The 57,546-nt window shown below is 55.1% G+C and carries 53 protein-coding genes and 10 pseudogenes (2 of these 63 running past the window's edge); 37 read left to right on the plus strand and 26 right to left on the minus strand.

Annotated elements, in window-relative coordinates; genetic code table 11:
- Both RMR21_RS18305 and RMR21_RS18310 read left to right on the plus strand, forming a co-directional pair.
- Positions 1–185 carry the end of a formylglycine-generating enzyme family protein gene (locus RMR21_RS18305; RefSeq protein WP_498670882.1) on the plus strand. The gene continues 517 nt to the left of window position 1, outside the view, so 185 of the gene's 702 nt are visible here — the last part of the coding sequence; the start codon falls outside the window, past its left edge; the stop codon is at positions 183–185.
- Positions 186–666: 481 nt separating this feature from the next.
- A complete protein-coding gene (locus tag RMR21_RS18310) occupies positions 667–1,101 on the plus strand; it encodes a hypothetical protein (RefSeq protein ID WP_498670883.1) in 435 nt (144 codons plus the stop codon).
- Here the strand turns inward: RMR21_RS18310 and RMR21_RS18315 are convergent.
- A pseudogene (locus tag RMR21_RS18315) lies at positions 1,035–1,750 on the minus strand (IS6 family transposase). The gene RMR21_RS18310 and the pseudogene RMR21_RS18315 overlap by 67 nt on opposite strands.
- Before the next feature lie 747 nt (positions 1,751–2,497).
- On the opposite strand from RMR21_RS18315, the gene RMR21_RS18320 reads away from it, so the two are divergent.
- Positions 2,498–2,623 (plus strand): hypothetical protein, encoded by a 126-nt coding sequence (locus RMR21_RS18320; RefSeq protein ID WP_498670884.1) that lies wholly within the window; start codon positions 2,498–2,500, stop codon positions 2,621–2,623.
- Between the two features lie 57 nt (positions 2,624–2,680).
- Here RMR21_RS18320 and RMR21_RS18325 read toward each other — a convergent pair whose 3' ends face one another.
- The 4 genes from RMR21_RS18325 to RMR21_RS18340 all read right to left on the minus strand — a co-directional run bounded on the left by RMR21_RS18325 (position 2,681) and on the right by RMR21_RS18340 (position 6,565).
- On the minus strand, positions 2,681–2,791 hold the full coding sequence (locus tag RMR21_RS18325) for a DUF2474 family protein (RefSeq protein WP_498670885.1): 111 nt from the start codon (positions 2,789–2,791) through the stop codon (positions 2,681–2,683).
- Complete coding sequence (cydB, locus tag RMR21_RS18330; protein ID WP_498670886.1) at positions 2,791–3,795, minus strand: cytochrome d ubiquinol oxidase subunit II; 1,005 nt, start codon at positions 3,793–3,795, stop codon at positions 2,791–2,793. The genes RMR21_RS18325 and cydB overlap by 1 nt, the downstream gene beginning before the upstream one ends.
- Positions 3,785–5,197, minus strand: coding sequence for a cytochrome ubiquinol oxidase subunit I (locus RMR21_RS18335; RefSeq protein ID WP_498670887.1), 1,413 nt, complete (start codon positions 5,195–5,197; stop codon positions 3,785–3,787). Before RMR21_RS18335 ends, cydB begins: the two co-directional genes overlap by 11 nt.
- A 510-nt stretch (positions 5,198–5,707) precedes the next feature.
- Positions 5,708–6,565, minus strand: a complete 858-nt coding sequence (locus tag RMR21_RS18340; RefSeq protein WP_498670888.1) for an NmrA family NAD(P)-binding protein — start codon at positions 6,563–6,565, stop codon at positions 5,708–5,710.
- An 87-nt stretch (positions 6,566–6,652) separates the two neighbouring features.
- Here RMR21_RS18340 and RMR21_RS18345 point away from each other — a divergent pair, with 87 nt between their 5' ends.
- Entirely contained in the window at positions 6,653–7,003 is a 351-nt protein-coding gene (locus tag RMR21_RS18345) for a winged helix-turn-helix transcriptional regulator (RefSeq protein WP_498670889.1), read from the plus strand.
- Positions 7,004–7,087: 84 nt separating this feature from the next.
- Here RMR21_RS18345 and RMR21_RS18350 read toward each other — a convergent pair whose 3' ends face one another.
- Positions 7,088–7,792: a GlxA family transcriptional regulator gene (locus RMR21_RS18350; RefSeq protein WP_498670890.1), complete on the minus strand. Its 705-nt coding sequence runs from the start codon at positions 7,790–7,792 to the stop codon at positions 7,088–7,090.
- On the opposite strand from RMR21_RS18350, the pseudogene RMR21_RS18355 reads away from it, so the two are divergent.
- The 3 genes and pseudogenes from RMR21_RS18355 to RMR21_RS18365 form a co-directional block, all read left to right on the plus strand.
- A pseudogene (locus RMR21_RS18355) lies at positions 7,788–8,287 on the plus strand (3'-5' exonuclease); the annotation flags it as partial. The gene RMR21_RS18350 and the pseudogene RMR21_RS18355 sit on opposite strands and share 5 nt — an antisense overlap.
- Before the next feature lie 742 nt (positions 8,288–9,029).
- Positions 9,030–10,334, plus strand: coding sequence for a hypothetical protein (locus tag RMR21_RS18360; protein WP_498670891.1), 1,305 nt, complete (start codon positions 9,030–9,032; stop codon positions 10,332–10,334).
- Entirely contained in the window at positions 10,331–11,119 is a 789-nt protein-coding gene (locus tag RMR21_RS18365; protein ID WP_498670892.1) for a COG3904 family protein, read from the plus strand. The genes RMR21_RS18360 and RMR21_RS18365 overlap by 4 nt, the downstream gene beginning before the upstream one ends.
- Before the next feature lie 320 nt (positions 11,120–11,439).
- On the opposite strand, the gene RMR21_RS18370 is transcribed toward RMR21_RS18365, so the two are convergent.
- Positions 11,440–13,257, minus strand: a complete 1,818-nt coding sequence (locus RMR21_RS18370) for a methyl-accepting chemotaxis protein (protein WP_498670893.1) — start codon at positions 13,255–13,257, stop codon at positions 11,440–11,442.
- Between the two features lie 170 nt (positions 13,258–13,427).
- Positions 13,428–14,181, minus strand: a protein-coding gene (locus RMR21_RS18375) for an IS5 family transposase (RefSeq protein ID WP_498671799.1) whose coding sequence is annotated in 2 segments (ribosomal slippage) — positions 13,428–13,845 and positions 13,844–14,181 — 756 coding nt in all. Because the reading frame shifts where the segments join, the coding sequence is not laid out codon by codon here.
- 504 nt (positions 14,182–14,685) lie between these two features.
- Between RMR21_RS18375 and RMR21_RS18380 the strand changes: the two genes are divergently transcribed.
- From RMR21_RS18380 to RMR21_RS18420, 9 genes and pseudogenes are all read left to right on the plus strand, one after another.
- Positions 14,686–14,811 (plus strand): hypothetical protein, encoded by a 126-nt coding sequence (locus RMR21_RS18380; protein WP_498670894.1) that lies wholly within the window; start codon positions 14,686–14,688, stop codon positions 14,809–14,811.
- A complete protein-coding gene (locus tag RMR21_RS18385; protein WP_498670895.1) occupies positions 14,812–15,315 on the plus strand; it encodes a sigma-70 family RNA polymerase sigma factor in 504 nt (167 codons plus the stop codon).
- A gap of 105 nt (positions 15,316–15,420) precedes the next feature.
- Positions 15,421–16,383, plus strand: coding sequence for a FecR family protein (locus tag RMR21_RS18390; protein ID WP_498670896.1), 963 nt, complete (start codon positions 15,421–15,423; stop codon positions 16,381–16,383).
- Positions 16,384–16,501: 118 nt separating this feature from the next.
- Positions 16,502–18,922: a TonB-dependent siderophore receptor gene (locus RMR21_RS18395; RefSeq protein WP_498670897.1), complete on the plus strand. Its 2,421-nt coding sequence runs from the start codon at positions 16,502–16,504 to the stop codon at positions 18,920–18,922.
- 56 nt (positions 18,923–18,978) lie between these two features.
- Positions 18,979–19,857 carry an ABC transporter substrate-binding protein gene (locus RMR21_RS18400; RefSeq protein WP_498670898.1) on the plus strand — a complete coding sequence of 293 codons (879 nt, stop codon included), beginning with the start codon at positions 18,979–18,981 and terminating at the stop codon, positions 19,855–19,857.
- Positions 19,857–21,860, plus strand: a complete 2,004-nt coding sequence (gene fhuB / locus RMR21_RS18405; RefSeq protein WP_498670899.1) for a Fe(3+)-hydroxamate ABC transporter permease FhuB — start codon at positions 19,857–19,859, stop codon at positions 21,858–21,860. The genes RMR21_RS18400 and fhuB overlap by 1 nt, the downstream gene beginning before the upstream one ends.
- Before the next feature lie 105 nt (positions 21,861–21,965).
- Positions 21,966–22,073 (plus strand): annotated as a pseudogene (locus RMR21_RS18410) (ATP-binding cassette domain-containing protein); the annotation flags it as partial.
- Positions 22,074–22,168: 95 nt separating this feature from the next.
- Positions 22,169–22,568 (plus strand): annotated as a pseudogene (locus tag RMR21_RS18415) (transposase); the annotation flags it as partial.
- An 85-nt stretch (positions 22,569–22,653) separates the two neighbouring features.
- A pseudogene (locus RMR21_RS18420) lies at positions 22,654–23,757 on the plus strand (IS3 family transposase).
- 223 nt (positions 23,758–23,980) lie between these two features.
- On the opposite strand, the gene RMR21_RS18425 reads toward RMR21_RS18420, so the two are convergent.
- The 9 genes and pseudogenes from RMR21_RS18425 to RMR21_RS18465 all read right to left on the minus strand — a co-directional run bounded on the left by RMR21_RS18425 (position 23,981) and on the right by RMR21_RS18465 (position 30,510).
- Positions 23,981–24,217, minus strand: a complete 237-nt coding sequence (locus RMR21_RS18425) for a hypothetical protein (RefSeq protein ID WP_498670900.1) — start codon at positions 24,215–24,217, stop codon at positions 23,981–23,983.
- 127 nt (positions 24,218–24,344) lie between these two features.
- On the minus strand, positions 24,345–25,037 hold the full coding sequence (locus tag RMR21_RS18430) for a TfuA-like protein (protein ID WP_498670901.1): 693 nt from the start codon (positions 25,035–25,037) through the stop codon (positions 24,345–24,347).
- Positions 25,034–26,212: a YcaO-like family protein gene (locus RMR21_RS18435; protein ID WP_498670902.1), complete on the minus strand. Its 1,179-nt coding sequence runs from the start codon at positions 26,210–26,212 to the stop codon at positions 25,034–25,036. The genes RMR21_RS18430 and RMR21_RS18435 overlap by 4 nt, the downstream gene beginning before the upstream one ends.
- Before the next feature lie 2 nt (positions 26,213–26,214).
- Entirely contained in the window at positions 26,215–26,439 is a 225-nt protein-coding gene (locus RMR21_RS18440; protein WP_498670903.1) for a hypothetical protein, read from the minus strand.
- Positions 26,440–26,451: 12 nt separating this feature from the next.
- Positions 26,452–28,233 (minus strand): hypothetical protein, encoded by a 1,782-nt coding sequence (locus RMR21_RS18445; RefSeq protein WP_498670904.1) that lies wholly within the window; start codon positions 28,231–28,233, stop codon positions 26,452–26,454.
- Positions 28,234–28,250: 17 nt separating this feature from the next.
- The gene (locus RMR21_RS18450) at positions 28,251–28,685 is read right to left on the minus strand and encodes a helix-turn-helix domain-containing protein (protein ID WP_498671801.1); all 435 of its coding nucleotides are present in this window, start codon (positions 28,683–28,685) and stop codon (positions 28,251–28,253) included.
- A gap of 254 nt (positions 28,686–28,939) precedes the next feature.
- Positions 28,940–29,056, minus strand: a pseudogene (locus RMR21_RS18455) (VUT family protein); the annotation flags it as partial.
- A gap of 38 nt (positions 29,057–29,094) precedes the next feature.
- Positions 29,095–29,376: pseudogene (locus tag RMR21_RS18460) on the minus strand (transposase); the annotation flags it as partial.
- A gap of 46 nt (positions 29,377–29,422) precedes the next feature.
- Positions 29,423–30,510, minus strand: a protein-coding gene (locus RMR21_RS18465) for an IS3 family transposase (RefSeq protein WP_498668958.1) whose coding sequence is annotated in 2 segments (ribosomal slippage) — positions 29,423–30,261 and positions 30,261–30,510 — 1,089 coding nt in all. Because the reading frame shifts where the segments join, the coding sequence is not laid out codon by codon here.
- Between the two features lie 1,095 nt (positions 30,511–31,605).
- Here RMR21_RS18465 and RMR21_RS18470 point away from each other — a divergent pair.
- Positions 31,606–32,238 carry a LuxR C-terminal-related transcriptional regulator gene (locus RMR21_RS18470; protein ID WP_498670905.1) on the plus strand — a complete coding sequence of 211 codons (633 nt, stop codon included), beginning with the start codon at positions 31,606–31,608 and terminating at the stop codon, positions 32,236–32,238.
- Between the two features lie 38 nt (positions 32,239–32,276).
- Here the strand turns inward: RMR21_RS18470 and RMR21_RS18475 are convergent, their stop codons facing one another.
- Positions 32,277–33,962, minus strand: a complete 1,686-nt coding sequence (locus tag RMR21_RS18475; RefSeq protein WP_498670906.1) for an ATP-binding response regulator — start codon at positions 33,960–33,962, stop codon at positions 32,277–32,279.
- A 274-nt stretch (positions 33,963–34,236) separates the two neighbouring features.
- The gene (locus RMR21_RS18480; protein WP_498670907.1) at positions 34,237–34,578 is read right to left on the minus strand and encodes a hypothetical protein; all 342 of its coding nucleotides are present in this window, start codon (positions 34,576–34,578) and stop codon (positions 34,237–34,239) included.
- Between the two features lie 137 nt (positions 34,579–34,715).
- On the opposite strand from RMR21_RS18480, the pseudogene RMR21_RS18485 reads away from it, so the two are divergent.
- From RMR21_RS18485 to RMR21_RS18535, 11 genes and pseudogenes are all read left to right on the plus strand, one after another.
- Positions 34,716–34,939 (plus strand): annotated as a pseudogene (locus tag RMR21_RS18485) (contractile injection system protein, VgrG/Pvc8 family); the annotation flags it as partial.
- Positions 34,919–35,859, plus strand: a pseudogene (locus RMR21_RS18490) (IS3 family transposase); the annotation flags it as partial. The pseudogenes RMR21_RS18485 and RMR21_RS18490, both read left to right, overlap by 21 nt.
- A gap of 422 nt (positions 35,860–36,281) precedes the next feature.
- Positions 36,282–36,518, plus strand: coding sequence for a hypothetical protein (locus RMR21_RS18495; RefSeq protein WP_498670908.1), 237 nt, complete (start codon positions 36,282–36,284; stop codon positions 36,516–36,518).
- Positions 36,515–37,071: pseudogene (locus RMR21_RS18500) on the plus strand (IS6 family transposase); the annotation flags it as partial. The gene RMR21_RS18495 and the pseudogene RMR21_RS18500, both read left to right, overlap by 4 nt.
- Before the next feature lie 466 nt (positions 37,072–37,537).
- Positions 37,538–38,371: an SDR family oxidoreductase gene (locus RMR21_RS18505; protein ID WP_498670909.1), complete on the plus strand. Its 834-nt coding sequence runs from the start codon at positions 37,538–37,540 to the stop codon at positions 38,369–38,371.
- Between the two features lie 65 nt (positions 38,372–38,436).
- Positions 38,437–38,634 (plus strand): twin transmembrane helix small protein, encoded by a 198-nt coding sequence (locus tag RMR21_RS18510; protein ID WP_042619921.1) that lies wholly within the window; start codon positions 38,437–38,439, stop codon positions 38,632–38,634.
- An 18-nt stretch (positions 38,635–38,652) separates the two neighbouring features.
- Positions 38,653–39,240 (plus strand): cob(I)yrinic acid a,c-diamide adenosyltransferase, encoded by a 588-nt coding sequence (locus tag RMR21_RS18515; protein WP_498670910.1) that lies wholly within the window; start codon positions 38,653–38,655, stop codon positions 39,238–39,240.
- Positions 39,241–39,262: 22 nt separating this feature from the next.
- Positions 39,263–40,036, plus strand: a complete 774-nt coding sequence (locus RMR21_RS18520; protein WP_498670911.1) for a rhomboid family intramembrane serine protease — start codon at positions 39,263–39,265, stop codon at positions 40,034–40,036.
- Positions 40,037–40,217: 181 nt separating this feature from the next.
- A complete protein-coding gene (locus RMR21_RS18525; RefSeq protein WP_498670912.1) occupies positions 40,218–40,964 on the plus strand; it encodes an electron transfer flavoprotein subunit beta/FixA family protein in 747 nt (248 codons plus the stop codon).
- Between the two features lie 24 nt (positions 40,965–40,988).
- Entirely contained in the window at positions 40,989–41,918 is a 930-nt protein-coding gene (locus tag RMR21_RS18530) for an electron transfer flavoprotein subunit alpha/FixB family protein (RefSeq protein ID WP_498670913.1), read from the plus strand.
- A 120-nt stretch (positions 41,919–42,038) separates the two neighbouring features.
- Positions 42,039–42,920 (plus strand): 3-hydroxybutyryl-CoA dehydrogenase, encoded by an 882-nt coding sequence (locus RMR21_RS18535; RefSeq protein WP_174155625.1) that lies wholly within the window; start codon positions 42,039–42,041, stop codon positions 42,918–42,920.
- 11 nt (positions 42,921–42,931) lie between these two features.
- Here the strand turns inward: RMR21_RS18535 and tlpA are convergent, their stop codons facing one another.
- On the minus strand, positions 42,932–43,600 hold the full coding sequence (gene tlpA, locus RMR21_RS18540) for a thiol:disulfide interchange protein TlpA (protein WP_498670914.1): 669 nt from the start codon (positions 43,598–43,600) through the stop codon (positions 42,932–42,934).
- A gap of 24 nt (positions 43,601–43,624) precedes the next feature.
- On the opposite strand from tlpA, the gene argH reads away from it, so the two are divergent.
- From argH to RMR21_RS18560, 4 genes are all read left to right on the plus strand, one after another.
- Entirely contained in the window at positions 43,625–45,025 is a 1,401-nt protein-coding gene (argH, locus tag RMR21_RS18545) for an argininosuccinate lyase (protein WP_498670915.1), read from the plus strand.
- Between the two features lie 95 nt (positions 45,026–45,120).
- Positions 45,121–45,318 (plus strand): LPS translocon maturation chaperone LptM, encoded by a 198-nt coding sequence (lptM, locus tag RMR21_RS18550; RefSeq protein ID WP_174155628.1) that lies wholly within the window; start codon positions 45,121–45,123, stop codon positions 45,316–45,318.
- 11 nt (positions 45,319–45,329) lie between these two features.
- On the plus strand, positions 45,330–46,598 hold the full coding sequence (lysA, locus tag RMR21_RS18555) for a diaminopimelate decarboxylase (protein ID WP_498670916.1): 1,269 nt from the start codon (positions 45,330–45,332) through the stop codon (positions 46,596–46,598).
- A gap of 155 nt (positions 46,599–46,753) precedes the next feature.
- Positions 46,754–49,414 (plus strand): TIGR02302 family protein, encoded by a 2,661-nt coding sequence (locus RMR21_RS18560; RefSeq protein ID WP_498670917.1) that lies wholly within the window; start codon positions 46,754–46,756, stop codon positions 49,412–49,414.
- 58 nt (positions 49,415–49,472) lie between these two features.
- Here RMR21_RS18560 and RMR21_RS18565 read toward each other — a convergent pair whose 3' ends face one another.
- The 3 genes from RMR21_RS18565 to RMR21_RS18575 form a co-directional block, all read right to left on the minus strand.
- Complete coding sequence (locus RMR21_RS18565; protein WP_498670918.1) at positions 49,473–49,841, minus strand: response regulator; 369 nt, start codon at positions 49,839–49,841, stop codon at positions 49,473–49,475.
- 148 nt (positions 49,842–49,989) lie between these two features.
- Complete coding sequence (gene hpt, locus RMR21_RS18570) at positions 49,990–50,535, minus strand: hypoxanthine phosphoribosyltransferase (protein WP_174155631.1); 546 nt, start codon at positions 50,533–50,535, stop codon at positions 49,990–49,992.
- 82 nt (positions 50,536–50,617) lie between these two features.
- Positions 50,618–51,286 (minus strand): hypothetical protein, encoded by a 669-nt coding sequence (locus RMR21_RS18575; RefSeq protein ID WP_498671803.1) that lies wholly within the window; start codon positions 51,284–51,286, stop codon positions 50,618–50,620.
- 197 nt (positions 51,287–51,483) lie between these two features.
- Between RMR21_RS18575 and ftsE the strand changes: the two genes are divergently transcribed.
- The 4 genes from ftsE (at position 51,484) to RMR21_RS18595 (ending at position 54,831) form a co-directional block, all read left to right on the plus strand.
- Complete coding sequence (gene ftsE, locus RMR21_RS18580; protein WP_174155632.1) at positions 51,484–52,143, plus strand: cell division ATP-binding protein FtsE; 660 nt, start codon at positions 51,484–51,486, stop codon at positions 52,141–52,143.
- A gap of 1 nt (position 52,144) precedes the next feature.
- On the plus strand, positions 52,145–53,140 hold the full coding sequence (locus RMR21_RS18585; protein ID WP_498671805.1) for a cell division protein FtsX: 996 nt from the start codon (positions 52,145–52,147) through the stop codon (positions 53,138–53,140).
- Between the two features lie 73 nt (positions 53,141–53,213).
- Positions 53,214–53,912, plus strand: a complete 699-nt coding sequence (locus RMR21_RS18590; RefSeq protein ID WP_498670919.1) for a YdcF family protein — start codon at positions 53,214–53,216, stop codon at positions 53,910–53,912.
- Positions 53,913–54,039: 127 nt separating this feature from the next.
- On the plus strand, positions 54,040–54,831 hold the full coding sequence (locus RMR21_RS18595) for a lysophospholipid acyltransferase family protein (protein WP_498670920.1): 792 nt from the start codon (positions 54,040–54,042) through the stop codon (positions 54,829–54,831).
- Here the strand turns inward: RMR21_RS18595 and RMR21_RS18600 are convergent.
- A complete protein-coding gene (locus RMR21_RS18600) occupies positions 54,810–55,346 on the minus strand; it encodes a gamma-glutamylcyclotransferase (protein ID WP_498670921.1) in 537 nt (178 codons plus the stop codon). The genes RMR21_RS18595 and RMR21_RS18600 overlap by 22 nt on opposite strands.
- 47 nt (positions 55,347–55,393) lie before the next feature.
- Between RMR21_RS18600 and RMR21_RS18605 the strand changes: the two genes are divergently transcribed.
- Positions 55,394–56,395, plus strand: a complete 1,002-nt coding sequence (locus tag RMR21_RS18605) for a DUF2125 domain-containing protein (RefSeq protein ID WP_498670922.1) — start codon at positions 55,394–55,396, stop codon at positions 56,393–56,395.
- A 5-nt stretch (positions 56,396–56,400) separates the two neighbouring features.
- Here RMR21_RS18605 and RMR21_RS18610 read toward each other — a convergent pair whose 3' ends face one another.
- Together RMR21_RS18610 and hisC are read right to left on the minus strand one after the other, a co-directional pair.
- On the minus strand, positions 56,401–57,330 hold the full coding sequence (locus tag RMR21_RS18610; protein ID WP_498670923.1) for a prephenate/arogenate dehydrogenase family protein: 930 nt from the start codon (positions 57,328–57,330) through the stop codon (positions 56,401–56,403).
- Positions 57,327–57,546 carry the end of a histidinol-phosphate transaminase gene (gene hisC / locus RMR21_RS18615; RefSeq protein ID WP_498670924.1) on the minus strand. Its footprint extends 887 nt past the window's final position, so 220 of the gene's 1,107 nt are visible here — the last part of the coding sequence; its start codon lies off the right edge, out of view; its stop codon occupies positions 57,327–57,329. The genes RMR21_RS18610 and hisC overlap by 4 nt, the downstream gene beginning before the upstream one ends.

The raw sequence follows: 57,546 nt of genomic DNA on the forward strand, positions 1-57,546 counted from the left end.
GACTTTTCGACATGGGGGGCAATGCGTGGGAATGGCTTGCAGATAGACATGGTGATTCAGCGCTCACCGCAGGTGGCTCGTGGTGGTATGACCGGGAAAAGATGACAGCCCTTTCAATGCAGTGGAAGCCAGCTGAATTTTATGCCGTCTATGTTGGCTTTCGCTGTGCTTATGATCATCCGTAGCGGTCGACACACACATCGAATGACAAAGGATACCGACGGCGTACCTGTGGCCAGTAGCGCTCACGGTTGCCGACATCCGTCGCCTCAGCTCAGTAGCGTTGCGCTTGCCAGCAGCCCATTGGGCCTCGAGCCATTCGAGACAGGTCTCCAACGAACTCTCTCCTGACCAAAAGACGCCGTTGCGTTTCCCCTTAAGCACTTGGCGGACCAAACCCCGGCTATGACCGGCACGGCGCACGATCTCCTTTATCATGGCACCATCCCTCGCGAGCGCCATGATGGCAGCGTTCGTCTGTTCTAGCCGGAGATAGCTTTGGTATTGAAGGCGTTCGGCGTAAGCGTTAAGCTGACCCCATCTGGCGCAGACATAGAAGCTCACAGTTTGTGAATCGTATATATGCAATACAGGCATACGCTCTGACTACGCCAGATGGGGCCAGCTTAACGCTTACAGTAGTCCTATGAGTGGGACATCTTGTGCGTGATCTCCCCTGAAGCCTTGCCTGAACAGATAAAGCTGATCAGCGCTGCGCTCGAGAACGCGGTGATGTTCCTGGAACTTCGCAAGCGCGCCATGCTGCCTTTGAAGAGCGGTCAAGCGGTTCGGCCTGCGCAGCCAGCCAACCAGCTGCGCGACGGCGATTTCGCAGCCAATGGGGTAACCCCTTGCGCAGAGCCGCTATTTCACCGGTTTCTTGGGCGCAAATGGAAGTACGGCGCGATCCACAACACAGAACATGCCGACAACGTTCTCAAGGGATTGCTTGGCATTACCAGCAAAACGCAACTCAACAAAGGGCATCGTAAAGTTAAAGGACTGGTGGCAAAGGTCTCGGCCGCGGCTCTCGCTTATGCTGCCTGCAGGCGTGCGATCTTATTCCACATTTGCATGGCCGCGGCTCTCAGTTCGCGGTGATGGTGGGACGGGACATCGTGGCGTGGAATATGGAAGAGATTGGCGACCGGGTCATGAATGGAGACGAAACGCTGGAGATGTCGGGCTGACTTGAAGCCCTTCATGATCCACTCTCGCCGTCGTGTCGGTTGATGGGAATTCTCCGCCCGGTTATTAAGCCCTTTGTGTGAACGATGATCGACGCCGGGCATGATGTCTTGCTTGGCAGCGCCGTAGGATCGCAGTTTGTCAGTGATCATGACGCGCGGCGAATGGCCCTGTCCTTCAAGAGCTTTCGCATCAAACGTTTGGCGGCCTTGGTATTGCGGCGGCTCTGCACCAGCACGTCGAGAACGAAGCCATCCTGATCGACAGCCCGCCACAGCCAGTGTTTCTTGCAGCCAATAGAGATGACGACTTCATCGAGGTGCCACGTGTCGCCGAGCTTTCCGGCTGAACGCCGCCGGATTTCATTGGCAAAGTGGCGCCCGAATTTTTCGGCCCAAAGACGGACTGTCTGGTGCGAGACAATAATCCCGCGCGCCGCCAGTAAGTCTTCGACCATCCGCAAGCTGAGCGGGAAACGAAGATAAAGCCAGACGGCATGAGCAATCACTTCAGCTGGGAACCGGTGGCGGCGATAAAGGGGATCACGAACGGCTTGGGTCATGCCGAAAGATCGCACACGCCAATCGCCGACCGGTTGACGTTACAGTGCCACCAGACCTCCTCATGCTCACCGCCTGGCAGTTCCCGCCATCAAGGGTGGCGGTGCTGGTTGTCTTTTAGATCGGTAGGAGTGAATAGCCCCGAGATTTGTCGACGCCTTCTTTCCTAATTCTGAGGCAGGAACAGCATCATGAGGAAATCGAATTTCGACGACGAGTTTAAGCGTGACGCAGTGCTGTCATATCACTGAACGGGGCTATCCGGTTTCAGAAGTTTCACAGCGGCTGGGTGTCAGCCAGCAATCGCTTTAGGAGTGGAAGAAGACGTTCTCCTCGGTGTTCGTTAGCTAGGGCAGCGACCAGTTAGAGGAGATCAGGCAGTTCAAGAGAACCACCGCTTCGACCGTGTGGAAAAAGCGACGTTTCGCAGCGGCATGTCCCGCCCCGGCTGGGCGGTCAATGTCGTCACCACCTCCTTTGGCGACAAGCGCTATGGCTTTGCGGCTTCGGCGGTCTGTAGCGTCAGTGACGCGCCGGCAACGCTTCTCGTCTGCAACATTCGAGCGAGTTCGTGTTTCACGCGTTAGTGAACGCGCGCAACTTCTGCTCAACAAGCGGATGCCAGGCCAAGAGGAAATCACCAACGTCTTTGGCAGAAAGACGCAGATGAAAGACCCTTTTGCACTTGGTGATTGGAGGGAAGGGGTGCAGGATCAGCCAGTCCTGACCAACGCCTTGGTTGGCTCCGAATGCGAGTTCCCAATGCCATCGATGAAGCAATCCGCCGCGTCTTCTTCGGGCGGTTGATCGACATTCGTGAGAACGGAGCACAGGCAACGTTGCTCTGTTGCATGCACCACTATCTCAATGGCTAGGCTACAATTACGGGTCGGTGGTTCGCCGCCCTCCAAGACGAGAGGATATGACTACCTCTACCCCAAGACCATCAGGCGGATGGCATAGGCTAAGACCGAAAGAAGGGCAACGCTGGCGAGCCAGATGCCGACGAACCAGACCATCCGTTTTACGCGCAAGGACAGCATCAGTGATATCCCTCATCGGGATCGATCTTGCCACGAAACACCCAATAGGCATATCCGGTGTAGCCGAGAATGACTGGAATCAGCACGCTTGCGCCCACCAGCAGGAACGCCAGAGAGCTATCCGGCGCTGCCGCCTCCCAGATCGTCAGGGACCCCGGCACGATATAGGGGTAAAAGCTGACGCCAAGACCTGCAAAACAGATGATGAAAATGCCCAGGGCTGCCAGAAACGGCTGAAGATGTTTGTCGCGCGTCAAACCCTGCCAGAGGGCCGTTGCACACAACGCGACAAGCAGCGGGACGAAGGCCGAGAAGAAAGCGGTTGGCCAGCCAAACCAGCGCTCGAAATAGACGCCGTTGATAAAGGGTGTCCAGATGCTGACTGCGCCAATGAGGGCCAGAGTTCCGGCAGCCGTCATGATTGCAAGCTTGCGCGCTTTGGCCTGCAACTCACCCACCGTCTTGAGGTTGAGCCATGTCGCGCCGAGCAATGCGTAGCCCACAACGACCGCAAGTCCCGTCGTGATACTGAACGGCGTCAGCCAGTCCCACCATCCGCCGGAATAGGCGCGGTTGGTGATCTGGATGCCTTGAACCAGAGCGCCGAGAGCGATGCCCTGCATCATGGCTGCGACTGTGGAGCCGATGCAAAAGCCCCAATCCCACCAGATGCTGCCGCGTGTCGTTCGCCAGCGGAACTCGAACGCAACACCCCGGAAAATCAGCCCCAGCAACATAAGGATGATCGGCATGTAAAGCGCCGACAATACCGTGGCATACGCGACGGGAAAAACAGCCATCAACCCGCCACCACCCAGCACCAGCCATGTTTCGTTTCCATCCCACACCGGAGCGATGGAATTCGTCATCACGTCGCGGTCATGTCTTTTGGGGAAAAATGGAAACAGGATGCCGATGCCCAGATCGAAGCCATCGAGGATGATATAGGCCAGCACGGCGAAGGCGATGATGGCAGCCCAGATAAATGCGAGATCAAACATCATGATGGGCTCCGTAAAGGTTCTGCGTCGGACCGGGCGTTATCCCCGCCGTGCGGGTTGGGGCGTGATCCAGTTCATGATCCTCGTCGAGCACAGGCGTGCGGCGCATCAGCCGCAGCAGATAAAAGACACCAGCCCCGAACACGAGAAAGTAGACGATGATGAACGCGAGGAGCGACGCGCCAACGGCTGGTGCCGCCACGGGTGAGAGACTATCAGACGTCCGTAACAGGCCATAAACCGTATAGGGCTGGCGGCCCACTTCGGTCGTGTACCAACCCGCAAGCACCGCCACAAATCCCGATGGTCCCATCAGTACCGAGGCTCTGTGAAGCAGGCGGTTGTCATAGAGACAGTCTCTCCACCGCGCCCAAAGCGACCAAAGGCCAACGAGCAGCATCAGTACGCCGAGCCCCACCATGACCCGGAAGGTGATGAAAGGTATGAGTGCTTTAGGACGATCGTTTTTATTCCATTCTTTCAGGCCTTTGATCTCGCCGTCCAGCGAATGGGTCAGGATCAGTGAACCAAGCCTTGGTATCTCCACTGCGTATTTCGTCACTTCGGCTTCATCATCGGGAATTCCGAACAGAATGAGCGGCGCGCCACGATGAGTTTCATAATGGCCCTCCATGGCGGCTATCTTCGCTGGCTGATGTTCCAGCGTGTTGATGCCGTGCAGATCGCCGACGAATATCTGGATTGGGGTGACGAGAGCCGCCATCCACATGGCCATGGAAAACATGACCCGCGCCTGCCGATTACTCTTGTCTCGCAACAGGTGATAGGCGCCGACAGCACCAACGCCAAAGGCCGTGGTCAGGAATGCGGCCAGCACGGTGTGAACGAGACGATAGGGAAAAGACGGATTGAAGATGATCTTCCACCAGTCCGCGGGTAGGAACTGTCCGTTTTCACCGATGGTAAAACCCTGCGGTGTCTGCATCCAGCTGTTGGCCGACAAGATCCATGTGGCGGAAATGAGTGTGCCGACAGCCACCATGGCAACGGCAAACATATGCAGGCCATCGCCTACACGTTTGCGTCCAAACAAGGCAATGCCCAGAAATCCGGCCTCGAGAAAAAACGCGGTTAAAACCTCATAGCCCATGAGCGGGCCAATCACCGGCCCGACCTTGTCGGAAAACACCGCCCAGTTCGTACCGAACTGATAGCTCATCACGATACCGGACACGACACCCATACCGAAGGTGATGGCGAAGATGGGTTTCCAGTATTCGAATAGCTTTAAATAAACCGGGTCGCGTTTCCACAGCCAGAGGGCATTCAGTACAGCAAGGTAGCTGGCGGTGCCGATCGAGAAGGCAGGGAAGATAAAGTGAAAGGACACCGTAAACGCAAACTGTATGCGCGCCAGAAGCTCCGCACTGAAACCATCAAACAATTTGACCTCCATTAAGGCACGAGATTGCTTGTCGTTCTATTCCTGTTTGCGCCGTGCGGCTCCGTGCCAAATGACCGCGTGCCAAAACATCACACGCGGCATTGTGACGCTCTCGTCAGCCAAAGTCGCAATCAATAAGCAGTCTCGCCGACCTCTTCAGGAAAGTTTTCAGTTTATAGCACGCGGATATTGTTCGCGTCTTATTATGGAGCCAGATTCACAGGGGGAACGCAGACTTCTAGTGCCGCCAATTGGTAATCATGATGTGATCAGAAAACGCCAACGCGCAACATGTATTGCGATTACTGCGCATGTACGCAAGCGGGTGAAGATCGTGCGGCTCATTTTTCAGACGGGAGGCATAAAAGCCGTCACTATCATACATGCTGTGAGACATTGACGGGTGTCGTCAGCCTTCGGTTCGCTACGCTCCCCAATGGACAATCAACGCTGAAAACAAAGGCCGCCTCAGTCGAAGCCGATGCGACCTTTGACTTGATACACTCGATGTCAGGCCGAAACGTCATCCAGCCATTCTTTAACACTGCGGGGCGCTAGGCCTAGGAGCTGTTGCGCGCTTGTGTCTGCAACAATTACATTTTCATCGAGCTTTGAGAGAGCTTGATAGAAGGCCGCAACATTGGCAGCGGCAGGACCAAACATCGGTTCCAGCAATTTGCGGAATTCTTCCGGCGACTGTGCTTCGAATTGAACCGGCCGATTAAACCGCGCGGAGAATCCGTCAGCCAGTCTAGCACCGGTCATTCCCGGCAGGTGTCCTACACCAACAATGCCAGAGACCGTATGGTCCAACAGCAATCTTTTGGCGACCTCGGCAACGTCTAGGTGCGAGCTCCAGGATACCGGCAGATCCGCACGGATTGGATACAAGAGAACGCCGTCTTGCTTCACGCCGCCTACCGCCATGGGTAACAGCAGATTTTCCAGATAAAGGCGAGGCGCAACGATGGCATGAGATATTTGACTGTCTCTGACGCCGCGCATGAGTATTCCCATGGCGCTGTCTTCAGGCGTTTGAACCGATGACCCGGGCTGGTCAATGACCGCTCCGCTAGTGGAAATTACCACGCGCTTGGGCTTCGCTAGCTTGATCGCCTCCAGAAAATTGCGCGCATACTCGATGCGTACAGCTTCTGGGGCCTGTGGTAGATGGAAGAAGACCCCATCCGCATCTGTGTAGGCAGATACAAGGGATTCCACGGAGCCGTTGTCTGCTACGAGAGAACGCTTGCCCCCAGACTTGGCAGGATCGCGAACCACGGCAAGCACGGTTTCTCCCTTTGCGAGCAACAGGTCGAAAAGCGGGCCACCTTGGGCTCCAGTCGCGCCGTGAACCATGAAAGACATTGTTTGCTCCATTTCCGTTGAACATTGGAGCCTATTGGTGCATGATATGCATCAGTTACGTCAAATGCACTAATGGAAGAAAATTTGATGGCTGTGAAAAAACTGCCGTGTTGTGGGGTCGAGCGATTTCTGCTTCTTCTCGATGGCCCCTGGGCAACCCTGATCGTCCGTGAGCTGCTGGGCGGGCCGCGTCGCTTTACCGAACTGCGCGGAATGCTGCCTGGGATCAGCGCGCACACGCTCACTCACCGCCTCAGACGCTTTGAAGAGCATGGTCTGGTGACGCGAATGGCTTACGCAGAAACGCCTCCGCGTGTCGTCTACGAACTGACGGAACTCGGGATGTCTTTGCACGACATTCTTTTTGCCATGAAGGACTGGGGTGACACACTTCCCGATGAGATCCTCAATCGCGGCACGATGTCGCCGGTCGAGTAGCAGCGCGGCGAGCTTGGACGCGACGTTGAAGGGCGAGACACAACGTGCCTCGGGTGCAGATTGATCGGTGAAGGAGCCAATTTTTCATGTCTGCAAGGCACATCTTGGCGGTTCTGGAGCCACCGAATGCTTCGTGTCGCGATCCTTCATTCGCGAGAGCTGTACTTGCGCCCGAAATCTCTGGCGATATTCTCTCTGCGCCAGCCCGACAATCCTAAAGAAGACCTTGCGAAACGCGCCCGGATCGAAATGACCGACTTCCCAGACAATGCGCTCGATAGGTGAAAGCCCAAACTGCAGGAGCTCCTGCGCTCTGGCGACTAGAAGGCGTTGAGCGCAGTCCGTCGCAGTCATGCCCGTCGCTTTTTGAAAACGATGCAGGAAGGTCCGTTCTTCCAGCCCTGCCTGCTCGGCCAGGTTCGCAAGTCCGGTTTCGTTGCCGCCATTCGACCTAAGAAAATGCTGTGCCTTTACGATAGCTGCGTCACCGTGAGTCAGCCGCGGGGCGAACCCGCTGTAATCGCGCTGCTCACGTCCCGGCGGATCGACTGGCAGCCTGCGCGCGGTCCGCGCCATAACCATAGGACCAAGAAAACGTTCTACCAGCTTTAAACCGAGATCGGTCCACGCCATTAATCCACCCACCGAGATAATGTCGCCGCCGTCGATTATCAGCCGATCGACGTCCAGTGCTACCTTAGGAGAGCGGTTGTGGAAGTCATCGGCAGATCCATAATGGGTCGTAACCGTCCGCCCTATGACAATACCGGTTTCTGCCGGAAGGAACAACGCCAGCTTCGACCGGCCTTTTTGCGAAGCGTTTTCTCCGATATTCGCCGGCAAGGCCTGGGCCTGCTCGAATTCAGAGATCGACTGGTCGGCTCGTGGATACGAAGGCACCAAACTTGGCTATCTGATCGGGCAGGCGGGGTGTTTTCATGAGGGTCACCGCGCCGTCGATGACTGTTTTGCTCTTCTTGAGGTCCTGGATCGCAAGGTCGATGGCTCAGCGTCCAGCGCCTTCACCGAACTCTACCAGGCCAGCCGAAGGTCCCGGGTACGCATTTTCGCCGAAAACAGCCCCTTCGACATGAAAGACCATCTGAAGGCGCGCGGCTATCGCTGGTCGGATGGCAGCGACGGTCGCTCCAAATCATGGTGGATCGAAGTTGGTGAAGGGGCGCTCGCCGATGAACTCCAATATCTCGTACCGAAATCTACCGCTGTCCCGACGCCGATCCACCGATCAAACGCCTAACCGCCTTTGATCGCTTCCGAGCCTGACAATTTGGGCCCGATCCATGCTTCGCGCGCAGGGCCGATCTGACCCCTTATGTCTTATCGCAGGGCGGCCAAAAGCTATGTTCCAATCATCGAAACGACGTTGAAACTGCACAAGGTTGTTCACTAAGCCGCTTCCTTCGATCACATTTTAAATGGCACGACGCTCGCCGATGAGGCGGACGTTTCTGCATCTGAGCGGTCGCCAAGGATTTTGACCGAGGAAGTTAGTCTCTGAATGTTGCCTTGCGCATTTCGCATGGCTGTACTGCAGAAAAGCCTGTTTTCTAAGCGCTGATTTTCGCTATCTTCATTCTCACAGAAGCAATGCACCTCCTCCCGCAAAGCTTCGGTTTCAGATGTTCCACTCCTCCTCCCAAGGGGCGTCTGTAAGAACTGCGGCACTCCTCCTCCCAGCCGTCGTTCTGTTCTTTTCGAAAAGCCTGCCGCACCTCCTCCCGCGGCAGGCTTTTTCATTTTGCAGTTGATTAGTGCGGGGACTTGGCTGCGCTTTTCGCCCGCGTCCCTCGGCCTTAAGGGACGATAGGGCGATGCCCATGAGGCGTACCGGCTGCCCGCCTTTCCTTTCGAACCAGAAAAAGCGATGCTATGGCTGTTTTCACGCGGGAATAAACGAAAGTTGACCTGACATGGCGTAAAGCGGAAGCCTCATATTTTAGCAGCCTTGAATTCGCCGAATTTTAAGTCAGTGTTAAGGAATACATTCCTTTTCCGGAGATCGCCCATGGCGCTTGGCGCATCGCATCGCTTGCAAGAAAGTCTGGCGGCGGTCGAAACAATGACACGTTTCGCCCTTGCCGTTCTCGCACTCGCTTCCGGCGTCTACACCTATCTGGGTGTGCGCAGCATTCTGGATGGCTCGCCGACCGCGGTCTTTTTTGCCGCCATCATCTATTCCGCCTCCGTGTCCGTCGGCATTTATGCCTTCTGGTCCTACATGGCGCGGTTTTTTCCGCACGTCACCAGTCGTTCTAGCCGTACCGCGATGCTGGCGGTGATGGCGGTTGGCTGCGTGATGATCCTGGCCATGTCGAGCTGGTTGAATGCTGCCGCGCTCGCAGGATCGGCGGCACTTGAACAGCATCTCGCGGAAACGGTCGAGGATTACACGGAAGATCTGGATCAGGCGCACCAGAATGCGCTGGCAGCACAGAGCCTGTTGCCGGACATTCAACGTGCTAAGGAGCGCTTCACCCAGCTTGCGGCATCCGAACGGCAGTCGGGCGCGCTGACGGGCACCACCGGTTCCGGCAGCGTCGTTTCGCTGCTGTCGCAGATGTCGTCGCAACTGAACGAACTGGAAAATGGTATCAATGCTTCGCGTGAGCAGGTCACCAGCCTATTCAATGAAGGCCAGAAACGCCTCGAGACCATGCGTGGTCTCGTCTCGGCACCCGGCGTCGTCGAACCACGCGCAGACAAGTTCTCGTCGGAAGTCGTGGCCTTGACCGGAGTCATTACCTCGCTGGGGCAAACCTCGATCGCTCCTTCCATCCGCCGTGCGGCCGACGATCTTTCGCTTGGCTTCATCGCTCCGATCCCCGACGGCGACGAACAGGATCTGATCACCCGTCAAGACCGCGTGATGGAAACCATCCGCACTTCGGTTGCGGCGCAATCCAAGGTGTTGTCGGACGCCGCCGACGAAATTCTCTCGCGTGCTCCGGTGGCTGAGCGGCGTTTCGTGCCACTCTCGTCGGCGGAAGCCGTTCTGCGCTATGCGTCCGACTTCATTCCAGCATGGGCAGGGGCTATTTCCATCGACCTGTTGCCAGGTGTCATGGTGTTCATTCTGGCCGTGGTGAATGGTGCAATCCGCGGGCAGGAAGAGACCATGCCGTTCGCCGAAAGGATCACCGTGGCAGAACTGATGCAGACTCTGGCGATGCAGAAAGCCATTGCAGCGGAAGCCATGTCAGCCACCGAAGATGCCATTGCCGAAGCCGAAGACAACAAGAACGACACGGAGGCCAACAATATCACCAGTCTCGGTCTCAACAAAACACCGCGCAAGGGTCCGACCACATGAAACCGGCATCCGCGCTCAAGGCATTGATCAGCGTGGACGACGGCGTGCTGATGCGCTGCGCCTTCTACGTGCTGCTTGCTGCAGCGGTCGCCTTTCTGGTGATCGACATCCGTGAGATCAGCACGGCCGAAGCGGCGCGACCGGGTCTCGAAACATTGCCGGACGTGCCGACCTTTCTTCCGCCGACAACCGCGCCAGGAGCGCATGGCGCGCCGCCAGTCCAACCCTCGAGCCCGGAGGAAGTCTTACGCAAGTCGATGACATTTAATCTTGTCGCGGGTGGCGTGCTTGTTGCTGAAGGCACTATCGACCCCGGCGCAGCCGGCCGTTTTGCCACCGAGGTCGAGGCCCGTGGCGAGTATATCAAAATGGTCTCTTTGAATTCACCGGGAGGTTCGGTCGATGACGCCATTGCGATGTCCAAGCTGATCCGGGAGAAAAATATCGCCACAAAGGTTGCGGAAAAGGCGCTTTGCGCCTCCTCCTGCCCAATCGTGTTTGCCGGTGGCGTGACACGATCGGCCGAAAAAGATGCCGTGGTGGGCGTCCATCAGGTGTTCAATGGCGGCATCGACCGCCCGTCACCGGAGCAAGCGATGTCCAGTGCTCAGGCAACCACCGCGCGTGTCGCGCGACATCTCGACGAAATGGATATCGGCGCCGGTTTGTGGATCCATGCGCTTGAGACCCCGCCCAACCAGCTCTATTATCTCACGCCCGCAGAAATGTCGGAATACCGGCTGACGACCGACGCGATCCCTGTGCCCGGACCAAGCGCTGGCTGATGCTCGATCAGACATGTCGAAATCCGGTGGCCATACCCGGAAAGCCTCGAATAGGTAGCCGCACAACAGGTAATGCAAGGCGCTTTAACGATTCCGATAAAATTCAAATAACACTATCGGCTTAGCAAATCCCGCGTAGGAACATGAGCGGGCTTTTATGAACTGCACGTGTTTCGACGAGCCATTTGACCCTGTCATACGCACCGAAGAAGACCCTGGCCGACAAGCAAAAATAAATAGATATCAGGATCATTCTTCAGCGCCGGAAGGGGTCAACCTTGAAAGCCGGATGGCATTTAGCGACATGCTGTCTATCTGCCCTAGAACTCTTCCCAGCTTGCTTGTGAGGCTGTAACAGCTGAAGCGGTTGCCGTCCTACGAGGCACCATGACACCGGATGGGCGTTGCACTGGCGCGCGTGAAACGGTCGATGTTACAGTTTTTAAAGCCGTTTGCCGTTTGGTATCGGTAATTTTTGTCATTTGCGAGCGACTTACACCCTCGAAACGGAACTGATCAAGTAATTCGAACAGTGCACCAGCCTCCTTTGCCAGTTCGTGGCTGGCCGCTGTTTGTTCCTCCACCATCGCAGCATTCTGCTGAGTGCCTTGGTCAACTGTATTGATGGCCCGGTTGATTTCGCTCAGTGCAGTCGACTGCTCACGTGAAGCCTCTACGATCGCGGTAATATCGGCATTGATGCTCTCGACGTGGGAGGCGATCTCTTGAAGAGCCGTACCTGCTTTCGTCACCAGGGTTACGCCGTTGCTGACATGTGAACCAGACGCGGTGATGAGGGTCTTTATCTCCTTTGCCGCTGTCGCTGAGCGCTGAGCGAGTTCACGCACCTCTTGGGCAACCACGGCAAATCCCTTGCCGGCTTCTCCAGCCCGCGCCGCTTCAACACCAGCATTCAAAGCCAGCAAATTCGTTTGAAACGCAATTTCATCAATGACGCCGATGATGTTTGAAATTGCCTTTGACGATGCATCGATCTGATCCATAGCGCCGATCGCTTCACGAACGACATCGCCTGAGTGGTTGGCGTGGTCCTTGGTTCGAGCAACAAGACGACCAGCTTCCTCAGCACGCTGGCTGGAATCTCGCACGGTCGTGGTTATCTGTTCTAAAGCGGCAGCAGTTTCCTCGACAGAAGCCGCCTGTTGCTCTGTGCGCTTTGCCAGATCGTCTGCAGACATACGGATTTCATTAGAGCCAGCGGTAATTGCTTGTGCATTCTCGGCAACCGCCACCATCGCGAGCTTTAACTTCTGAGATGCAGAATTGAAGTCTGTTCTAAGCCTCTCCAGCGAGGGAATAAATGGTTGATCGATCTGTTGCGATAGGTCTCCGTCAGCAAACCGCGTCAATCCAAACGCCAACTGCTCGACGTTTTCCACGCGACCAGTGACATCGGTGGCAAACTTAACGACCTTGATGATCTTTCCAGTTGGATCGAAAACCGGATTATAGGATGCTTGGATGTAGACATGACGTCCGCCCTTCCCAATGCGTAAAAATTCATCAGCAACATATTCACCCATGCGTAGCCGGGTCCAGAATTCCAAATATCTTTGGGAGTTTGCCTCCGCAGGCTCGACAAACATGCGGTGGTGTTGACCAACGATTTCATTCAGTGAATATCCGAGGGCCTTCAAAAAGTTTTCGTTTGCCGCAAGAATCTTGCCCTCAGGTGTAAACTCAATTATCGCTTGAGCGCGCGAAACAGCCGCGAGCTTTGCCCCGCTATCAAGGCCATCCATTTTGGTCTGCGTAATGTCATTTGCAAACTTGATGATTTTGAGAACCTTACCACTGCTGTTTTTGACAGGATTATAGTTGCCTCTTATCCAAACGTCGTTGCCGTCTTTCGCGATTCGCCTGAACTCGCTGCATTCAAAGGCGCCGCCCTGAAGTTTTCGCCAGAATGCGGTATATTCAGAGGAACCGGCATACTCTTTTTCGACAAAGATACGGTGATGTTGTCCAACAATCTCTTTCTCGGAGTATCCCATCAGATCACAGAAATTCTTGTTCGCCCGAAGGATATTGCCCTGCGTGTCGAATTCGATGATAGCAAAGGAGAGATCAAGTGCTGAGAGGACCTGATTGGAGTTGGAAGCAAAAATGTTTATCATCGCGGGCGCCTGGAGTGAGGAAATTCCTAGCAGAATTATATCCAAAGATGATTAATATATTTTACCAAAGCAGCAATGTCCTGAGTATAATAAAGGTCGGTTTTGGCGTCCAAAGTGAGGTCAGAAAAGCTGTCACTGGCTGTAAATCGCTAGGCTCATGACTCGTTAAATCATAGCCAGAAGATAACCGTTGCTGCGATGCATATGCTTGAGAAGAAAGTGTGCGCGTAGCGATCATATCTGGTGTGAATTCGGCGCCAGTCTTTGAGCCTGCCGAACATGTTTTCAATCTTGTGGCGCTTTTTGTAAAGTGCAGGATAATGCGGGATTACGACCTTGCGGTTTGCTCTGGCAGGAATACAGGCGGTGATCTTGCGCTGCGCCAGGGCATCTCGAAACCAATCGGCGTCGTAACCCTTGTCAGCCAGTAAGGTCTTGGCGTTTGGAAAGGCGTCAATCATCCGTGCGGCACCTTTGTAATCGCTCATCTGCCCCTCGCTCAAAAGCAGGATCAGCGGCCGACCATGATCGTCGCAGACAGCGTGCAGCTTGGAGTTCAGGCCGCCTTTGGTTCGTCCGATACGTCGGGGAACATCCCTTTTTTAGCAGACTGGCTGAGGTGCGGTGGGCTTTCAAATGGGTCGCATCGATCATTAATTGATCTGGCTCGCCACGCTTGGCGGTCAGTTCAGCGAAAATCCGATTGAAGACGCCAAGCCTGCTCCAGCGGATGAAGCGGTTATAGATCGTCTTGTGCGGACCATACTTTCTTGGCGCATCGCGCCATCGCAGTCCGTTACGCAAGACGAAGATGATGCCGCTCAAAATCAGCCGGTCATCAACGCGTGGCACGCCGTGTGACAATAGAAAATACGGCTCAATGCGGCGCATCTGCGCCTCCGACAGAAGCATCAGGTCACTCATCGCAGCGTCTCCGTTTGATCTTAGTGAATCAAAACGAACAAACACCCGCAAGCTGTTTAATAGGTCCTGAACCTAGCTGTGCAGCCGAGCAGGTTTAAAGCCCTATCGGAGAGTGATTCAGGGTGCCGAAAGTTCGAATCCTACCAAGAGCGAAAGTACTCCCCATAACCAGATGCAAAGTAAGTTCGCATCTGAACGGTTTTTCCCGCCTTGAGTGTCGACATATATGTCATCACTTTGTTGCGTAAGTGCAACGGTTTGCCAAGAAGCGCTTAACTGGTAACCGACAGACCTACACATGCATATCCTGACGTTCGTATCGCTGGAAGCCCTATCTGTTTGAAAACCTGATAATTTTACACATGTTTTTTTGAGGTTGGATACAAACTGTTTTAGTAGACTAGAATCCCTCTAAGAAACTAAGCTTGCAGCATATTTTAAACTGGGATTAAAGCATCGGAATGTCTCGTATAATGACGGGATGCCAAGCTTGAAGTCCCGAAAATGAAAAAACTGACACGCTTTGATAATGCGTCAAATACGGCAAGCGGCAAGCGCGATGCGGCTACAACAAGGGGTCGGGTGTTTTCCGGAAACGATCCTTACCTTGCCAAAAAAGGCGACCAATAATTGGCTTGGGATCTGCACGGACTTTTCCTTCGCCATGCAAACGGGATTACCCGTTCTTTGCGTAGGCGCGGGCTGAGCGAAGAGACGGCTGCTGACATTACCCAAGACACGTTTCTGCGCGTACTTTTGGTGCCACCGGCAGAAAATGTCACCAATTCCAATCCAGCGGCTTATCTTTATCAAGTGTCACGCAATCTCGGCATAAATCATCAGCGGCGGGAACGCCTGATGGAAAGGGTCGATCTTGGCGATGAAAGCGTCGCAAATATCATCGATCCATCTCCGCTTCCTGACACGGTGGTATATGACCGTCAGAGGCTGCGGCTGACAGAAGAAGCGCTTGCGGAACTGCCGGACCGCACACGCCGCGCATTCGAATTGCACAGACTGGGTGAGCGCACCATCAGTGACGTCGGGCGGGAAATCGGGTTGTCCACCTCGCGCACCTGGGCTTTGATCCGGGACGCTTATCGCCATATTGTGATACGAACTGGCGGCATGTGATTTATTTTGGTGGTATCAGCAGAAAATTGCGGCGGTTCGTTTGTAGTAGATGGTAAGGGCGATCCGCGATGACATCGCTTTGGGCACCAAAACCGGAAAACACGCATGAACGTTGCCGCGCCAGATCCCCAACGACTGCTTGATGAGGCCATCGATCTCGTCATTCGTTTGCAGGTTGATCCCGGCAATTCAGTAACCCTCGAAATGATCAGGACGTGGCGCAAACGCGGCCCTGAATATGAGGAGGCCTGGTCCCGCGTGGCGGACGCCCACGGTATGAGCGGCAAGGTTCTGACCGACCGCGCAACTGCCGAAAACCGCAAAAGACTAGGACTGACAAGGCGCAATTTTGTCATTGGCGGCACTGTTGGCCTCGGCGCGGCACTAGCCGCAACAATTTATGGCCCTTCCATAATTCTTCAGGCCAAGGCGGATTACTTTACCGTAAAAGGTGAAATCCGCGATTTCCAGCTCCCGGATGGCAGCGTTGCGACACTTGGACCAGAGAGCGCAATCGCGGTGAATTACACACCTGAAAAACGTGGCATCGACCTCCTTTCAGGCATGTCGTTTTTTGATGTTGTCGCAGAGCCCCGCAGACCATTCGCAGTTCACACCGGCGGCTTGACCGCAACGGCAATCGGAACGGCCTTCGATGTTGCCAATGATGCGGGCATCCTCACAGTTTCTGTCGACCACGGCATCGTCGAAGCCCGCACGTCAATATCGTCGCTGGAAACCAGCGAGCGTTTGGAACAGGGTGAGTGGCTGTCATTTGATCCCTCGTCGGACGGCATCCAGCGCGGCATGCGCGATTTGGGTCAGATCGCTGTATGGCGCGATAATATCATTGTGGCCGAGCGCGAAACTGTTTCGGCCCTCATCGCGAAGATCGGTCGGTGGTATCCTGGCAGGATCGTGATCGCTGACCCGTTTGTCGGATCGCAGCGGGTCAGCGGCCTGTTTGACCTTCGCAATCCCCAACGCGCGCTTGAGGCCGTGGTGCTCCCGGCAGGCGCACAGGTCAGACGTATATCGTCCAATCTGACGATCATTTCGCCCGTCTGAAAATAATTCCGAAAAAAGAGAAAAAATCGAAGCCCAGTTTGTAATAACTACAGGGGTTACGATATCGACACTTACGGCACGCACCCCTGCAACACGATCGAGCAGGAGAATAGGGGCTATGGTGCAGCTGTCGGGGAACGGACGTAAAACAAATGGCAAACGCAAAGCGCTGATTACCGCGCTGATGATGAGCACCAGTATCGGCTTGGGCATCGCTGTGACGGCAAGGACGGCATTCGCGCAGGCGGCGGTGCAGACGAATTTCTCGATCAATGCCGGACCCCTCAATCAGGCCCTTATGACATTTGGTCGCCAGACAGGCCTTCAGATCACCTATCTTGCATCGATTGCAGCTGGAAAATCGTCACCCGGTTTTTCTGGAAACGGGACACGCGAGCAGGCCCTTGCCGGCATTCTGAAGGGTTCCGGCCTGACATATTCCTTCCCGAATGCGACGACTGTGGCGATTGTCGCTTCTGGGCCACTCGCCTCAGGAGCCAATGTCTCGGCCGATGGATCGACTGTGCTGGACACCATCATCGTTGATGGGGCCACAAACGGTGCCAACAGCTTCGTCGTGGCGAATAGCTCGTCGGGAACAAAGACAAATGCACCTCTGGTCGAAGTACCACAATCCATTTCCGTTGTGGGTCGCAAACAGATCGACGCACAAAATGCGCAATCCGTTTCCGAAATCCTGCGATATGTCCCCGGTGTTACAATAGAAACCTATGGTCCTGATCCAAAAGGTTATGACTGGATCATGATGCGCGGCTTCAACGCCCAGTCCACCAGTTCCTATCTGGACGGGCTACGCCAGATTTCAAGCGGTTACAGCTTCTTCCGTACCGATCCTTATCAGCTTCAATCGGTTGAAGTGCTGCGCGGTCCATCATCTTCGCTCTACGGTCAGAGCGATGCTGGCGGCATCGTCAACAAAATCTCGAAGAAGCCGACAGATAAACCGGTCCGCGAGGTCGAAGTTGAATATGGCAGCAACCAGCGTGCGCAGATCGGGTTCGATCTTGGTGGCCAGGTGAATGACGACAAGTCCGTCATGTACCGGGTGACCGGTGTTGCCCGGAACAGCAACACGCAATTCCAGTATTCAGATGGAACCGATATTGGCGACGACCGGCTGATGATCGCGCCTTCTGTCACATGGGCACCGGATTCAGACACGTCGCTCACCGTGACCGGGCAGGCACTGCGCGATAAAAGTGGTGGCACAGTCCTGATGTTCACGCCAACCAACACGCTGGTGGGTGATCATACCTTCAACAACAGTGTCCAGGAACAGCAAACGATCGGATACGAGTTTTCCCATCGCTTCAGCGACACGTGGACCGTTCGTCAGAACCTGCGTTACGGCCACGCAGAATTCAAGCTCGACAATCTCCTGGCCACTGGAATGGATGCTTTCAGCAATCTCATCCGCGGCACCCGCCGTTTTGATGAGAGCCTCGATGCGCTGACGATAGACAATCAGGCGCAGGCAAACTTCGATACTGGAGCTTTTGCGCATGAACTGCTGCTGGGCCTGGACTATGCGCGCTCGGACGCTGATGTGAAGCGCTATAGCGGATCGGCTCCTTCGCTCAATCCGAACAACCCGGTCTATGGCGTCAGCGTTCCGCAGCCCACCACGGCATTCGCGAATTACAAGGAAAAATATCAGCAGATCGGGCTTTACGCGCAGGACCGGATCAATCTGACGGATAACCTCATCGCCACGCTTGGTGGTCGTTACGATTGGGTCGATATCGACACGAACAATCGCCTCTCAAGCACGAATTCGTCTCTCGATGTTGGCAATTTCAGCGGTCGGGCAGGGCTGAGTTATAAAACGCCGTGGGGCCTTGTCCCCTATGTCAGTTATGCAGAATCCTTCGTGCCGAACACCGGCGTTTCCTCCTCTGGTACTGGCTTCGACCCATCAACCGGACGCCAGTGGGAAGTTGGCGTAAAATATGAACCGGTGGGCATCGATGCGCTATTTACGGTGGCATGGTTTGATATCGTCAAGTCGAACGTACTAACACCCGAGCGGAACGCCGCCGGCGCGTTGACGAATTTCTTTGTCGCAACCGGCGAAGTGCAGTCACGCGGTGTGGAGTTGGAAGGCAAGTTCAGCATCGCAAATGGCTGGGACCTGACTAGTTCCTACACCTGGACAGATGCCGAGATTACGAAGGATAATTCAGGCTTTGTAGGCAAGACACCCTATCTGGTCCCCGAACATCAGGCGTCCGCCTGGCTGAACTATACCGTTGATGACGGCGTGCTGGAGAGTCTGTCGATCGGCGGTGGTGTACGGTATGTCGGCGATAGCTTCGGTGACAACGCCAACACCGTGAAGGTGGATGGCCGTACCCTGCTCGATCTGGGGGCCAGCTACAAGGTGAGCGATAACGCAACCGTCTCTCTTAACGCCACCAATGTGTTCGATAAGAAATACTACACGACATGCGAAGACAGTATGTCTTGCTACGAGGGCGATCGTCGCAGTGTCATCGGTCGCCTCAAGGTGAATTTTTGAGGTCAACGGTTGTGACAACCACCGAGTCTCCGGGCCGTTCGCAGCCCGGAAATTCGGTGCATTCGAGAAGACATTTTCTGGCGCTCTCGCTTGTCTCGTTGATGGGAATGCGAAGCAATGCGTTTGCCTCCGCCAATCCTTCCCGCATCGTTGCGATAGACTGGGCAGCGGCTGAATCCTTACTGGCGCTGGGCGTTACACCCGCGGCCGTTTCGGATACGGGATATTTCCGCCAGAGAATGCCGCTGCCGCTGCCGGACAATGTTCTCGATATCGGTCCCTTCTGGGAGGTCAACCGCGAGCTTCTTGCCGAAATAGCGCCGGATCTGATCCTGATAAACAGTTCCAGTCTCATCATGACCCCTGATATCGCCCGCGTTGGCCGGATAGAAACCGTTCCGGAGAAAGTTGCTTCGGGAGACCGCTACGATCTCTCCATCGAAATCCTGCGCCATGCCGGAAAAGCCGCTGGGCTGGAGTCGTCCCGTATGGATGCCGTTGCGGCGCAAGGGCTGGAGCATTTTGATACCCTGCGTGCGCGATTACCGACCCGGTCCCGGCGCGTGTGCGTCCTGCTGCCAGACCAGACGGGTCGAGGCGTCGTTGTATACGGAAAAGGCAGCCTGCCGGATGCTGTCCTGCGGAGGCTCGGACTTGAGAACGCTTGGCAGGGAACCGTCAATGCAGCAGGTGTCTTCCAGACGGGTTTTGATGCGCTGTTTGATATGGAAGAAGCCATTTTCGTTCTGATCGATATCCCGGCCCTCAGGCAACAGACAACCAGAGGCCTGGAGAAAAGCGCCCTGTGGCAGGCGCTTCCCGCTGTCAACCAAGGCCGAACGCATTGGATTGGGCAGTTCTATCCATTTGGCGGGTGTATTTCTGCCTTGCAACTCGCAGAGTCCATGACGGCGGTGCTTGAGGGAGCGGGTTGATGAGGAGCATACCCTCAGCCAAGGCATCCAACAGCCTGCCACAAAAGGGAACTGTCGTTTTTCTGCTCATCGCTATTGCGGCATCGGCGCTTGCCCTGAGCGGACTTGGCCATTCCCTTCCACCTGCGCAGTGGTGGGCGCTTCTCAGTTCTGCCAAGATCTCAACGCCATCTGAAGCGCTGGTGTTTTATGGATTGCTGCCTCGTATCGTCGTGGCTCTTGTCGCAGGCTTTGCCCTCGGACTTGGTGGTGCCGTCTTTCAGCAGGTTCTTGGCAATCAACTGGCCGAACCGGGTCTCCTCGGCGTCTCGTCCGGTGCGGGTCTCGCTTTGGCTGCCAGCCTTCTGTATGCGCCGGCATTGTGGCGCTCCGGCCCCGAAGCCGTTGCGCTCGCAGGTGCCGGACTGGCGCTCATCGTGGTTCTCGGCGTCGCTTTCGGGCGGGGCATGGCCTCCAACACCCTCATCCTGGCAGGGGTCGTCGTCAATTTATATTGCGGCGCATTGTATTCGCTCCTCGTCTTGTTCAACCATGATTTCCTTACCGATCTTCTGCGTTGGCAAGCAGGGTCGTTGCAGCAGAGCGGCTGGCGCGGCCTCACCCTGTTGCTTCCACAGATCGCTGTCATCTCCGGCGCTATTTTCCTCATGCAGCGGCCGTTGACGCTGCTTTCGCTTGGGGATGGAACGGCGAAGACGCTCGGTGTGTCATCGACGATGATGACGATCCTTGCCCTGGCTTGCGCCTCCATGCTTGCGGCTTTCGTCACGGCAAATTTTGGGATCATTGGCTTTATCGGTCTTGCTGCTCCCGCGCTGGCAAAGACGCTCTGGCCCAACAACAATGCCAGACTTTTACGGTCTGCCGTGACAGGTGCCGTGCTGTTGCTGCTTGCGGATCAACTTGTGCGCATTATGTCGCAATATGCCGGCGATATTCCAGTCGGAGCCGCCGCTGGACTTTTGACCGGACCTTTGCTGGTTGCTCTTGCCCTGCGTAATAGCAAGCCCTCACTGCCGCATCATGACACGCCTGTGCCGTCATCCATCAAAATCCGGTCCACTGCAAAGTTGACGGGAACTCTGGCGGTCTTCCTCATCGCCTTGACGATCTTCGCGTTTTTTGTCGGGCAGTCACAAACGGGCTGGCAGATCGTCAGTCTGTCCGATATGGAGCCTGCCGTGAATTGGCGTCTGCCACGGGTTCTTGCCTCTGTTGGTGCAGGCGCATGTCTGGCAATCTCCGGGTTTATTCTTCAGCGCAGCTTGCGCAATCCTCTCGCCAGTCCTGATTTGCTGGGTATCGGCCATGGCGCCGGTCTTGGTTTGGCCTTTGCCATCATCCTGCTGCCTGCAGCCAGCATCTGGTCGAAATTCGCTGTGGCCTCCGTCGGTGCCGTCTTCGTACTGGGGGTCGTCGTGTTCCTGTCATGGCGAAACGCCTTCCATCCAGAGAGAACCCTGCTGATCGGCGTTGGTCTCGGCAGCACGATGAATTCGCTGCTGGTTCTTGTTCTCGCTGGCGGCGGTCCGAAAGCTGCCGCTCTGTTAAGCTGGTTTGCCGGGTCTACGGGCGGTGTTAGCCTTGATGTGGCACTGGCTGTATGCGTGGTCGCGATCCTTGCACTCATATCTGGCCTCCTGTGCCATCGTTGGCTGGAGCTGTCCTCTCTGGGTGATCCGACGGCTACCAGTCTCGGTGTGCCGATGAAGACATCCCGCGCCCTGGGGCTGGTGACGGCCTCAATTGCAACCGCTGCCGCCACCATCGTCATCGGCCCGCTGAGCTTCATCGGCCTCATGGTGCCACATCTTGCACGGATGATCGGATTTCGTCGTGTCGCAGATTCCCTCATTGGATGCGCTTTGCTCGGCGGCCTGCTGATGGTGTTTTCCGACTGGTTAGGACGCAATCTGATTTGGCCATGGCCAATGTCGCCTGGGCTACTGGCTGCATTCATAGGTGGACCACTGCTTCTCTGGCTCATTCAGCGAAACGAATGAAGATGAATCAACAGCATTTCAAGAGACAGGCTCATGTGAGATGAGTTTCGAATTGGCAGACGTCGGTGTGCGTGTGGGTGATAACACGCTGCTTGACACTCTCCGATCGGGCTGATCGGCCATAACGGTTCCAGGAAATCCACACTGCTGAAACTTCTGGCGCGTCAACTCAAACCAACCGCTGGCCGGTTGCTGTTTCAGGGAAGGCCCCTGACCTGAGGCCCTTATTTTCCTACAAATTTTGGTGGGGTCCGTTACTCTGAGGAGACGGACATCATGAAGCATTCACGGATAAGCAGATCATCGGAATGTTGAAAGAGCAGGAAAGCGGCCTGAGAACGGCGGATGTCTGCCGCAAGCACGGAATATCCGAAGCGTCCTTCTACAAATACAAGGCCAAGTTTGGCGGCATGGAGGTTTCCGATGTTCGCAAGCTGAAAGCTCTGGAAGACGAGAACGCCAAGCTGAAAAAGCTGCTGGCCGAAACCATGTTGGATAATGCCATTTTGAAGGATGTTGCTTCAAAAAATGGTGACGCCCGATGTGAAGCGGGACGCTGTGGCTCATGTCTGCAAACAGCATGGGATGAGCCAGCGTCGGGCGTGCGAGGTTTTGTCCATTGATCGGTCGAGTGTGCGATACCGCAGCGTTCGACCGGATGATGCCGATATCCGTGAGGCGATGAAGCTGGTGGCATCCGAACGTCGTGACGTGCTCTGATCCCCAAAAACTGGACCGTTCATAACTGGAGTTTTTCGCGCTAAATTCCCGGCTGGGGACAGGTGCGAAAGCGATGAAAGCACCGCATTTTTCGGATGCCCCGAAAGCGTTCATTTTGAAGCAGGGTGACGACGGCGTGCCGGTGGCAGAGATTTGCCGGAAGGCGGGGATTAGCCACGCGACGTATTTCAACTGACGCAAGAAATATGCGGGTCTGCTGCCCGACGAGATGCGTCGATTGAAGACTCTGGAGGACGAGAATAATCATTCGAAGTGGATCGTGGCTTACCTGACACTCGATCGCGAAATGCTTCAGGACGTTATCCGCCGAAAGCTCTAAGGCCTGCCCGGCAGCGCAAGTTGATCGATGGGATGCTGGTAGATTGGGGGATATCGATTTGACGGGCCTGCAAGGTCCTGACGTTTGACACCTCGAGCTATCACTACAAATCCAGAAGAACCCGGCAGGCCCCTCTCGAAAGACGGATTAACGAGGTATGCGAAACGCGTGTGCGGTACGGATATCGCCGCGTGCATGTCCACTTGCGCCGAGATGGCTGGAAGATCAACATGAAGAAGACACGTAGGATTTACAGCGAGTTAGGTCTTCAATTGCGTAATAAGTGCACCAAGCGTGGGGCGAAGGCAAAGCTTCGGGACGACCGACAGGTAGCCGTCGGTCCGAACGATGTATGGGCGATGGATTTCGTTCACGACCAGCTCGCTACGGGTAAGAAATTGGGCATCCTGACCGTTGTGGATACGCATTCTCGCTACTGCTCCGCCACCGACGCACGGTTCACCTATCGCGGTGAGGATGTGGTTCAGACGTTGGAGTGTATTTTGTAAAGGGACTGGCTATCCCAAGACGATCAGGGTTGATAACGGCCGCGGATTTATCTCCCGCGACCTTGGCCTTTGGGCTTATGCCAACAACGTCACCCTGGACTTCTCTCGGCCTGGCAAGCCGACCGACAATGGCTTCGTCGAGGCGTTCAACAGCAAGCTCAGGGCGGAATGCCTGAACGCGCATTGGTTCTTAACCCTTGCGGATTCCCGCGAAAAGTTGGAGACTTGGCGTCGATACTATAACGAGGAACGTCCTCACTCGGCAATCGGATATAACGTCCCGATTGCCATACATAATCCCGGTGGCGCAGCCAGCCAGCCATCGTGATCAGAGCCGGAAAACTCTAACATCCGGCGGTCCAATGTTGGGGCTCAGTGCAGAAAACCCCAGACTCTCCTGAAAACTGCAGGGAAGATGGGTCCTAGGTCAGCGAGGACTGGTCGATCAACGGCAACCCTTATCAGGTGATCTCCATCCATAAAGAAACGCCAGAACTGGGATGAAAATCCTTGTTTTGGCGTGGGAGATTCGTTGAATGCAGGCTGTAAGCTCAGCAATGGCCTGCGCGGACCGATGCGAGGTTTACGATGTCGGCATTTGAAAATTCCATGTCCATCTCGCTCTGCAAAGCGGACTGGAGCGCTTGTTTTGCCACGTCGATGTACCAGCTAGCCGATGGCGCACCCAACGTTTCCGCAACGCCTTCTGCGTAGGTCAGCATATTGATGAGGGTGAGAAAGTCTTCCTGGCGTTCATCGATCTCGGCGTCAGTTCTAGATAGTGTCATCGGAATCTCATCGTAAGTCGGTTGCGATGGATTCGTTTTATGTGAAGATCGAGCGTTAAGCGCGTTGCAAAACCGTTGCACACGCAGTGCTTGATTTTTAATGTTGCGATTGCACCTGATGCGAAAACTAAAGGTACATTTTCCGAAACAGTGAGGTTGCGTTGAATTGCCAATCGTCGGCTTCCACCGGCTGCAGATTTTGCTCCATCGCCTGAAGCAACTCGATGGCATCCCGCTTTTTCTGGTCCACCCAGCAAAGGTCTAAAACCGGTTTGAGGCTTTTGATGTCAATGCCAGCCAATTGGGAGATGGTCTTCCATGTTCGTCGCTTGAAGAAGAGAGTCTGCGCTGCAGAAGCGAGTTTTTCGCAACTTGGTTGGTTCAGCAATCCAAGATCGGATATTTTGGCGATCGTCGCCTGTGCATTGACCAGTGGAATACTCAAGGGTGGATATCCAAGTTCTGCAGGACCATAGATCAAAGCAACATCGGCGTCGTCCACGCGTATACCCGAAACATAGTCCTCGAATATTTTACCGATGCCGATCATGCCATAAGCGGCGCATTCCGCTGCCCGTAATGCGCCCATGCTGGCGGCGCCGAAGACTGAAATATTCTTGGATAAAGCAAACAGCAACTCTTTGTGCCAGACGGGTGCCGCCATTTCGAACTGCCCGTCGATCAATCCGATTCTGAGTGCTCCATCCGCAATCGCCTGCATGACATCGCCTTGGCAAGCGGGTGGACGTAGCTTGACGTCTGCGGCCGCGAACTCATGAGCATTCGGCAAGCTTGGTCCAACAAAAACAACGTTCATCATAAAGCCTTCGAAAGAGCACGACTGCCTAAGCGACGGTGTCGTTCTCCATCCGGATTTTCAAGCTGAGGTGCGATGACTTTCACGACACTGGCTGGCAGCCATTCAGGTGCAAGATCAACGGCGTAGAGTTCTTGAATATTGCAATTGTAAAGTTGCTTCAGAACCAGTTGAAGAGACAGCTCGGTGGATTTTGCACTCAGAATGGGGAGGTCGGTCAGCTTTTTGGATGGGCAAGTATCCAGCGCCGCGACTGTCATCAGGTCTACGTGCTGGGAAAAAACATCTGGCAGCAAGTCGTCTCTTGCACCGGCGATGAACGTCATCCGGGACTGGGCAGCCTCCGTAATGGCTCTTATTGCTGCAATGACGGGTGAAGTGGATGCACCAGCGCCGTGAGTGATGTCAACATGGCGGATAGAGCGTGTGTTTGTTCGGTTTTTGGGACCCATCAACGCTACAATGCACGGTATCTGTAAATCCGTCGTAATGTCGAACAGGACGATATCCAGACCCGCATGCGCGATTTTGTCCAGAGCGTTCCGCAGTGTTGGTTCTTCAATCGCATTCGTGTCGATGGATGACGTGTATCGCTTGGTTGCTGGCGTAACCTGCCACAGCGTCAGCGCGTCACGCTCCACCCTTTCCAGCAAACCGTGAAGCACGGCTTCGTCACGCGTATTGCCGGAGGCGAGGCCATCGGACGATTGCCAATATCGTGGCGATGTCACGGTTCGGTCGAGATGCACAGCATCGAAAGGTACCCATATCTCATGGCCCGTCAACAGATGCTGAGCGCGCGCCCAATTGATGTCTTCGCTTTGTGACACCGGCTTTGCGTGCGGCGAGAGCAGACTGTCGAGGGTGTTCGTGGAGTGTCCGGAAGCTTCCAACGTCTGCCGGCTCGTAACGAGCAACTGGCAAGCTGGATTTGTCGCCACCGATCGCTCGATTGCCTCCATCGCAGCCGATGTTTTCGCAGCGTCGTCATCCATACCCTTACCTTGGGCGATAACGATTGCTTTTGCATTCGGGGCAAATGCGCACCAGACGGGAATACCGATATCATCGAGATCCGTCTGCCGGCCCAATCTGGTGATACCGAGCCGACGAAGAAAAGGCGAAACCCTTTCAAGAGTTTCGCCTGCAGAACATGCGCGATAATTATCGAGCTGCAAGATCAGCCATTGCCCTCGTGAACGCCGCCTGCTCCCAGTGTCTCTGCCGAAGCGGCGATTGCGAAATTGACGCCTTTGGTTATCGCAACACCTGATCCGCGCAGGGATGCTGCCTTCGCCAGTTCGCCAGTCAAAGGTTCTTTCACGGCCGTGATCGTACCCGATTGAAGATCGACGAGCCAAAGACCCTCTTCACCCTCTATCCCCAGAATAACTGCCTGTGCCATGGTATCCCCTGCCTAAAATCCAGCCCGCTTGAGGCCTTCGCGATACATTTCGGTCTGCCACTGCTCCCTGTGGGGAATGACATCCAGCCAACGTTCCAAGTCAAAGCTTGGATTGTCTTCAAATGTCCTTGCGCGAAATACGCGAGCTTTGTCAAGTTCTCCCAGCATCCCACAGCTTGCAGCTGCTAATCGAGCTGCAGGACGTTTATTATGCATTTGGTTGATGTAATGGAGCGCCTTTTTGTAGTCCTCTAGAAAATAGCTCGCACCCGCCGCCGTCCAATAATACATATCCGGCGGAATGGGATTGAGAGAGATAGCGCGCTCGATCTTAATCATTGCGTTGACTGGATCGCCGCCATGAATGAGGCTGTCTGCATGACTGCATAGCACATCGGCATATTGAGGGCTGAGACTCTCGGCTTGGGAAAGCGCTGCAAGGCTTTCATCAAATCTGGACATGAAAAGATGACTGACACCGAGTTCCTTGAAACCGCCAGCAAATCCAGCATTTTCATTGATGGCGCGATCTGCAAAAGTCTGAGCTTTATTTAGAAGTTCGGCATCACCACGAGCGGTCAATATCCATTCCATAGTGAGTGTGCGGGACATGCCCGCAAGCACTTCCGGTAAATCATTCCCGTGGCCAAGCGCTTCAGTGAAATATTTGCGCGCGCGTCGGATTGAAGGCAGGCTGACACTGGAGAGGGTTTGTAAGCCCTTGAGGTACAGGAAATAGGCCTCGGGCCTGCGCGAAAAATCACCGGCCGCTCCCTGATGCAAACCTATTCTGGACATCAATTCGCGCTGGATTGCCAGCGAGATCGTTTCTCGATGCGATACGATCGAAAAGGGAGATAATTCGAAACGGTCTGCCCAGATGATTTCCTCAGTCGGTGTAAAAATCAGCTGGAAGAACAGGTGGTTGTCGTTTCGCCTGCTGTCGAGTGCATAAACGACATTGTGCTTCTCGAGCACAGCGGCCTTGTCTTTCGATGCCTGTATACGCTCTGACGTGTAGGGTGCGACAACCGAAACCAGATGGCTGCTGCAAAGCCCAATCGTCAAATCTTCTATCAATGCGTTTGCAATCGATCCATCCCGGCTCGCCTCTTTAGACGTATGAGGTGGAAGGAGAGCGATACGGGGCTGCACAGGGTGGTTTGCAGCACTTTGTTCCTTAACCGCCGATAGACGTGGCGTGGCCGCTATTGTCTGTGTACCAAGCCCCGACGACAGTTGCTGTCTGACGTCGTGATCCTGGGGGTTCGCTTCAAGCAGAAGGACTGCGGCGCGTTTCAGGTCTGCATGGGCCGGGGACCGCAACGCTGGAGAGCCGGAAATGTCCATGAACAGCGATCGAAGTGTACTCAAAAGCCGCAATCGAACATCCCTGACCCACATGTCGAGCGCTGTCTTTCCTTCGCCAACAAACGGGAGAAATTGCATGGCGACCGCACCACAGGCCGCGTTAAGGCGCTCCTGCGGCTCGGATATTGTCATGAAGTCAAGGTCGCAGGCCAGCATTTTCCAGTTCAGGGACAGGGCGTTGGTGTCGGCAATGATCAAAGGGGCAGGGGCATTCGTCGTCGCGAGTGCAAAGCGCCGCAAAGTCGAACGCAGATTTGTCAGGGCCGCCTCGCCGTTGCCGGGCCATAGAAGATTGGCGACATCACGTCGTGCAACCGGTCTGCCAATATCAAAGAGATAGGCACAGATGAGCAAAGCCTGGGTGGACACGTTGAGGACGTTTCCGCTCTCATCTTCCAGATTGCAACGGCCCAATGTGGCCAATCGAAAAACCATGTCAGTCAGTTCACTGGGGTTACGAAGATTTCTGTGGTTTTCGGAGCGTCTGTCTCGGCATTGCCGCCCAATGACTGGACGAGTTCAAGAACGCGACGGCGAACGCGAACGTCCTCGATGGCAGAAAACGCCTTTGCAAGCGATATGCCCTCTTTCGAATTCAGGAACTGGTTCAGTGCACTCGGCAAAGCCACTGTTCTGTCGTTCCCTGCGTCAGGAACGCCTTCAAAGAAATAGGAAATGTGAACATCCAGCAGCTCCGAAATATGCTGTAAGCGGCTGGCACCGACCCTATTTGTGCCCTTCTCATACTTTTGGACCTGCTGGAATGTGATTCCGAGCCCGTCGCCCAGTTTTTCCTGGCTGAGGCCCAGCATGACGCGACGCAGGCGAATACGAGAGCCCACATGTATATCGATTGAGTTGGGTGACTTTTTCATGATGATGCGAAACTCCGGACCGTAAACCTTTACGTAATGATTGCCGGAATCTTTGGCTGTTCGCAATCGGTGATTGGTGTGATTCATTGGCGTGTGTGTTTCGAACACGCCAATGAATCGTATTTTCACCAAGATTCCGAAAAAAACCTGGGTCAAAGCGTTGAATATCGAAAAAGAGGACCCGCGTTTGCAGACCTCTTCCGTCTGCGGGTTTTGGCTGGCGGCATTGGTTTGAGTGTACTCATGAGTGCGCCTTAAGGCAGCAACATGATTATACCGACAAGCACTTTTAGGCACAGATCACCTAATGCCCAGGATACCCAACGCGGTGCTTCGTTCGCGAAAATGCCAAGGATTGGTGCCGTGTCAATCGGCATGGAATGTTAGGTCTGACGCGATTTCGATGACATCAGGGGGCTCCGACGATACGCGCATCGAGCAGATCGAGCTTTCCGCGTCTATATATTTGCCGCTTGATAAGTTTGAGCTTGGTGATTTGACCTTCTGTCTGGCCGTTCGACCACTGTGAGGTTATCGCATTTTGGATTGCCGCCCTGTCGCGCACGACCCCGTTGGCGAATGATGCGAACAAGCTTCTTTCTGCGCGATCGATCCAAGCTTCCAGATCATCTTTAGATTTCCGGCGCAGCATATTGTGAAAGCACTCAACGACATCCCTGGCCTCGCCAAGGTCCGGTGGTAATCCCCCCATTCTTAACGGGGCTCCGCAGTAGAACTCACGCGGCCATTTTTAGTTTCTGTGCAGGCGTTATGCCGCCGATGCCCATATTGGGCCGTTCGTTGTTGTAGGTCCATAGCCACTGCGTGGCGAATTCCTGCGCCTCCTCGATGCTTTCAATGATGTACTGGTCAAGCCATTCATGTCGGACGGTGCGGTTGTAGCGCTCGACATAGGCGTTCTGTTGCGGCTTTCCGGGCTGGATGTGGCTCAACGCAATTCCTTGCGTTTCGGCCCATTCCATCAGTTTGCCACTGACATACTCAGGCCCGTTATCCACACGAATGGCGAACGGTTTACCGCGCCATTCGATGATCCGGTTCAGGCTGCGGATGACGCGTTCAGCAGGCAGCGAAAAGTCCACCTCGATACCCAGCCCCTCCCGGTTGAAGTCGTCCAGGACATTCAACAGTCGGAATTGCCGACCGTCCTCCAAACGATCCGCCATAAAATCCATGGACCAGACCAGGTTCGGAGCTTCCGGCACGGTCAACGCATCGGGCTTGTCCCGCTTCAAACGCTTGCGTGGCTTGATCCTGAGGTTCAACTCCAGCTCGCGGTAGATGCGGTAGACACGCTTGTGGTTCCAGCGATGTCCTCGGACATTCCGTAGGTATAGAAAGCACAGGCCAAAGCCCCAAGTCTTCTTTGCCCGCGTCAGCCCGATCAGGAGATCGGCGATCTGCTCGTTCTCGTCGTTCAGCTTGGCGCTGTAGCGATAGCAGGTCTCGCTGACCTGGAAGGTGCGGCAGGCAAGCGCAATGCTCACCCCGCGTAATGCCACTGCTTTCCCGGCCATCTCTCGGCGTTGAGATGGCCGCGTCATTTTTTTCCCAAAGCCTCTTTGAGCAGTTCCGCTTGCATGCTCATCTCCGCATACATCTTCTTCAGCCGACGGTTCTCATCCTCCAGAGCTTTCATCTGGCTGATCATCGATGCGTCCATGCCCCCATACTTGGCCCGCCATTTGTAAAATGAGGCAGTGCTCATCCCGTGCTCCCGGCATAGCTCGGGAACTGGAACACCACCTTCTGCCTGGCGCAGGATGGCCAATATCTGCGGTTCGCTAAATCTGCTCGTCTTCATCAAAAATCTCCTCGATCATAAAGCCCGAGAAAATTCTACTTTTGAAGCCCGTTAATTTGCGGGGGGATTACCATTGCGATAAAACTTAGTAGCAGCTCCATGGCCCGCAACGCCGATAGTAGTGGTTGTGATCGTTCAAACTGGCCCCGAGGACAGCACCGCCGACGAGACCAATAGCAGCTCCGGCGACAGCCGTGTTTTCTGCTTGCTGAGCCTGCTGACGATTGCTTTGGTATGTTGCGCCCACACAACGATCATAACGCTTCGTGCCTGCTTTCAGGCCTTGTGCTTTGCATGTCATCTGCGCGCTACTAGCGGATTCCTGCGCTGTCTGGCATCCAGACAATCCAACGATCATAACAAGGGAACACACCCCGACTGTCACTGTTCTTAACATCTATTCCCTCTCAAAAACGTGCTTGTTTCTCTCCTTTCGGCGAAATCAAAACCGAAGAAAGATTAGACTTCCTTCGCACGAAGGTTGAGGATCGCCCAGTAGCACAAATGTGCTAATCAGCGGGTGAGGTTAACAAAAACCACAACTTTTCCGGCGTGCAACCGGTTCACGCCTTACTCCCACCCCAAGAGCTGGCGCCTTGGGTTGGAGGTTTTGGGACGGCATGGTTGCTAAATTGCAAATGCGGAAAAGTGCATGGTGCCTGACTTGCCGCTGAAAAAAACGATGCGAAGATGGTTACGGACAGCACATTATCCCTCCGACACGGCAGAATGGTTTCCGGACCCCCGCTAGCCCCGCAAAAACTTATCCAGCGAGTGGTATCCAAGCTTTGGCCAACGACTATGTGTTTCGTTCAATGCGTGACGCTTCAGACCAACGTACCAGCATCTGTTTGATTTAAAAAATAATATACGTTTGACCGTCGACTTTGCTATCAACAATGGATGGCAGCGAGGTCGCATCTCTAGACTAACGTATTTTTCGCCCGCTAAAAAATTATCCTTTAGTTGATTCTAATTTAATTTTTTCGTGCATAGGTTTTTATTACAGATGCGAACAAATAGTACAAACGTGCTAGTGTTATCGACACCACGCACTGCTATAGGTCCCGCCTAAAGACCTGAGAGGCGAATTGTGTGAACGCAGAAACAATCGTCGTCGTCGATGATCATCCAGTCTTTAGAGACGGCATGACGTCACTGATCCGACGAAAACTCCCTGAAGTGGTCGTTGTGAACAACGAGACGCTGGAAGAGGCTCTCAACTTCGCCAGAGAGCGTAAAGAGCCGCCGTCGATGTTTCTGTTGGATCTCTTTTTCTCAAAGCACAGTATCCTGGACACGCTACCTGCGCTGAGACAAGAGTTCGCTCGGTCCTCGATCGTTGTCGTGACAATGGCGGACGATCCAGCGACGATCAACGCAGCGATGGCGTGTGGCATCAACGGCTTCATTAACAAGGCCATTTCCCCTCAGGCTATGTTTAAGGGGCTCGAGGCAGTGCGAGCTGGCGATCTTGTCGTATTGCTCCCACACAACACGCCTGCGCAATCATTGAACCGGACCACATTAAGCGAAAGACAGTTTATCGTCCTGCAATTAATAGCCCAAGGCAAGACGAATAAAGAAATTGCTCTGGAACTTGGTATTTCCCCTTTCACAGTCCGAATACACGTTTCGGCTTTGTTCAGAGCCCTTGGCGTGACCTCACGTGCCGCAGCAGTCACGCAAGGGGTTGCGGACGGGCTGCTAAAGACGCGGCCTCTTTAGGCATCTTTTTGTCAGACACCAAGACGGGGCTTACGAACCTAACTGCGGTCTCTGAACTCCACTAAGGCAGCCATGATGATTGAGCGAAGTTCTGCTGGGCGCACGGGCTTTGACAGAATTGGAATACTATCATCTGACAATTCTTCTCGCACGCGAATGGCATCATGGCCGCTCATCACCACCGCTGGCAACGACCAACCTACCATTGTTCTTACCGCGACAATGCAGTCGCTGCCCGTTCTACCCTCACCAAGGTCGAAGTCCGTAATCACCAGGTCCCAGGAACCAGGCTGGACCGGAATGTTGATTTCTTCCTGTACCTCACAGCCCCACTTCCGCAATAGGCTTGCTGTCGCCCGCAAAACAGCTTCGTCATCTTCGACAAGAAGAACATGCAACCCAGTCATAATACCGATGTTGCGCGGCGACTGTTTGATCGGAGTTGGTGCTGAAAGCTGCTTTGAAGACACTTTCAAACCTGCCAGAGTGACGCAGGTACCACGCCCTGGAACAGAACGAAGCCGTACGTGCATATTCATAAGATGTGCCAAGCGTCTCACGATCGGCAAACCAAGACCCACACCATCCACATCCCGGTCTCCACGTGCCCGAACCTGATAGAATTCCTCGAAAACCCTTTGTTGATGCTCCTCCGATATGCCAGGGCCCTGGTCATAGACCTGCACAGCCAAGGTGCCCTGTTCGCGTCGACAACCGATTGTGATGGACCGGCCCGGCGCATATTTGATCGCATTGTTCACAATGTTCTGCAGCATCGTCGTCAGCAATGCACGATCCGTCATAACAACGGCATTGCAGCTTATGACACTGAGTTTGCAGTCGTTGAGTTGCGCTGCTTCGTTGTTTTGCTGCAGCACATCATCAAGAATCTGCGCAATCGCGATCGCCTCATATGTCGGAACGACCTTGCCGCTGTCGAGAGTAGAGACGTCAAGCAACGACTTGAACAAGCGAGATACGCTCTGCAAAGAACGATCTATATTGTCCACCATTTGTAATTCGCTTGCCTGCAAGTTGGCATCGCGAAGACACGCCGTGAAAAGACTTATGGCATGAACCGGCTGGCGAAGATCATGGCTTGCCTGGGCGAGAAAACGCGACTTTGAAATGTTTGCTTCCTGCGCTGCCTGATAGGCGCGGTGCACCCGATCCAGCAAGACGTATATATAGGCTGGCACCAGAACAGCAGTCGCCGTCAGCGTCACGACGATGTATGGATTCTGTCGCATATAGGGATTGAAAATCGTAGCGACAGCTATCGATAGAAGAGCCACGACTGTTGAGGCAACAAGGTACCGAGGACCGAAACGCAACCCATTACCGACCGCAACCCAAAGCAAAAGCGCGAATATCGGCAGCATTGTAGCGCCGCCTACGGACATTGCGTAAGTCAGTGCAGGCATGTCACAAAAAATGGCGATCGTGCGCCGCCAAGGACGATTGCTCGGGCGGGTTTTCATCCACCACAACACGAAACAGGAAAACGGGAGATAGACTAAAAACAGAATTGTTATTCCAGTCGGTGGAGCGATCCGCAATCCGCTATAAGTGGTTGGTGCAATATAAAAAGCTGCCAAGGCAGAAATGATGACCCTGACGACGGCCTGTTTAACCTCTTCGCTATCGTCTTCGCGGGTTCGCAACAGACCGATTGCTTGACCTGTACCAGTGAGAAAATTCTGCAGATACGCTTTTCGTGCCATATTGCTCTCTCTAATTTCCACCCGATATTCCGTGACATAATCCCGGAAAGCTTTTCTGTCAGCGGCCCATTTCGGCGAAAATTCAAAATTGACGGATGTTATCAGGTGTCTTTTGGGAGGAGGCTGTGAAAGCGGTTCACGGAAAACGTCTGTGAGATTTACAAGACGCTACGCCGTCATGATGGTCTAAGCTGTCGAGCGATAGCTGGTGCCCTGTGTCAGCGTGGTCAATTGGATCGTGAAATTCTGGCCGAATGAACAAAAACAAGCACGTTTAAGCCCTCCCATGCATAGAACCGCTTCTCGCCATGGGGTCGTTGCGATGCGCGTCCATGAACGACTTTGCCGTATCCACGTCGTATAACTCTGCAATCGTCGCCTCAATCTTCGATTTGACCTCGCTCAAAGACTCAAGCTTGCCAAGCTTTCGCGTGTTGATCTGGACAAGCTTGCGTTCGGGAGGCTTGCCCGCATCCAACACGAACACCGAGAGCCCGTTATCATGGTAACGCTTGAAGCGAACCCGCAGCCGCTTCGGTCGCGTCCTGTCGACGTCATCGTTGATTATCTGGATGCGAGCCTTGATCCCGTCCTCTGTGAGATGCGTTTCCGGCATCACGTCGCTACCGGGATGAGATCATCGGCAAAATGCTCTGCCGCCACGTCTGCCGCGTGTTGGGAATGGGCCAGATGCGTGACGGGGAGTCCGGCAAGCCATTTGCGCCGCTGGGCGATGGCCATGGATTTGGCCGCCTGCTTTCCCGCCTTGCCGACTGCCGCATCTGGATGGACAAGAGGTCGGTCGATATCGTTGAAACGCTATTTTCCGAGCATGGCATTCCAGCACCGGATACGTCGGTGATCATCAAACCTCCGCCCGCACAAGAGTAGGGCGTGCAATTCAACGAAGACGATTATCTCATCTTTTCAGACGTTTCGAGGAAGATGGACTATTCCGATTGAAGACTCTGGAGGACGAGAATAATCATTCGAAGTGGATCGTGGCTTACCTGACACTCGATCGCGAAATGCTTCAGGACGTTATCCGCCGAAAGCTCTAAGGCCTGCCCGGCAGCGCAAGTTGATCGATGGGATGCTGGTAGATTGGGGGATATCGATTTGACGGGCCTGCAAGGTCCTGACGTTTGACACCTCGAGCTATCACTACAAATCCAGAAGAACCCGGCAGGCCCCTCTCGAAAGACGGATTAACGAGGTATGCGAAACGCGTGTGCGGTACGGATATCGCCGCGTGCATGTCCACTTGCGCCGTGATGGATGAACGATCAACATGAAGAAGACACGTAGGATTTAGAGCGAGTTAGGTCTTCAATTGCGTAATAAGCGCACCACGCGTCGGGTGAAGGCAAAGCTTCGGGACGACCGACAGGTAGCCGTCGGTCCGAACGATGTATGGGCGATGGATTTCGTTCACGACCAGCTGGCGACGGGTAAGAAATTGCGCATCCTGACCACTGTGGATACGCATTCTCGCTACTGCCCCGCCACCGACGCACGGTTCACCTATCGCGGTGAGGATGTGGTTCAGACGTTGGAGTGTATTTGTAAAGGGACTGACTATCCCAAGACGATCAGGGTTGATAACGGCCGCGGATTTATCTCCCGCGACCTTGGCCTTTGGGCTTATGCCAACAACGTCACCATGGACTTCTCTCGGCCTGGCAAGCCGACCGACAATGGCTTCGTCGAGGCGTTCAACAGCAAGCTCAGGGCGGAATTCCTGAACGCGCATTGGTTCTTAATCCTTGCGGATTCCCGCGAAAAGTTGGAGACTTGGCGTCGATACTACAACGAGGAACGTCCTCACTCGGCAATCGGATATAACGTCCCGATTGCCATACATAATCCCGGTGGCGCAGCCAGCCAGCCATCGTAATCATAGCCGGAAAACTCAACATCCGGCGGTTCAATGCTGGGGCTCAGTGGACAGAGTAACGGACCCTACCAAAATTTGCAGGAAAATAAGGGCCTGAGGTCACTTCCTAGATGCCGAGTAAGAGTGAAATGTCTCATCAGAGACATGGTTCATGGAAAAACTGAACCCATTCTTTTGCGTCTCTCGGTTTAGTATGATCGAGTAGTACATCCGAATAAATGTAAAATGCTTTAAGATTATCAATACGGAGGCTGCAGGAAAAATTAATCCGGGGGCCTTGGTAGATTTTGGTAGGTCGGGATCTGGTCGGATTGTTTTCAATCATACCGAGACAGCCTACGAATTCTCTAACAAAATTGTCGGTGACGGTTCGATTGTCAGTCTTGCGGGTGAGACGATTCTAACCGGAGACCTCACCGGTTATGGATCGTTTGATTCCTACGCAGGACGGGTTATTGTCGATGGCAACAGCAGACTTGTCATCAAGGGTGATCTTGGGACAAGCTATCATTGATGACGACGATTCGGTATTCAAGGACCCAAGCTATTTTTCAGTGCGTGACGGCACATTGGTGATCGGTGGCGAAACGGGACAAGTCATCACGGGGCACTGTAACGTTAACCGGTCGGCGATTGGCGTTTGCGATCTTTCGGCATGACCCAAGCCGTTCGTGATCCCCTTTATCGCCGCCATCGGTTTTCAGCTGAAGTGATTGGTCATGCCGTCTGGCTTTATCTTCGTTTCCCGCTCAGCTTGCGGATGGTCGAAGACTTACTGGCGGCGCGCGGGATTATTGTCTCGCACCAGACAGTCCGTCTTTGGGCCGAAAAATTCGGGAGCCACTTTGCCAATGAAATCCGGCGGCGTTCAGCCGGAAAGCTCGGCGACACGTGGCACCTCGATGAAGTCGTCATCTCTATTGGCTGCAAGAAACACTGGCTGTGGCGGGCTGTCGATCAGGATGGCTTCGTTCTCGACGTGCTGGTGCAGAGCCGCCGCAATACCAAGGCCGCCAAACGTTTGATGCGAAAGCTCTTGAAGGACAGGGCCATTCGCCGCGCGTCATGATCACTGACAAACTGCGGTCCTACGGCGCTGCCAAGCAAGACATCATGCCCGGCGTCGATCATCGTTCACACAAAGGGCTTAATAACCGGGCGGAGAATTCCCATCAACCGACACGACGGCGAGAGTGGATCATGAAGGGCTTTAAGTCAGACCGACATCTCCAGCGTTTCGTCTCCATTCATGACCCGGTCGCCAATCTCTTCCATATTCCACGCCACGATGTCCCGTCCCACCATCACCGCGAACTGAGAGCCGCGGCCGAGACCTTTGACACGAGTCCTTTAACTTTACGATGCCTCCGGGCCGGCCTTTACTGAGTGGCGATCGATGATAGAAAAAGCATCATCCCCAACCCAAGCGCCGTCTTGCGTCCGCGGCCAAATCGAGGCTGCCTCGGCATGAAGGGCTTGATCAGGCAGCACTCAGGGATCGGTCAGATCGCTTGCGTAGCGCATGCGGCTTCTGTCATGGTAGCGCCGGGTAAAGCGTGTCCAGACCACTCCATCTTTCCGTATTTGTCGCAAAATACAAAGAATCTGATTGCCGCCCTTCCCTCAACCCCTTGCTCGCAAGAGCCCTTCTTGAAAAGACACTGAGGAATGACTTTCCATGCTTGAAAAAGCGGTCATCATCATCACCGGCTGTTCGTCTGGAATTGGCGCGCACTGCGCCATCGCGCTTCAACAAGATGGTTGGCGTATCTTTGCAACGGTGCGGCGGGACGAAGATGTCCCGGCACTGGAACAGCAAGGGATCGAAACGCTGTTGATGGACTACACCAAGCCGGACACGATCGCCGCTTTGGTGGATGCGGTTGCCGCCAGAACCGGCGGCCGGATCGATGCCCTGTTCAACAATGGCGCGTATGGTCAACCCGGCGCCGTCGAAGATCTGTCGGTTGATGTGCTGCGCCAGCAATTCGAAACCAATGTGTTTGGCTGGCACGATCTCACCTGCCGGGTCATTCCGTTCATGCGCAGGCGTGGGCGTGGGCGTATCGTTCACTGCTCGTCCATTCTCGGTCTCGTGCCCTACCGGTACCGTGGTGCCTATACGGCATCTAAATTCGCGCTCGAGGGTTTGGGGATCACCTTGCGTATGGAACTACAGGGCAGCGGCATTCATGTCAGCCTGATCGAGCCCGGCCCCATTGCCTCGAAATTTACGGCAACCGCTCTGGCTCACATCAAAGGCAATATCGACCTCAAAAACTCCCCACACGCGCAGGATTACAAGCGACAACTTGCAAGGCTGGAGGGCAGCGGACCGGCGACCAAGCACAAGCTGGGTCCGGATGCCGTCTATAAGGAACTCAAGCACGCTTTAACGGCGCCACGCCCGAAACCGCACTACCTCGTCACCACACCCGCCAAGCAGGCCGTGATTTTAAAGCGGCTTTTACCTGCCGGATTGTTTTACCGTTTGATGCGCAAGTTCGACTAGCGCACACACGATCCGATCAGCTACAACGCACACAAAGATACACAGCATTCTCGGGAGGGTAGAGCATGTCCAGTTTCGCAACGGTTCTTGCGGTCATCGTGATGGGTCTGGTGGTGCTCGTGCTGATACGCGGGCTGTTCAACATGCTCAAAGGCACGGATGCCAATAAATCCAATAAGCTGATGCAGTTGCGTCTTCTTTTGCAGGCCATTGCGATCATCCTCATTATGTTTGTGCTGTGGCTGACGGGCGGCGGACGATAGGAGTTTTAGAGGGATACAATGGTCAAGCTGAACAAGATTTATACTCGCACGGGCGACGACGGCACGACCGCGCTCGTTTCTGGGCCAAGACGCGTGAAACACGATCTGCGCGTTGAAAGTTACGGGACGGTTGATGAAACCAACTCCGCCATCGGCATCGCGCGCCTCAACACATCAGGTCTGCCAGAACTGGATGCCATGCTGTTTCGTGCCCAAAACGATCTGTTCGATCTGGGCGCTGATCTCGCAACGCCGTACACAGGCGAAGTTTTGTCCTACGAACCCTTGAGGATCGTGGATGCCCAGGTGACGCGCCTGGAAAACGAAATCGACGCGCTGAACGCGGATCTCTCACCCCTGAAATCATTTGTTCTTCCCGGCGGCACACCCGCTGCTGCCTATCTGCACCTTGCCCGCACCATATCGCGGCGTGCGGAGCGCCAGATGGTTGAGCTGTCCAAGATGGAGGACGAGATCGTCAGTACTGCAGCGTTAAAATATATCAATCGGCTCTCAGACTTCCTGTTCGTGGCGGCACGGTTTGCAAACGACGCGACGAATTCTGATGCGCCTGACATCTTGTGGGTTCCAGGCCAGAACCGCTAATCCGCAGCAGAGGCGTTTTCGCATGTTCATTCCACTGCACGATGCGAATTCGCTCAAGCACATCAAACTGCAATATGTCACCGTGTCGCTTATCGCGGTCAACATTCTCGTCTGGTTGCTGGTGGGCGTCCTTTTCAGCAACGAGGCCGGGAACGCCGCCATTCTCGGTCTCGGTTTCATTCCCGCTGTCGTATTCGATTATGCCCAGCTCGATCCAGCACTTCAGTCCATCCCTGATCAGATGACGGTCTTCAGCTACGCCTTCATGCATCTGGGTTTTTGGCATCTCGCCTCTAACATGCTGTTTCTCTGGGTTTTCGGTGACAATGTCGAAGATGCCTTCGGCCATTTGCGCTTTTTGCTGTTCTACCTTGCTTGTGCGGCGGCGGGCGCGCTGTTTCACGGATTTGTGGCTCCGTCTTCGCAAGGTCCGCTGATCGGCGCGTCGGGTGCGGTCTCCGGTGTTGTGGCGGCGTATCTTCTATTGCACCCGAAAGTCCGCGTGTGGATCCTGGTCTTCATGCGTATTCCCATTCCCCTGCCGGCCTTCATCCCGCTGGCATTATGGATTGGACAGCAATTCTTCATGTTCCTTTTCGGTATGCAGGATCGTGTATCGTGGGGTGCGCATGTGGGCGGTATCATTGCAGGCGTTGTTCTGGTGCTGGTTCTCAGAAGGCCCGGCGTCCCGCTGTTCGATCGCACCATCGTCACGCCCCGTGCGGTCCACTTTAAAAATCAAGGGCCGCAGGCTGCCGTGTCGCAAACGGAACGACCTTTCGGTAGCGTCAGGTGAAGATTGGAGCAAGGATTGATATTTACGTTCACGTTAACGTAAGATATCCCCGAGACGCATGAGATCATGAGCATTGCTCCGTTGAATTTGCGGGAAAAATGCGTATCCATGTCGCAACTTTATTATCAGGAGGACCGTACAGCGTTTTGCTCTAGGGTCAGGAGTTGAAGGAAGGTTATCGATGAAAATCCTTGTGCCAGTGAAGCGTGTGGTGGACTACAACGTCAAGATCCGCGTCAAGGCGGACGGTTCAGGCGTCGAGCTTGCCAACGTCAAAATGTCGATGAACCCGTTCGACGAAATTTCCGTCGAGGAAGCCCTTCGTCTAAAGGAAGCGGGCAAGGCCGAAGAGGTTGTCGTCGTCTCCATCGGGCCCGCCAAGGCGGAAGAAACACTGCGCACGGCATTGGCCATGGGTGCCGATCGCGCTATCCTGATCGAAACAGATGAAGCCGTCGAGCCTCTGGCTGTCGCAAAGCTTCTCAAGGGTGTCGTTGAAGCGGAAGCTCCGGGCCTGGTGATCGTTGGCAAACAGGCTATCGATGACGACAGCAACCAGACCGGCCAGATGCTGGCAGCACTTCTTGGCTGGGGCCAGGGCACGTTCGCTTCCAAGGTCGAACCTTCGGATGGTAAGGTCGCCGTGACCCGCGAAGTCGATGGTGGTTTGCAGACGGTGGAACTGAAGCTTCCCGCAGTCGTCACCACCGACCTGCGTCTCAACGAACCCCGCTACGCATCCTTGCCCAACATCATGAAGGCCAAGAAAAAGCCACTCGATAAGAAGACGCCTGCCGATTTCGGTGTCGATACCGCGCCTCGCCTCAAAGTCTTGAAGACCGAGGAACCCGCAGGTCGCAAGGCAGGTATCAAGGTCGGCTCCGTTGCCGAACTCGTATCGAAGCTCAAAGCTGACGGCGTCATCTAAGAAACGCGAAAGGGAGATATTACCATGGCCATTCTTCTTCTGGCAGAACACGACAACGCAACCCTTTCCGACCAGACGGCAAAGACGCTGACGGCGGCAACCCAGATCGGCGGCGACGTCACCGTTCTCGTTGCAGGCTCCAGCGCAAAGGCGGCTGCCGATGAGGCCGCAAAGCTTTCCGGCGTTTCCAAGGTCCTGCTTGCCGACGATGCATCCTATGCCAACCAGCTCGCAGAGCCGCTCGCGGCCCTGATCGTCTCGCTTGCCCCTTCCTACGATGTCATCATCGCGCCCGCGACCGCATCGGCCAAGAACGTTTTGCCACGCGTGGCAGCACTTTTGGATGTGGCACAGGTTTCCGAGATCATCGAAGTCATCTCAGCCGATACGTTCAAGCGTCCGATTTATGCTGGCAACGCCATTCAGACGGTCCAGGCCAGCGACGCGAAAAAGGTCATCACCGTTCGCACGTCAACCTTTGCCCCGGCAGAAGCTGGGGGCTCCGCGTCTGTCGAAGCTGTTTCCGCTGCTGAAAACCCAGGCGTGTCCTCATTCGTATCGGACGCGTTGGCATCATCCGACCGTCCGGAACTGACATCGGCAAAGATCATCATCTCAGGTGGCCGTGCACTTGGTTCGTCTGAAAAGTTCAAGGAAGTTCTGCTGCCCGTGGCAGACAAGCTGGGTGCAGCCGTTGGTGCTTCACGTGCTGCCGTGGACGCAGGCTATGCGCCAAACGACTGGCAGGTCGGCCAGACCGGCAAGGTCGTTGCTCCCCAGCTTTACATCGCGGCTGGAATTTCCGGTGCCATCCAGCACTTGGCCGGTATGAAGGACAGCAAGGTCATCGTTGCCATCAACAAGGATGAGGAAGCGCCGATTTTCCAGGTTGCTGATTACGGCCTTGTGGCTGACCTTTTCGATGCTCTGCCTGAGCTTGAAAAAGCACTCTGATCCTTTCCCATCTTGGAAGCGGCGCGTTTTTTAAACGCGCCGCTTTTGTTTTTCGACAATACGCGTAACATCAATACAGAGCCAGAGCGCTTAGAACATGCCCTACAGGAGAACCACATTATGGCCGCCCCTATCAAGAATGTCGGTATTATTGGCGCCGGTCAGATGGGATGCGGCATAGCGCATGTTTCGGCGCTGGCCGGTTACAAGGTTCATATCTACGATCTGGCCAAGGATCGTATCGAAGCTGGCCTTGCCACCATAAACGGTAACTTGGCCCGCCAGGTCAGCAACGGCAAGATGCTGGACGAAGAGAGAAAGACGGCTCTCTCACTGATCGGCGGATCTTCCGACGTCAATGACCTCGCAGCAATGGACCTTGTCATCGAAGCCGCCACCGAGCACGAAGAAACCAAGCGCAAGATTTATGCGCAAATCTGCCCGGTTCTGAAACCAGAAGCGCTTCTGGCCACAAATACATCCTCGCTGTCCATTACCCGCCTCGCGTCTGCTACCGATCGCCCTGAACAATTCATGGGCATCCACTTCATGAACCCGGTACCGGTGATGAAGCTTGTGGAACTGGTGCGCGGCATTGCCACCGGTGAGCAGACGTTCGAGACCGCCAAGAATTTCGTGCGTTCGCTGGACAAGGCGATCACTGTTGCTGAAGACTTTCCCGCCTTCATCGTCAACCGCATTCTTCTGCCGATGATCAACGAAGCGATCTACACGCTTTACGAAGGCGTGGGTTCGGTCGAAGCCATCGATACCGCCATGAAGCTTGGCGCAAACCACCCGATGGGACCGCTGCAACTGGCCGACTTTATCGGCCTCGACACGTGTCTGTCGATCATGCAGGTGCTGCATGATGGCCTGGCCGACAGCAAATATCGCCCCTGCCCGCTTCTGGTCAAATATGTCGAAGCCGGATGGCTTGGCCGCAAATCCGGCCGTGGCTTTTACGATTACCGCGGCGAGACCCCAGTCCCCACGCGGTAAACGTCAAAACTTCATTTTGCCTTGGCAAATTCAACCAACGCCTTGGCATCCTGGCTGTCCCACGCTGCCGGGCCATTCATGGAGCCAAGCAGACAACCCTGATCATCGATGAGCAAGGTTGCGGGAAGGCCGAATGCGAGGCCTTCCTTTTTCAACGCGTTGAAGACGCCCATCGAACTGTCGCGATACAGCTTGAGGGAATCGATGCCGTATTCGCTCATGAATGCTTTGGGCTTTTCATCCTCACCCGTGTCGATGTTGATCGTAACAACCTCGAAATTCTCAGCACCTTTTTCCTTTTCGAGCGCGTTGAGTGCGGGCATTTCCTCGCGACACGGCACGCACCATGTGGCCCACAGGTTGAGAAGAACCGTCTTGCCTTTAAAATCGGCTTCACTTATCGCCGTGCCGTCTGGCCTCTTGAAGGACAACGGGATGACACGGGGGCGCTCGGCTGCGGACATGGCCGCAACCTGCCCCTTCAAAAGCGGCTTCAAAGACGCGATCCGCTTTGCCGCACCTTCACATAAACCCGATTGCGCCGCGACTTCCCCTTGAACCTGACCTTCAGACCCAATAAGCCTGAACATCATCACGCCCGCGCCGCAGACGATGCCGGCAACGGCAGCAACTGCAACAAGTTTGGCGGAAGGGAGCCTGAAAGGCCTTTTTTCTGTCATTAAATACTCCAGGGCACGCAAAACATGGCTGATGGCATTGAACAGAAATCCTCCAACCAGATGTGGGGCGGACGTTTCGCTTCCGGTCCCTCTGCCATCATGGAAGAGATAAATGCCTCCATCGACTTCGACAAGAAGCTTTATGCCCAGGACATCCGCGGCTCAATAGCGCATGCCACCATGCTGGCTGCAAAGGGCATTATTTCTGTTGAAGATAAAGACAAGATCATTCACGGCCTGAACACGATTCAGTCAGAGATCGAAGCCGGATCGTTCCAGTTTTCGCGAAAGCTCGAAGACATCCATATGAACATCGAGGCGCGCCTGGCCGACTTGATCGGCTCGGCAGCCGGGCGCCTCCACACGGCCCGTTCGCGCAACGACCAGGTGGCGCTCGATTTTCGTCTGTGGGTGAAAGAAGAACTGCAAAAAACCGAGGCTATGCTGACGGCCCTGATCGTCGCCTTCCTCGACCGTGCCGAAGAACACGCTGATACGGTCATGCCGGGCTTCACTCATCTGCAAACAGCCCAGCCCGTCACCTTCGGCCACCACTGCATGGCCTATGTCGAAATGATCGGCCGTGACCGCGCCCGCGTTCGTCACGCCATTGAGCATATGGACGAAAGCCCGATTGGTGCAGCAGCTCTCGCTGGCACGGGCTATCCGATCGATCGCCACATGACGGCGAAGGCGCTGGGTTTCCGCGAGCCTACGCGCAATTCCATCGATACCGTCTCCGACCGCGATTTTGCGTTGGAATTCCTGTCGATTGCGTCGATCTGCGCCACGCATCTGTCGCGTCTGGCTGAAGAAATCGTCATCTGGTCGACGCCGCAGTTCGGCTTCATCCGCCTGTCCGACGCATTTTCGACCGGCTCCTCCATCATGCCGCAGAAGAAGAACCCCGATGCTGCCGAACTGGTGCGCGCCAAGACAGGCCGTATCAATGGCTCGTTGATTGCCCTTCTCACCATTATGAAGGGTTTGCCGCTCGCCTATTCCAAAGACATGCAGGAAGACAAGGAACAGGTCTTCGATTCCGCCGAAAGCCTAGAACTTGCCATCGCCGCCATGACGGGCATGGTGCGTGATCTGGACGTGCGCGCTGACAAGATGCGTGAAGCTGCCGGGTCCGGTTATTCGACCGCGACAGATCTGGCCGATTGGCTCGTCCGCGAGGCGGGTCTGCCGTTCCGTGATGCCCACCATGCCACGGGTCACGCCGTCGCGCTGGCGGAACAGAAAGGCTGCGATCTGAGCGATCTTTCGCTGGAGGAATTGCAGTCGATCAATCCCGCGATAACAGCGGGCATTTTCGATGTTCTGTCCGTAGAAGCATCGGTCGCAAGTCGAACCAGCTTCGGCGGAACGGCGCCGTCGGAAGTGCGCAGGCAGATAGCCTGGTGGCGGGCGAAAAACTGATCAATCTGGCGTTACGTCGGCATCACAAGAAACAGGGTGCACAAGTGCCCTGTTTTTCGCTATCAGGAATGCAGAGATTTCCTTTGGACAGGCCCATGCTTTCAAAAACCTTGCGTAATTTCATCGTTCCCGTCGTCGTCACGCTTGCTGTCGGCCTTGCTGTTTCCGGATGCGGCCGCAAAGGCGATATCGATCCGCCGAGCACGCCGAAAGAACAGCGTAATCTGCGCTCGACAGAGGGGAAGGTACAGCCGACACCCGAACGGCCATTTATTCTCGATAAGCTCCTTTAAGGTCCAGCGACGTGAACCATTTTCACTACATCGACGGCGTGCTTCACGCCGAGAACGTTCCCGTGCCTGAAATCGCCAAGGCCGTCGGTACGCCATTCTATGTCTATTCCACGGCGACGCTGGAACGGCACTACAAGGTGTTTTCGGAGGCTTTTGCCGATGTCGATGCGATGGTTTGCTATGCAATGAAGGCAAATTCCAATCAGGCCGTCCTGAAAACCCTGGCAAAGCTCGGCGCTGGTGTCGATGTCGTGTCCGGTGGTGAACTGCGCCGCGCGCTGGCAGCCGGCATTCCGGCAAACCGCATCATGTTTTCTGGCGTTGGCAAGACCGTCGCGGAAATGGATCTGGCGCTTGAGGCGGGCATCTATTGCTTCAACATCGAATCCGAACCCGAGCTGGAAGTCCTGAACCTGCGTGCCCTCAAGGCCGATAAAAAGGCACATGTCTCCTTTCGCATCAATCCTGACGTCGATGCGGGAACCCATGCCAAGATTTCGACGGGCAAAAAAGAAAACAAGTTCGGCATTCCCTATGAGCGCGCGCGCGCCGTTTATGCCCATGCAGCAACCCTGCCCGGAATTGTCGTCAGCGGCATCGACATGCATATCGGCAGCCAGATCACCGAATTGCAGCCGTTCGAATCTGCATTCCGCCTGCTGCGCACACTGGTGGAATCGCTTCGCGGCGATGGCCATAGGATCAGCCACGTTGATATCGGCGGCGGTTTGGGCATTCCCTACCGCGAAGACAACAATCCACCCCCGCTACCGGATGCCTATGCCTATATCGTCAAGAACGAACTCAAAAGTCTGGACTGCAAAATCATCACCGAGCCTGGTCGTCTGATCGTCGGCAATGCCGGCATTCTGGTGACAGAAGTCATCTATGTGAAGGATGGCGGCGAAAAGACATTCGTGATTGTCGATGGTGCGATGAATGACCTCATTCGGCCTACCCTTTATGAAGCCTATCACGGCATCCGGCCCGTCGTTCAGCCTGCGCCAGACGCGCCGCGGATCAAGGCAGATATCGTCGGACCCGTCTGCGAAACAGGCGATTATCTAGCGCTTGACCGCGAGATGGCGGCACCTGAACCCGGCGATTTGATTGCCGTCAGTTCCGCAGGTGCCTATGGCGCGGTGCAGGCCGGAACATACAATTCAAGGCTTCTGGTCCCTGAAGTTCTGGTAAAGGGCAGCGAATTTCATGTCATCCGTCCACGCAGCACATACGAGGAATTGATCGCACTCGATTCCGTGCCAGATTGGCTTGCGTGATCACAATTGAGCGAATGAACCCGAAAAACAGGAGTTAGCGCTCGCTTCCCCTCGTCTTCGCCATAAAGAGTGTTATCTTCATTCACGTTGCACGGATTTGTTTTGCCATTTGAAACGTGGTGAAATCGGGTGGCCAGAACCGGGAGAACGGATTGATGACCACATCGAAACAGAGCGGAAAAGGCGGTTTTGAAAGCAGACCTGACCTTGCGCGCCGCGTTGCGTCAAAACGGTTTATCGCAAAACTGGTCATCGTTGCAGAACGCCTGGTGCCCAAGACCCTCGTTCCGCTCTCCATCGCCGCGCTGTTCATCGCCCTTGGTTGGTTCGGCCTTTACCGGCAAATGCCGGACATGGTGCGCTGGGTTGTCGTCTTTGTTGTCATCTTTGCGTTCATCACCTCGATTCTGCCGATTGCGCGCCTGAAATGGCCGACAAAAGATGAGGCCTCGCGCCTGCTGGAAGCGCGCAATGGCTTGGCCCACCAACCAGTCGGCGTTCAGGAAGACGAGCCCGCCTTCGAAACTCCATTCGCCCGTGCGCTTTGGAAAGAACACCAGTTGCGAATGGCGCAACGTATAGCGGCGTTGGACGCAGGACTCCCACAGCCAGACATTGCGCGCCATGATACGATGGCACTGCGCGCCATTCCGGCTTTGATCCTGATTGCCGCTTTCGGCTTTTCATTTTCCAATGGTGCTGGCGACATTACCGATGCGTTTCGCAATCGACCCGAAGGTGGACCTGCCAACCCGGATATTCGGCTTGATGCATGGGTGACCCCACCCTCCTACACTGGCCGCGCACCCATTTTCCTGACTGGGACTAATGCGACAGCAACGAACGCGATTTCTATGCCGCAAGCCTCAAAACTGACCATTCGAATGACCGGCGGAGAGGGCGACGAGACCGTAACCTTTGAGCCTGACGTTGGTGGAGAGATCAGGACACTCGCACCAGAAGGTGACGAAAAGACCGGGACGCAGACCGTTGCTTCGACAGAACAGGAAGCGGTTGATGCACCGCGTGCACCGCGCACGTTCGCCATGGATGTATCGGAAAGTGGCACTGTGGAAGCCAATGGCCAGCAATGGCAGTTCAACGTCATCCAGGATAAAGCCCCAACCATCGCTTTCGATAACATGCCGCGCCGCGCCGTGAACGGGGCATTGGAGATCGGTTTTACAGCCAAGGACGACTATGGCGTTCGCGAAGCCCATGCGGTGATCGAGCCTATCGGCCTTGAGGCGGACGCCAAACCGCTTTATCCCCCGCCGGAATTCAAACTGGACCTGCCACGACAGAACCCACGTGAGATGAAAGGCGTAACCAGCCGCAATCTGACAGAACATCCGATGGCTGGAAAAAAGGTTCGGATCACACTTGTGGCGACCGATGGTATGGGTCAAACTGGCCGCAGCCCTACGCAGGAGATGATCCTGCCGGGCCGGAATTTTTCAGAGCCACTCGCCGCTTCGATTGTTGAACAGCGGCAAATCTTTTCGCTCGACACCCGCCAGATGCCGAAAGCCATCGCTTTCAATGAAGCTGTTGGCATGCGGCCCGACGAGACCATTCCCAACACGACACATTATCTGCTGCTGCAATCGGCCAAGGCTCGAATGAAGCTCGCCTATAACGAGGAGATGTTGAAGAATACATCGGACTACCTGTGGGAAGTCGCACTTGGTATCGAAGACGGTGATCTCTCACAGGCCGAACAAAGGCTTCGTGACGCACAGAAGGCGCTATCGGAGGCTATCGATCGCAAAGCAGGCGATGAAGAAATCGCCAAGCTGATGCAGGAGCTTCGCGAAGCGATGAAGGAATTCATGAGTGAACTTGCCCAGCGCATGCAAAATGCGCCGCAAGCCAACATGAACCAGCAGGCACAAAATGTGCTGCGCCAGCGTGATCTGGAAAACATGATGAACCAGATCGAAAATCTGGCGCGCTCCGGGAACCGTGACGCGGCACAGGAAATGCTGTCCCAGATGCAGCGCATGATGAACAATCTTCAGGCCGGTCGTCCACAACGCGGACAACAGGGCCAACAGCAGCAGCAAAACGGCCAGTTACGCCAACAGATCGACAAGCTGGGCGAGATCATGCAGCAACAGCAAAAGCTGATGGATGAAACCTTCAAGCTGGATCAGGCTCTTCGCGACCGCATGCAGCGCGGTGATCAACCTCAGGATGAAGAGGGCGGCGATCCGCAAATGGGTGAGAACGGTCAGCAACCGCCCAACCAGCAGGGCCAGCGACAACAGGGACAAAACCCGACAGACCAGATGACCGCCGAGCAGCTTCGCGAGGCGTTGAAAAACCTGCGGCAGCAGCAGGATGGACTTGGAAAGCAACTGGGCGAGTTGCAAAAGGGTCTGCGCGATCTCGGCATGGAGCCCGGGCAGAATTTCGGCAAGGCCGAACAGGACATGAAGGGCGCCGGCCAGGCTCTGGGTGATAGCCAGGGCGAGCAGGCCGTCGAGGGACAGGGCAACGCCTTGAATGCTCTGCGTCAGGGTGCTCAGGATATGATGGGGCAGATGATGCAGGCCATGCGCCAGCAGGGTCAGCAGCCCGGACAGGGACAGGAAGGCATGATGGGTCAAGGCGGTCAGAACGGGCGCGATCCGCTCGGTCGTCCACGTGAAAGCAATGGCCCGGACTTCGGTGATAACCAGGTCCGCGTTCCCGATGAAATCGATGTCCAACGGGCCCGTGAGATTCTGGAAGCCATTCGCGAGAAGCTGGGCAATAACCCGCCAGGTGAAGTCGAGCGTCGATACCTGGAACGCCTCTTGGACATAGAGTGACTTCGTTCTCACCGATAAGGGCGGTTCGACCGCCCTTATGTCATTCTATTTGGGAGAATTAGGCAGGAACGGCTGCCAGGGCCCTTGCAACTGCCTTGCGAATATCGGGAAGCGCGAAGGGCTTTGGAATGACGTCGATGATTTTCTCCATCAGATCGTCGGCGCGTTCGCGCTGCTCGGCATAACCCGTCATCAAGAGGATTTTCAGGTTTGGGAATTGTGATGCGGCGCGGTGCGCCAGCTCAATACCATCCATGACCGGCATGCGGATATCGGATAGCAGAAGGTCGAACTTGCCTTCACTCAGTTTCTCGAAACCCTGCTCGCCATCGGCGGCTTCATATGTTTCGTGCCCGTCCAGACGCAATGCGCGGGCTACGAAAGACCGCAATGCATCCTCATCTTCAGTAATCAGTATTTTTGCCATTTTCCATCGCTCCTGGTATTCATTCCAGCGAGCTCAAACTCGGTCATTTCCCTTTGCAAGAGGTAAATGAAAGTCGCCATCTGAGTGGCATGGTTAACAATCCATGCTTTTTTCGGCCACCAAACGTTGTGGAACGAGGCAGCCTATCTTACTCGGCATCACCGGTAACGACCCCGACGAAAGGCAGTTCCCGGAAGGCATAGGCCACATCCATTCCGTATCCGACGACAAAGTAATCGGGGCATTCGAAGCCGACATAGTCAGCCTCCAGCTTTTCCTTGCGCTTGACTTTCTTGTCCAGCAGCACGGCAATCGAGACATTGCGGGCCCCGCGCTCATAAAGCAGTTCCTTGGCAAACAGCAAAGTACGGCCGGATTCGAGAATATCATCGATCAACAGAACATCACGGTCTTTCACGTCGCTGTCGATGTCTTTGACGATCCGCACACCCTGCGAAACCATGCCCGTACCGTAGCTCGACAGCGTGATGAACTCCACTTCGGGTGCAAGACCGCTATCATGCAAAGCGCGGATCAGGTCGGCCGCAAAAATGAAAGAGCCTTTGAGAACAGCGATGACCAACAGGTCGTTGGTCGGGCCCGTTGCGATAAGCTTGGCCATATCACGGTTACGCTCCGCAATCTGCTCGGCAGTGTAAAGCGGCTCGATATTTTTTCCACGGACGACGGGCATGTGTTCTCCTGCGCTTATCCGGCGCGCAGTATCATTGGGATACGGACAGCCGAAATAGTAAGAAGGGCGTCCGGTAGCATAATCAACGCTCGGAAGCATCCGTTTGTGCGAAAGAAAGCGTGATTTTGGGTGTTTTTCCACCGGGATACCGCAGCTTTGCCGTGAAGCCCTGACTAGCGCCGGCTTTGATTTCGGATACCGGCGGTTCGATCAGCATGCTTGCGACCTTCTCGCCCTTGGCCACGAAAAGATCGGCGCGGATCGCCGGTATGTCCTGTACCGCGCCGCTTTTGTTTTCAACGATCCCATTGATGACAAGAACTTCCATACCGCCTGCGTCCTGTGGGGTAATCGTAATATGGCTGATATCAAGCGGCTCGACGACAGCAGCAACAGCTTCATTCTTGTGGAGGATCATTGCAAAGCCGCCGGACAGAAAGAAGACCCCCACCACCGCAGCGGCGACGATGGCAGAGTAGCCATCAACGGAGAGACCTGACAATTTTCTATCGATCCGTTCTATCGTGAAACGAAAAGCATCCAGCGCTGTAAATGACGTCGACACACTCCCTTGGGAAGCAGCGCGCTGGTTGTCATTGCCATAGTCTCGTACAGGCGTTTCCTTTATCGTGACAAACTCGGCATCTAAGATGTCTGTGTTGGAACATGCACGCGCTTTTTGGCGCGGCGGCGGTTCCGGCATCAAAAGGTCCAAATCGAATGCCGCTTGCCGGCGAGATGAACGGAACATAGCCATGAAGTTCCCTCGGTCAGGTTTTCGGCCCCATAAAACTGGGCATTGAATGAAAGCCTGACCAGTCGTAAATTTAATTGGTTAATGCTTCGCAAAGATCATTCCTTAAGCCACCCACACACCGTACGTTGGATATAAAAAGCTATGATATTGATGCGAATCGCGCACCACGAAAGCAAAAGACTGGAAATTCGTTGATCCATTTCGAAAATGTCGGATTAAGATACGGCATGGGCCCTGAAATTTTAAGGGACATGACGTTCAATATTCCCAAAGGATCTTTCCAGTTTTTGACGGGCCCGTCTGGCGCGGGGAAAACCACACTTTTACGCCTGCTGCTGATGTCGCTGCAGCCGACACGGGGACATATCCGCATGTTCAGCCGCGATGTGTCGCGCATACCCCGTAGCGAACTCCCCCTGCTGCGCCGCCGCGTCGGCATCGTGTTCCAGGACTTTCGTTTGCTTGATCATCTTACCACTTACGAGAATGTAGCGCTGCCGTTGCGCGTACGCGGCAAGGAGGAAAGTGCCTATCGCAATGATGTGATCGAGCTGTTGAAATGGGTCGGACTGGGCGAACGTATCAACGTCTTGCCGCCTATTTTGTCCGGCGGTGAAAAACAGCGCGCCGCGATTGCGCGCGCGCTGATGGACCAGCCCGAAATTCTCCTTGCCGATGAGCCGACCGGTAACGTTGATCCGCCGATGGCAAAGCGCCTGCTCAATCTCTTCATGGAATTGAACAGGCTCGGTACCGCCGTCGTCATCGCCACCCATGATTTCGGTTTGATGGATCAGGTCGATGCTCGCCGCATGATTTTGACCGAAGGGCGGCTCGACGTCTATGGATGAGATGAAGCGCAAGCCACTCAAGCCCGCGCAAAAATCAGCGCCGAAACTGCCGCAGATGCGCATCCGGCCGATGGCACCCATCCTGCCGCCGTCCAACATTCAAGGCAATGCGCTGATCGTCGTTATCGCGATCATGGCGTTTCTGGCTTGTCTAACGCTCGGCGCCGTCAGCATGGTCCGCACCACCGCGACCAGTTGGCAAAGCCAGATTTCCAGAGAGATCACCATTCAGATCAAGCCCGAGGAAGGGCTGGACATGGATGCAGCCCTGACCAAAGCCCGCAATCTGGCTCTGAGCTTCGTCGGTACCCGGGAGGGAACAGTCATGGACGAGGCGGCCACCGCTCGCCTTCTGGAGCCTTGGCTGGGCGCGGGCCTCGATCTGTCGGAGCTTCCCGTTCCACGTCTCGTCATCATCACGATCGATGAAACCAATCCACCGGATTTCGAGGCCATGCGTGCGATGCTCAAAACGGAGATACCTCAGGCGTTTCTCGACGATCACCGCACCTGGGTCGATCGTCTGGTGTCGATGGCCCATACGACGGTGATGATCGGACTGGGCGTGCTGATTCTGGTGTTCAGCGCCATGGTTTTGACGGTGGTTTTTGCCACCCGTGGCGCGCTGTCTGGAAACCGGCATATTGTGGAGGTTCTGCATTTCGTCGGGGCTGAGAGCAGCTTCGTTGCACGGGAGTTTCAAAAACACTTCTTGAAAATCAGCCTGAAGGGTTCAGGGGCCGGGAGTGCTTTGGCAGCGGCGGTCTTTCTCGCTGCCGGTTTTTGGCAGTCCCGCTCCCTCGCAACGCCCCAGAGCGATCAGGCCAGCGCTCTGTTCGGTTCCTTTTCCGTTGGCATGGATGGCTACATCGGAATTTTTGCAACCATGATGGTGATTGCTCTGCTCACCACACTGACCGCGCGTCTGACTGTCATTCGGACCATCGACGATATCGACCGCGTCCGTTCAGACCCGTCGAAAAGTGAAGGTGTATAAGACAAACAGGCGCGCGCCACCAAGTCGCCATGAATGCCTGTTCCTTGTCTTCATGCAAGCTTATGGATAACTCATGGCAATGAGTCGCATAGACCCCGATGACGAATCGACCGCAACGACGCGAAATGGATGGCTTTCGCGGCGTGGTCGTTTGCGTCGTTTCGTGCGGATAACTATCCTGCTCTTCGTCGTTGTCGTCGGCGCTGTCTTCGGCGGGTTTCTATGGTTTGCAGATTCGGTGGCGTCCATGCGCCCACCCTCCAGCACCAAGGCCGATGCCATCATTGTTCTCACAGGAGGATATCTGCGCATTGACCAGGCGGTCGGCTTGCTTCGGGATGGCGTGGGCAAGCGGTTGCTGATTTCAGGGGTCAACCCTGCCACCAGCCGGGCGCAAATCAGAAAGATGACGCAAAGTTCGTCCGATCTTTTTGCCTGTTGCGTGGATATGGGTTACCAGGCGGTCGACACGATCGGCAACGCCAACGAGGCGTCCAAGTGGATCAAGGACCGCGGCTATTCGTCCGTCGTTATCGTTACCAATAATTACCACATGCACCGCTCACTTCACGAGCTCCATAGCACCAGCCCCGGTACGAATTTCATTGCCTATCCCGTGATCAATTCGGATCTCGCCCGCACCAACTGGTTCGTGAATCCGGACGTTGTGCGCACCATGATCATCGAATATATCAAGTTCGTTGCCGTGGCCGCGCGCGACATCACCGGCGTCGGTAAGGGCAACGGCCTGCGAAACAGCGATACGCCTTGACCCCGAACTGCGCGACATCGGATGGGTCTTGCTGAAACACCTCGTTTTCGTGTAGGCGTTCAGCGCTGCTGACAACTCGGAAGAACGCTTCTCTCGTTGATCCGCGCGCGCCCGGAGAAGCCTTTTTATGCTCAGACTGCGTTCCATTCTCTTCAACACGCTGTTTTATATCAATCTCATCGTGCGGATGCTGATCCTGACACCGATCTATTTCATCGTGCCGCGAAAAGTCGCCTTTGAAATTCCCAAGGCCTGGGCACGGTCCAATCACTGGCTGATGGAAAAGATTGTCGGTACGACATTCGAGATCGAGGGGCTCGAAAATATTCCCGAAACCGGATGCATCTTTGCACCCAAGCATCAATCTTTCTGGGACACCTATGCTCTGCTGCCCAATCTCAAGGACCCTGTCTATATCCTGAAGCGTGAGTTGATGTGGATACCACTCTTCGGCTGGTACGTCGCCAAGCAGCGGATGATCCCGGTCAACCGGGCTGCGCGCGGCAAGGTCATGCTGAAGGTCATGGAACGCGCCAAGGAAGAAATGGCCAAAGGCCGAGAGCTGATTATCTACCCCGAGGGTACACGCCGCCCACCCGGTGCGGAGCCGGAGTATCGTTACGGCATCGCCCGTCTTTACCGGGACCTGAAAGTCCCGGTCGTGCCTGTCGCTATGCACCCCGGCCTTTTCTGGCCACGCCGCTCCACCATGCGTTATCCCGGCCATTTCAAGGTGCGTATCCTGCCACCGATCCAGCCCGGTCTCGATCCCGATGTTTTTTTCAAGCGGCTGATCGAAGTGACCGAAAAAGCGAGCGACGAGCTGCTTTTGGAAACCGCACGCGACAATCCAGCACTTCCATTGCCTGCGACAGCGCAAAAGAGACTGGCAGAGCTTCAGGGGAAGACGACAGACTGAGCCTCGACATCGGCTGCGACCTGCTCGAGTATAGCGTCACGTATGCCCATGTCCTGAAGATGCTGAACGGTGTTGAAAACGTAATCGGCATTCGGTCCCGAACGTCCCGACGCATGCCGCACGATCCGGGCGGCGTCCTCCACTCCAAGCCCACCGACATATTGCGGATGTTGGGGATCGGCTACATAGGTCATGGCGGGTTGTCGCCTTCCGTCGATTAGGCCAACGGCAATAACACGTTCCTTGTAGACATTGCTGACCAGTTCGCGTTCACGCAAATAGGCGACGACGGGTTCGCGGTCGGCATTGGCGACTCGAAATGCAACGCCTTGGCAAGAGCCGCCCCGCTCAAGCCCAAGCACCAATCCGGGATTTTCGTCCGTGCCGCGATAAACATTCGAACGGATGCACAGCGATCGGCGATAGCCATACAGCCGCGCCTGCTGACGCTCCTGAAACGGGAAGCCCGGATTCCACATCAACGAACCATAGCCAAAGACCCAAAAATCGTCCATATCGCAAGCCAAACCAAATCACCTGTGTTTTACCATTGGAGATCATCATGGCAGCGTCAAGCCAATCCCGAACAGGCAGAAAATACCTTTTTCTCGGTCTTGGGATAATAATTTTCGTTGCCATCTACTCAGCTGGTTGGTTTTACGCCGCCCAGCGGCTTCAGGAAACTGTCATTCGCACGCTTGCACCTGGCGGCTCGGCAGGAATAACCGGAGAATGCAAGGACATCGCCTTCAGGGGCTACCCATTTCGCATCGGCCTGTTCTGCTCCACGATCGACGTCAAGAATACAAACAATAACATGACTGCATCCTTCGGAGCGTTGCGTTCGGCAGCGCAGATTTACGCCCCACGTCATATCGTATGGGAACTGGACTCTCCCGCAACCATCCAGACTGGGCACGGACTGAATATTTCGGCGCAATGGGCCAATATGCAATCCAGCCTCGTCACCAAATTGAAGGGTGTCGATCGCACTTCACTCGTGATCGACGGGCTGAAGGCGACGGCAGTTTCGTCCGTTACCGCCCAGACCATCAATTTCGATGCGGCAAAGACCGAAGTTCATCTACGCCAAAACGGCGCCGACCTCGATGGTGCCATCACGCTGACGGACACATCCACCGTCATAAAGGATTGGCCACAGCTTTTGCCGCGCTTGAATGCCATTGCCGATGTAACGCTCGCCGGCAAGGCAGGAATGATCGACGGCAGTGACCGGACCGGGCTCTACGGTGCCAGTGGCGAGTTGCGCCGTGTGATGCTGGACATAGGCGATGGTCGCACCATGCGCATCACGGGTCCGTTCTCGTTTGATGATCAGGGCTATCTCTCCGGCCAGTTCAAGCTGGAAATCGAAAAGCTGGGCGAATGGGCCGATAACGCCAAGCAGACCTTCCCTCAGCTGCAATCGACCATCGATACCGCTCGCAAACTGCTACGCGCTCTGGCAGGCGGTGGTGACAGAGCATCGGTCGATCTGGTCGTTGACCGTGGCCGCGCGACCGTCAGCGGTTTCATTCCCCTAGGAAAGATCCCACCGATCTGAAACTGCTAAGGCTTGGCATCGGGCGTCGGACGGCCAAAGTTGGCAGCGTCCACGTCCTGCCCGGCTTGCACGATCGAGCGGCGAATGTCGCGGGTACGGCTGAAGAGTTCAAACAGCTTGTCTCCCTCACCCCAGCGGATGGCGCGTTGCAGGTAAGCGAGATCCTCTGAAAAACGCGCCAGCATTTCAAGGATCGCATCCTTGTTATGCAAGCATACGTCCCGCCACATCGTGGGGTCAGATGCCGCCAGACGGGTGAAATCACGAAAACCGGAGGCGGAATATTTGATGACCTCAGACTCCGTCACTGTCCCGAGATCGTCTGCCGTACCGACGATGTTGTAGGCAATGATATGCGGCAGGTGGGAAACGATGGCCAGCACCTTGTCATGATGCTCCGCATCCATTTCGTCGATCCGGGAGCCCAGTCTTTCCCAGAAAGACCTCAACTGAGCCAACGCTTCAGCATTCGTTTCCGGCAACGGCGTGAAGATGCACCACCGGTCGCGGAAAAGACCGGTAAATCCGGCATCCGGCCCGGATTTTTCCGTGCCTGCCAGCGGGTGGCCGGGAATGAAATGGACATTTTGCGGCATGTGGGGCGCCATTTGCGCGATCACGGATGCCTTGGTGGAGCCCACATCCGTTACAATAGCGCCAGGTTTCAGATGTGGCGCGATCTGCTCCGCCACGCTGCCAGATGCGCCAACCGGTACCGATATGATTACCAGATCGGCGTTCTTGACCGCGTCCGCCGCAGACACCGTGTAGGCGGTCCCGAGCTCCAGTTCTTCAGCACGCTTCAGCGTCTCGGCGCTGCGGGTGGAAATCACCACCTCGCGGGCAAGACCCAGTTCCTTGACATCGCGCGCGATGGAGGATCCGATCAAGCCAATGCCGATCAGGGTGATCCGTTCGAATAGAATATCGGTCATGCTTTGCCCATGAAGTCTTTAAGCGCAGCAATCACGCCAAGATTTGCCTCTTCAGAACCCACTGTCATGCGCAGTGCATTGGCAAAACCATAGCCGCGGACGGCGCGAAGGATATAGCCACGCCGCGTCAAAAATTCATCGGCGTCGGCCGCACGCTTCCCATCGACATCAGGGAAATGAATGAGAATGAAATTGGTAACGGACGGTGTGACCTCA

Origin of the sequence: Agrobacterium sp. rho-8.1 (assembly GCF_033957725.1) — a bacterium.
In the GTDB taxonomy this organism is placed as follows: domain Bacteria; phylum Pseudomonadota; class Alphaproteobacteria; order Rhizobiales; family Rhizobiaceae; genus Agrobacterium.

Excerpts from the sequence above, each read along its gene's own strand:
- RMR21_RS18565 (WP_498670918.1), bottom strand. The coding sequence starts at position 49,841 with ATGGCAAAAATACTGATTACTGAAGATGAGGATGCATTGCGGTCTTTC.
- fhuB (WP_498670899.1), top strand. The coding sequence starts at position 19,857 with ATGAGGAGCATACCCTCAGCCAAGGCATCCAACAGCCTGCCACAAAAG.
- RMR21_RS18475 (WP_498670906.1), bottom strand. The coding sequence starts at position 33,962 with ATGGCACGAAAAGCGTATCTGCAGAATTTTCTCACTGGTACAGGTCAA.
- argH (WP_498670915.1), top strand. The coding sequence starts at position 43,625 with ATGGCTGATGGCATTGAACAGAAATCCTCCAACCAGATGTGGGGCGGA.
- RMR21_RS18505 (WP_498670909.1), top strand. The coding sequence starts at position 37,538 with ATGCTTGAAAAAGCGGTCATCATCATCACCGGCTGTTCGTCTGGAATT.
- RMR21_RS18365 (WP_498670892.1), top strand. The coding sequence starts at position 10,331 with ATGAAACCGGCATCCGCGCTCAAGGCATTGATCAGCGTGGACGACGGC.
- RMR21_RS18530 (WP_498670913.1), top strand. The coding sequence starts at position 40,989 with ATGGCCATTCTTCTTCTGGCAGAACACGACAACGCAACCCTTTCCGAC.
- tlpA (WP_498670914.1), bottom strand. The coding sequence starts at position 43,600 with ATGACAGAAAAAAGGCCTTTCAGGCTCCCTTCCGCCAAACTTGTTGCA.
- RMR21_RS18380 (WP_498670894.1), top strand. The coding sequence starts at position 14,686 with ATGAAAAAACTGACACGCTTTGATAATGCGTCAAATACGGCAAGCGGC.
- RMR21_RS18600 (WP_498670921.1), bottom strand. The coding sequence starts at position 55,346 with ATGGACGATTTTTGGGTCTTTGGCTATGGTTCGTTGATGTGGAATCCG.
- RMR21_RS18440 (WP_498670903.1), bottom strand. The coding sequence starts at position 26,439 with ATGGCACAGGCAGTTATTCTGGGGATAGAGGGTGAAGAGGGTCTTTGG.
- RMR21_RS18610 (WP_498670923.1), bottom strand. The coding sequence starts at position 57,330 with ATGACCGATATTCTATTCGAACGGATCACCCTGATCGGCATTGGCTTG.
- RMR21_RS18590 (WP_498670919.1), top strand. The coding sequence starts at position 53,214 with ATGGCAATGAGTCGCATAGACCCCGATGACGAATCGACCGCAACGACG.
- RMR21_RS18395 (WP_498670897.1), top strand. The coding sequence starts at position 16,502 with ATGGTGCAGCTGTCGGGGAACGGACGTAAAACAAATGGCAAACGCAAA.
- RMR21_RS18515 (WP_498670910.1), top strand. The coding sequence starts at position 38,653 with ATGGTCAAGCTGAACAAGATTTATACTCGCACGGGCGACGACGGCACG.
- RMR21_RS18430 (WP_498670901.1), bottom strand. The coding sequence starts at position 25,037 with ATGATGAACGTTGTTTTTGTTGGACCAAGCTTGCCGAATGCTCATGAG.
- cydB (WP_498670886.1), bottom strand. The coding sequence starts at position 3,795 with ATGATGTTTGATCTCGCATTTATCTGGGCTGCCATCATCGCCTTCGCC.
- RMR21_RS18595 (WP_498670920.1), top strand. The coding sequence starts at position 54,040 with ATGCTCAGACTGCGTTCCATTCTCTTCAACACGCTGTTTTATATCAAT.
- RMR21_RS18345 (WP_498670889.1), top strand. The coding sequence starts at position 6,653 with ATGGCTGTGAAAAAACTGCCGTGTTGTGGGGTCGAGCGATTTCTGCTT.
- RMR21_RS18605 (WP_498670922.1), top strand. The coding sequence starts at position 55,394 with ATGGCAGCGTCAAGCCAATCCCGAACAGGCAGAAAATACCTTTTTCTC.
- RMR21_RS18520 (WP_498670911.1), top strand. The coding sequence starts at position 39,263 with ATGTTCATTCCACTGCACGATGCGAATTCGCTCAAGCACATCAAACTG.
- RMR21_RS18425 (WP_498670900.1), bottom strand. The coding sequence starts at position 24,217 with ATGACACTATCTAGAACTGACGCCGAGATCGATGAACGCCAGGAAGAC.
- RMR21_RS18325 (WP_498670885.1), bottom strand. The coding sequence starts at position 2,791 with ATGCTGTCCTTGCGCGTAAAACGGATGGTCTGGTTCGTCGGCATCTGG.
- RMR21_RS18575 (WP_498671803.1), bottom strand. The coding sequence starts at position 51,286 with ATGTTCCGTTCATCTCGCCGGCAAGCGGCATTCGATTTGGACCTTTTG.
- RMR21_RS18370 (WP_498670893.1), bottom strand. The coding sequence starts at position 13,257 with ATGATAAACATTTTTGCTTCCAACTCCAATCAGGTCCTCTCAGCACTT.
- RMR21_RS18320 (WP_498670884.1), top strand. The coding sequence starts at position 2,498 with ATGCGAGTTCCCAATGCCATCGATGAAGCAATCCGCCGCGTCTTCTTC.
- RMR21_RS18495 (WP_498670908.1), top strand. The coding sequence starts at position 36,282 with ATGGATCGTTTGATTCCTACGCAGGACGGGTTATTGTCGATGGCAACA.
- RMR21_RS18525 (WP_498670912.1), top strand. The coding sequence starts at position 40,218 with ATGAAAATCCTTGTGCCAGTGAAGCGTGTGGTGGACTACAACGTCAAG.
- RMR21_RS18510 (WP_042619921.1), top strand. The coding sequence starts at position 38,437 with ATGTCCAGTTTCGCAACGGTTCTTGCGGTCATCGTGATGGGTCTGGTG.
- RMR21_RS18360 (WP_498670891.1), top strand. The coding sequence starts at position 9,030 with ATGGCGCTTGGCGCATCGCATCGCTTGCAAGAAAGTCTGGCGGCGGTC.
- lptM (WP_174155628.1), top strand. The coding sequence starts at position 45,121 with ATGCTTTCAAAAACCTTGCGTAATTTCATCGTTCCCGTCGTCGTCACG.
- RMR21_RS18535 (WP_174155625.1), top strand. The coding sequence starts at position 42,039 with ATGGCCGCCCCTATCAAGAATGTCGGTATTATTGGCGCCGGTCAGATG.
- RMR21_RS18340 (WP_498670888.1), bottom strand. The coding sequence starts at position 6,565 with ATGTCTTTCATGGTTCACGGCGCGACTGGAGCCCAAGGTGGCCCGCTT.
- RMR21_RS18450 (WP_498671801.1), bottom strand. The coding sequence starts at position 28,685 with ATGAAAAAGTCACCCAACTCAATCGATATACATGTGGGCTCTCGTATT.
- RMR21_RS18585 (WP_498671805.1), top strand. The coding sequence starts at position 52,145 with ATGAAGCGCAAGCCACTCAAGCCCGCGCAAAAATCAGCGCCGAAACTG.
- RMR21_RS18390 (WP_498670896.1), top strand. The coding sequence starts at position 15,421 with ATGAACGTTGCCGCGCCAGATCCCCAACGACTGCTTGATGAGGCCATC.
- hpt (WP_174155631.1), bottom strand. The coding sequence starts at position 50,535 with ATGCCCGTCGTCCGTGGAAAAAATATCGAGCCGCTTTACACTGCCGAG.
- RMR21_RS18480 (WP_498670907.1), bottom strand. The coding sequence starts at position 34,578 with ATGCCGGAAACGCATCTCACAGAGGACGGGATCAAGGCTCGCATCCAG.
- RMR21_RS18560 (WP_498670917.1), top strand. The coding sequence starts at position 46,754 with ATGACCACATCGAAACAGAGCGGAAAAGGCGGTTTTGAAAGCAGACCT.